This window comes from Streptomyces sp. NBC_00237, from assembly GCF_026342435.1.
Classification (GTDB): Bacteria; Actinomycetota; Actinomycetes; order Streptomycetales; family Streptomycetaceae; genus Streptomyces.
This window is the reverse complement of the sequence record NZ_JAPEMT010000001.1, coordinates 850492-906995: the sequence shown is the minus strand read 5'-3', so window position 1 is coordinate 906995 and position 56504 is coordinate 850492. Positions and strand designations below refer to the sequence as shown.

Sequence of the window (56504 nt, the reverse complement as noted above, 5' to 3'; positions counted from 1 at the left end):
CAGGACTTCAGGACCATCGCGTTGCTGGTCAGCCCGGGGCACCCCGGGACAGAGCACGGAGGGCGGGGATTGCAGGGCATGCGGGCTCACCTCCTGTCAAGAGGGGGCAGCAATGTGTGTCCAGTGCCAGCAGAATCGGCCATGGCCCACCGGACCTACGCAGGGGAGATCAAGTGTCTGAAGAGGAAAACGAACCGACTACGACGCCCGAGAGGCACGCGACAACTGCATATCGATGGGAAACGGGCATCATTAACGACGTCAAAGCAGGCAGCGTATTCATGAAGGATGGCAGGGCATACCGGGCTGTTGCGGTGAATATGGTAAGGCCCGGAAAGCACGGATCGGCCAAATACGCGGTTAAAGCCGAAGAGTTGCCTGGCGGTGGAAACGTAGACTTCAATTTCACCTCTGGTGCAAAAATGGAAATCGCCGTTGGTTCGTAGGCGGATTCCGCCCCGGTATAGAGCCAACAGAGCTCTATACCGGGCAAGGTGGGTAACCCATTGCGCGAGGCTGCGCCTGAATATCTCCTACGCCGACGAGCTGTCCGGCTCCCCGCACGCCGACGCGCTCGAACAGTGGGAGGTGTCCGTCCTCCACCGCCTCAAGGTCCACGAGGACGCACAGTGCCTTTCGACGCTCGGCGAGTGCGATAACGAGGGTTGCCCGGCGGTCGTCATCACGGACGCGGCGATCGGGTCGATGACGTTCTTTCGGGTGCACCCCGCAGCCGCCTTCCTCCTGACGTAGTTCCTGTTCCTCATCCTCTGAGTACGTACTTGTTGAAACCGAGGGGAGGAGCCTCTGCTTCTCGTCCTGGCAGGCCCGATGCGCACCGGTCCGCTCACACGCCGGGGTGCGAGCGGGCCTGCCGGATTCCCGCGAGGTGCACGGCCAGCAGTGAGGCGGAGCGGCCGACGACGTCAGCTTGGCGGACCACGGTCGAACACGGAACCGGCCTGACGGCTATGGGATCGCAGTTGTCAGGCACCGGCCAGTGCCCGGCAACTGCATGTGAGAGGGGCGGGCGTTGTCCCGGTGTCACCCGTCGCACATCCTGCGCGCCGCTTGATCGTTGAGAGGGCATGAAGAAGATCAGCGCCCTGGCTGGGCTCGTCCTCAGCAGCATCGCCCTGGCCGCACCCGCCCACGCCGACAACGGCGACGACCCCGCCAACAAGTGGAACTTCAGTGCCGAGGACGTCTGCGTGCAGGAGCTCGCCGTCGTCCCCGCGCTCAGCGACTGGACCGGAAACCACCGCAACAACTGCTCCAACGGCAACGTGATCGGCCCCGCCCCGCAGGACACCCCGCAAGGCAACTGACCTCTCGGCCATCCCCTCCCCAGTAGCCGGTCGCGCGGCGGACGCCCCGGCCCTTCCATAAGGGGAAACGGCGTGCGTCCGGCCGCCGGGCAGGGAGGGCACTGCGCAGGGGTCTGGCGCTGTCTGCCCGTCTCTCGTCGCCCCGCCCCGCGAGTGTGGCCGTTTCCTCACGTCCGCCGCTCCCATTACCTGTTCTGATGGACTGTGGAGGTCCCCATGGCAGCACTGTTCTCTCGTACCGTTGCCTGCGCCGTGCTCGTATGGGCAGGCATGGCCGTGCCGGTGGCGGCAAGCCCGGTCACTGCGGCACCTGCCCCGTTCACGTGCACGACCGAGGGATACCACGGCGACCCCGACGACCCGCAGAAGTACCACCGCTGCGTCGACTTCGGCGACGGCGCACTGAGACAGTTCGACCTCGACTGCGGTGAGGGAATGGTCTGGGACGACTCGCTCACCACCTGCAACTACGCCTTCGTCGTAGAACCCGAGGCAGTGAACGGATGAGCAGCCGCACCCGCCCGCTTCCTGTTCAAGGCGCGGGCGGGGCGTCCGGTGTGACGGCTTCGCCCGTTCGGGGGCCAGTACACCCCTGCACGCTTTCACCACCGCGCAGCTGGTCATGATCACGACGGGTTCCCGCAGCCGCGGGAACCCGCCCCCATGCCCAGGAGTGTGCCGTGGTCCTCGTCATCGTCGTTGCCGTCCTGGCCCTGTGTGCGGGGCTGGCGGCGAACCGGTTCCTGCGGCCGAAGCTGATGAGTGACGATGACGCGGGGATGGCGGTCAAGGACTTGCTCGGGCCGCTGCTGACGCTGACCGTGCTGCTGCTGGCCTTCGTCCTGGTCACCGCCTCCGGCTCGTTCGGCAAGGCCGAGGTCGCCGCCCGCGGCGAGGCCCGCGCACTCGACCAGCTCACCGAGATCGCCGAGTACACCACCCCCGCCGAGCGCGAACGGGTCCAGGCCGACGCCGTCTGCTACGCCCGCGCGGTGCGCACCCAGGAATGGCCCGCCATGGCCCGGGACGGCAGCGGATCGCCCGCGCCCAGCGTGTGGTCGACCGACGTCCGGCGCTCCTTCCGCGCCCTGGAGGGCAAGCCGGTCTTCGGCATGCTGATCGCCGCCGACAACAAACGCTCCGACGAACGCGAGGAACGCCTCACCCAGGCCACCCCCAGCATCCCCGGCGCCATCTTCTGGTTCCTGCTGGCCACGCTCACCATCACCGTGATCGCCCTCGCGGTCTGCCTGCCCCGCCGGAACAACCGGGGCCAGATCGTCGTCCTGGCCGTCATCACCGCGCTCCTGACCACGACGCTGTGCATCATCCGTGACGTCGACCGGCCTTTCGGTGGCGCCATCAGCGTCGACCCCACTGCAATCACCGAAGTGGAACGGCAGGCCACCCGCGACTTCCTCGCCAATCACCAGCCCAGCGACCTGCCCTGCGACACCGAGGGCAACCGCCGCAACACGTAAGAGGGCGCAACGCCCCACAACCAAACCGAAGCCACTCCCGCCACAACCGCCGCCGCATGCGACGGCGCCGAATCCGCCACACGGTTCCCGAGTGTCGGGATCAGGGGGCCGAGCTCAGGCGCCGTGGATGCCGTGGCGGTCGCCCCGCCGATGTCAGGTCGCCGGGAGGAGCGGCTGCGGAGGTGCTGCGAGGGTTATCGCGTCGTGAAGCGGCGGAAGAGGTTGCGGGCCACGTACACCCCCGGGCCGCCGAAGCCGACGATGTCGACGCGCCCTTCGCCGGTGATGTCGGCGAGGAATCGGGGGTGGCGGTCGACCCGCCAGCCGCCTGCGTCCTCGTTGTACCCGAACCCCCGGCACACCAGTTGGGCCTGATCGAAGTGGCCGTCGCCGCGGTTGTGCGACACCCAGACCCCTTCGTTGCCGAAGCCGACGATGTCGGGGGTGCCGTCGCCGGTGGCGTCGGCGAGGAAGCGGAGGTGTTTTGCGCTCGTCCATCCCTGGGCGGTCCCGAAGTCGTTCAGGATGAGATTCGAGGGCGCGAACGTGCCGTCGCCGCGTCCGCGTGAGACGACGACGCCCAGCGGCCCGAACCCGACGATGTCCGCTGCTCCGTCACTAGTGGTTTTGAGCAGGAACCGGGGGTGCTCCTCGGCCGAGCTCCACCCCTGGTCGACCCCGAAGTCGTCGCGGACGTACAGGGGTTCGGCGAAGGCGCCGTCTTCGTCCTGGAGGGAGACCCAGACGCCGTCGTCGTGGCAGCCGACCACGTCAAGCCGGCCGTCGCCGGTGGTGTCGACGAGGAAGCGCGGATGCTTGTCCGCGAGCCAGCCGCCCGCTTTCTCGTCGTGGCCGAACGCCGTGAGGGCGGGTTCGTCGCCGATCGGTGCAAAGGCTCCGTCCTCGTCCTGGAGGGAGACCCAGACGCCGTCGTCGTGGCAGCCGACCACGTCAAGCCGGCCGTCGCCGGTGGTGTCGACGAGGAAGCGCGGATGCTTGTCCGCAACCCAGCCGCCCGCCTGCTCACCGTGTCCGAACGCCTTGAGGGCCGGCTCACCACCCGCGGGCACGAACGTCCCGTCCTCGTCCTGAGGGGATACCCGGACACCGTCAGCGGTGAGCACGACGAGGTCGGGCTTGCCGCTGCCCGTCATGTCCGCGAGGGTCCACAGGTCCTCGGGGCTCGCGGAGCCCAGGGGTGGGTGCAGGACGCGCTCTTCGTCGTCGAAGGTGCCGTCGCCCCTGCTGGACGAGGTCACGGCTCCCTGTGCGGGCTTGATTCCGGCGATGTCCGCCCACCCCTCTCCCGTGGTGTCGGCGAGGAACCGTGCACCGGCCCCGGCCCACCCGCCGGGAGAGTGTGCGGCCCCTTCGTTCTTCCACTCGCCGGCGTCCTGGTCGCTGCCGAACTGCTTCAGGACCAGCAGCATGTTGCTGAAGGCGGGCGCCGCACCGGGTGCCGGGCGCAGGCCGGTCGAGGGGGCCAGGCGCCAGGACTGGCGGCCGTTCCAGTGCCCCAGTGCCGCCCAGTTCAGCACCGGGTCGCTGGTGCGCTCGGGGTCGGCCGGCGCGAACCGCCACCGCTGGCTCTCCGCGCTGTCGTCGTGCTCGCGCAGGATGATCCGGGTGTCGTCCGCGGCGGGCTCGTCGAGGTCGAGGACGGTGGCGTCGCTCGCGCCCTCGATGAAGTAGAGGCCGGCTTCGCCCTCGACGGGGACGATGTGCCAGTGCTGGCGCTGGTTGCCGTCGGCGGCGTCCTGCTGGCGGACGGCGTGGTCCCCGGCGGCGGGGTGGTCGAGTACCTGGCCGCTGACGGCGTTGCGGATCACGTACGCCGGGTGGTCTTCTGCTTCCTCGCTGTCTGCGGCCTGTACGGGGGCGAGCTGCCACTGCTCGGGGCGCGGGCCTGCGTCGGGGAAGTCGCGGACGACGAGCACCCCGTCCCCGCCCGGCGCGGCCTCGGCGCCGAGCGGCTTTCCCGTGGCGGCGTTGACGATCTCCAGCTTCAGTTCTTCGATGGGCACGGGCATCGTGGTGCCTCTTCCAGGCGGTGCGGGCGTTGGCTCGGGACGGGTTCGGCGTGACGGTGGCCGCGGATCAGGTGAAGACGTGGTGGTACGGGACGTTCCACTCGCTGGGCAGGCGCGGGTAGAACGTGTTGATGACCGTCCCGGTGAAGTCGCCGCCCCAGTTGTAGGTGAGACGCGCCTCGCTGTCGGCCGTCACCGCGTGGTCCCTGAACCCGAGGATGGCGTCGGGGTGGGTGATCGGCACGAAGGTGATCCCGCCCCACGGCGTTACCGTGACGACCCAGAGCTGGGTGTCCTCGGGTGCGCCGTTCTTCCCGCGCCACTTGTCACCGACCTTGTCGGGCAGGCCGACCTGGACGGTGTCGGCCGTGCTCTTGGGGGCCTCCTGGTGGACGGTGATGCGCCGGCGCTGCGGCTTCGGTGCGCCGTCGTCGCCGCGCCCGGCGTCGGCTTCGCCCGCACCTGCGGGTTCGGGCGTCACCTGGCCCGCGGCGCTCTCGATGAAGTAGAGCGGTCGCTGCCCGAAGAATCCGGCGGGGGTGATGTACCAGAGGTGGCCCTGCGCTTCCTTGGTGTCCGGGTCGAGCGCGGTGGCCAGTGTGACGCCCTTGTCGTGGCTCTCCTCCCTCAGCTCGGCGGGCCGCAGGTAGCCGCCGTTGAAGGCGTGGACGAGCATGACCGGCCGGTTTTCGAGCAGTGCCGCCACGATCGCGTTGTCGTAGCTGTTCACCGCCACCGGACCGCCGACCACCAGATTCGACATTGCTGTGCGTTCTTGGGTGTACATCGTCGAAACCTCACCTGTTCTGAATGTGGAGAATTACACGTTGACCGCTCAGCTCAGTGATTTATCGCGCGGAATAACCGCAGGCTCAGCGGAATGAAAGCAGGCCCAATCGCCCCTCGATGAGGGGGGCTCGAAAGTGATGGAGTGGCCGGATTTCATAGGCTCGCCCGCTCAGCGGCGAGGCCGCGGCACTCATAGGCAGGGCTGCTGGAAGGGCATGGTCGGGCTACTGGGGTCGCTTCAACGTAGCGCCGGTGTGCGCGAGTTGAGAACCGTCACCAAGCCTTGATCACCCGTTTGGATGAACGGGTGGAGCCACCGTTTAGGTGCGGAAGCGGGCGGTAATTTCAATTGTCGGGACATGCAGAAATGCCTGTCACCGATTTATCGTTCGCCGAGCGCAGTTCGACCAGATCAGTCGAGGACGGGGAATGCCTTCCAACGCGTACAACCTGGAACGGGCCAAGCGCCATCCGCTGACGAAGAGGAATCTGCGGGAACTCAATATCGAGCAGACCTGGCAGTCCGTCCTGGACCACCCCAGCCTGGTCTACGTCGACGACTACGGCGTACGGCACAAGCCCGTCGGGTTCTCCTTGAACAAGTCGAGCTTCGGCGCCTTCCCCGGGTCCGCGTTCAAACTGGGCTGGCTCGCCTACATGAATCTCGGGGAGCCGCTGATCGAGGAGCGGCGCAACATCAGCCAGCCGCCGCCCGACACGTTCTCCTCGCGCACCTACGTCAACCGCAGCCAGACGTCCACGATGAAGTTCACCGACTCCGTCCAGTTCACCGTGTCGAACGAGGTCACCTGGACGCTGCAGGGCGAGGCCCAGCTCACCTTCGGCGGCAGCGTCGGCGCGGAGCTCCAGCTCCAGCTCCAGAACCACCTCCAGCTGGACCTCCAGGCCCAGTTCGGGACGGAGCTGCAGAACCAGCTCGAGAACGCGATGGAAAACAAGGTCACCAACAGCGTGTCCAACGAGCAGAGCAAGGACGATATCGGGTCCGACACCATCAACGGCACCGAGAACGGCACGACGAACTCGATGACGAACGGCGTGACGAACTCCGCGGGGACGTCGGTGACGACCTCCGGGGCGTTCACGACCACGGGCAGTGCCACCGGCAGCGCGCAGCTCAACGCCCAGTTGATGCTGGGCATCATGGCCTCCGTCGGCGGCACCCTGACCACCAGCTGGACCTCGAACTCGCAGATCGAGGGCGAGGTCCCGCCGGGCTCCCGCGTGGAGACCATCGTCACGCAACGGCGTACCCGCAAGCAGTACTCCTACGAGATTCCCGTGACCTTCTCCGGGCTGCTCGCGGTGAAGTACGACGTACCGGTGGCGGTCCTGGCTCCCCCGCAGTCCAGGAACTACCCCGGACTTGAGTACGTGGTCGCCCGCGACCTCGGCGACATCGACCTGGCGGGCGGGAACGGCTTCCGTATGACGGGGCTGGCCGAAGTCGTCTCCGCCCTGGAGGCCCATCACACGATGTTCGACGGCGAGAGCCTGACCGGCAGCGAACGAGAGCTGCACAAGACGCCTTGAGCAGGCGGCCAGTGCCACGACGACGACCAGGGGTGACGATCATGGTGTTCGACAACATCTTCAACTCCGCGGGCAGGGGTGCGGGGCTCTTCTCCGTGACCACCGAAGGGGCCAAACCAAAGCCGGGCGCGGGCGTCGATTTCGAGGACGCCGACGACGACACGTACGACGACACGACCACGAGCCTGTTCACCAGCGACATCCACGGGGCCAACTCCCGCGCGAAGGTCGTGCGGGAGCAGTGCCCGGAAGCGCGGGCCATCCTGGGCTTCCTCGGCTCCTTCATCCAGACCACCCAGGCGTCGGCCGGTGCCCAGGCCCAGTACGCCCAGAACCCCGGCTCGGTATCCAACGCGGCGTCCGCCGGCATGCAGGATTCGAGCGCGACGGTGACAGAGCACAGCGGCCTCCAGAAGGACGAGGACCTCAAGGACAGGCCGAGGAAGAGCGACTTCTCCAAACCCCCCGAGGCTCCCCCGGCCCCCGAAGCGTCCAAGCCGACCGCCGAGGACCCGTCCGCCTCCTAACGAATACCCCTCGCAGCAGGCGGTCAGTGAACGGTGAAGGGATGACGATGAGCACTGCCCACGAGGCAACCACAAGCGGCGAGGACTCCGCCCCTCCGATCAACACAGTCGCAGGGACCGGGGCCCATGGGTACTCAGGCGACAACGGGCCCGCCACCTCAGCCAAGCTGTATCACCCGTACGAGGTCGCGGTGGACACCACCGGTGCCCTCTACATCTCCGAGTTCGGCGGCCACCGGGTCCGGAAGATCACGGCCGACGGAAAGACCAGCACGATCACCGGCAACGGCACCAAGGGCTTCAGTGGCGACTGCGCCCCCGCCACCGGGGCCCAGCTCAACACCCCGCGTGGGCTGGCGGTCGACAGCGTGGGCGCCGTCTACATCGCCGACTCCGAGAACCACCGGGTCCGGAAGGTCACGGCCGACGGAAAGATCTGCACGGTCGCAGGCAACGGCACCAAGGGCTTCAGCGGTGACGGCGGCGCCGCTGTCACCGCGCAGTTGAACGGCCCGTACGGGGTGGCGGTGGACACCACCGGCACCCTCTACATCACCGAATTCGGCAACCACCGGGTCCGGAAGGTCACGACGGACGGGAAGATCAGCACGATCGCGGGAACCGGGAACGCGGGATCCGTCGGAGACGGCGGTCCAGCGGCTTCGGCCCGGCTGAAAGAGCCGCGCGGAGTGGAGGTAGGGCGCGCAGGCGACCTCTACATCGCTGATGCCGGAAACCACCGGATCCGCAGGATCGCGGCCGACGGGAAGATCAGCACGATCGCCGGCACCGGCACCAAGGGCTTCAGCGGTGACGGCGGCCTTGCCACCGATGCCCGGCTGAACAGCCCGTACGGGGTCGCGGTGGACAGCACCGGCACCCTCTACATCGCCGAAATCGAGGGTCACCGGGTCCGGAAGGTCACGGCCGACGGGAAGATCAGCACGATCGCCGGCACCGGCACCGGGGGCTTCGCCGGTGACGACGGTCCGGCCGATTCGGCCCAACTGCGCAGGCCGGTCGGGGTCGCGGTGGACCGCTCCGGCACCCTCTACATCGCCGACCACGCCAACCACCGAGTCCGGAAGATCGCGCTGCCGAAGCTGGCCGCTCTGCCCGATTCGGGCACGGTGGTCACCTGGGCCAACGTCCGCAGCAGGCTACGGATGGCGGTCCACCGCGAGTCCACCAAGGACGGAGCCCAGATCCACCAGTCCCTCCCCGCCACCAGGGAACACCAGCACTGGCGGCTCGTCGTCGCGGGCCAGGACAACGGCGAAACCCTGTACACCATCGAGAACGTACGCAGCGGCAAGGTCCTGGAGATCCTCGGCGCGCACGAGACGGCCGGGGCGGTGGTCGCCCAACGCGCCTACGAGGGTGACGACGCACACCACCAGCACTGGAGGCTGATCCCGGTGAGCTCCGCGAACGACCCCCAGCCGGTGTACGAAATCGCAAACCGGAACAGCGGCCTGATCCTGCGCGTCGACACCAACGCCCGCACAGCGATCAAGCAGCACAGGGCGGAGGGCGACCACCGGGAACGACAGTGGCAGCTCCTCCCCGTATGACACACAAGGGGACAGAAGCGCCCTCCCCCTGGCCGTGCCGGCCCAGCCGTCCGTCATGCATGGGCGGACGGTAAAATATGAGCCGTCAGGCTGGGTGGTGGTGACCTCCGAACAGCACCACCCGCTCCGGTCCAGCACGCCGAACCGGAGCGGGTGCACGCTTTCGTAGCCGGGTTCTGTGACCGAAGGCCATAGACGGCGGATCATGCTCGAACCGCTGCAGGTCAGGGACAAGCGGAGAACACCAGTTGGCGGATCTTGAGGGTGATAGTTGGCGGATCACGTAGCCGGCATCGCCCAGCACCAGAACATCGCCGCTGTCGGGCGACGCGAGAGCGTCAGTGATCGGGGACATGGGATCTGTCAGTGCCGAAACCGGGGTGTGCTGGTGTCGACGAGTGCCTGGACGCGGCAGCGTGGTGCTCAGTGGGCTTCCGCCCCGTTGGTTATGTCGCTGCTGCGTCCGGGTGGGGTATGGATCAGTTGAAGACGGCGGGACCGTTCGTCGCGTATGTCTCGGCCGTGGTCCAGGAGGCGGTATCGGCCATTTTCGAGGCTCCGATCCAGGCTCCGTGCTTCCTCTCCGGAGGCGCGTAGAGGTTGACCTTGGCGGAGGGCAGGAGCCGGGTCAGTTCGAGGGTCAGTCGCTCGGGGAGCCTCTCGATACAGCTTCCGCCTCCGCTCAGGATGATGTTGGAGGCCAGCACCGGGCGCAGGTCGGGGTCGGCCTTTGCCAGCGCTTCCTTGACCAACTCGTGCAGGCCGCTCATGTCCTGTCCGGGTGCGAGGTAGGTGGCCGGCTGGAACAGGGCTTCGGGGGCTTCGTACCGGGCGCGGCCGATGTCGATGCTCTCCCCGCCAGGCAGCGTGCAGGTGCCGGTGACCTGTTCAAGGCCCTTGCTGTTTTCGGCGGTCAAGTCCTTCGCGACGTAGCAGAGCTGCTCCTTGATCACCCGGACGACTTCGAACTCCGCGGAGCTGACCAGGTCGATGCCCTCCGTGGCCAGCCGACGTTGCAGAACGCGGGTCACCTCACGGCCGCCGGTGTTCGTTCAGACGATCGTCTTCTTCAGGATCTCGCCGTCGCGGAAGCCCGTGACACTGGTGAGGGAGTCACCCACGTCCACCACCAGGGCCGCGTCTCGGCCCACCGAGGGGAAGCGCCGAGGTAAGCCGAAAAGCCGCCAGTACTTGATCTTGGTGGGTGTGGCGCTCGGTCCGTTCAACGCAGGCTGGCAACCGGGAGCGCGTTGACGCGGTTCTCGTACTCGCGACGGGCTTTGCGCTGTGCCGGGACCGCTGGGACGCCCTGGCCGCCGTCGAGCGGCTGGCAGCGGGAAAGGAGCTGGCGGTGCACGGCAGGAACGGCGCTGACGCGCAGGGTGTAGCCCTGGCCGCGCCGTACGGTCACCCCCTGGTCGAGCACGACCCGCTCGGCAGGCTCCAGGTCGGCCGCGCGGAGGAAGTCGGCGACTTTGCCCGGCATGTCAAGGGTGACCGGCAGCTCAGGGGCGGCGGTCTCCTCGGCGGGGGTGTGGTCAGGCAGGAGGTCGGCGATGGCGGTGCGGATGGCGCCGCGGCTGACGTGGTGGTCGCGGGCGAGGGCGGCGATGGAGTGGCCTTGCAGGTACGCGGTGCGCACGGTGTCGGTCTTCGCGGCCGGGACGGCGGGGCGGCGCCCGCCCTTGTTGCCCTTGGCTTCGGCGGCCCGTAGTCCGTCGTACGTCAGCTCCCGTTGGAGGTCGCGCTGGAGTTCGCCGGCGGCCGCGAGGGTCTGCACCATGAACTTCACGGTGGACAGCAGCTCGCCGGTGCGCGGGTGACGGGCGGTGAGGTCCATGCCGGAGAACGCGCCGTCGTGGATGCGCAGGGCGACCTGGTCGCGGTGCAGCACGTCGAGGACGTCGAGCACGTGACTGGTGCCGCGTACGAGGCGGAACATCTCGGAGATGTGTACGGTGTCGCCGGGCCGCGCGTAGGTCAGCAGCTCGCCGAACTTCGGCCGCTCCAGCGGGTGAAGGCGGCTGGAGGTTCCGGTCTGCTCCTCGAAGACGACCGGGTCCTCGATCCTGGCCTCGTCCAGGACCAGGTTCTGGCGGTCGGTCGACTGCTGGTCGGTCGACACCCGCTTGTAGATCAGATTGGCCATGCCGCTCCCCGTTTCGGTTGTCGCATCCGGCCCTGGGCCGTTCCTTGTGGGATCACTGCGTCTGAACATCGCAACGGAACCTGTCCGCGATCGTCTCCGTCCGCGGCCTGCGCTCACTCCTTCAGGGCTACTCCGTGCGGCTTCCGCACAGCACCGGACCGGGACGCAGGATGATCGGGTTGCCCGGATGTCCGGGCAACCGCACGCAGCCAACCGCTGAAGGAGCCCTGGCATGAGCACGATTGAAGAGCGGGTAAAGAACCTTGTCTCCGAGCAGCTGAACGTCACGGTGGACGACGTCACGAACCAGAAGTCGTTCGTGGACGACCTCGGGGCAAGCGACCAAGACGTGATCGAGATCCACATGGCTCTCGAAGAGGAGTTCGAGATGAATCTCCCCGACGAGGAGGCCGAAAAGATCACCACCGTCCAGTCGGCGATTGACTACGTCAATTCCCACAAGGCGTGAAGCCCGTATAGGCAGGGCGGCCTGACCCGCCCTCGGAACCACGTCCCGGGCCCGGTCACCCCCTGCGGCGAAACCGCAACCGGCTGCCTCGCCGCCCTTCGCGTCGGGGCAGCCGGTCCGGCGGGTTGCGAGGTGATCCGGAAGAAGCGTCCGGCTGTCAGTAAACGCTGTCATCAGCCTCCATTGGATCTGATCGGACCTGGGCCGTTGTCAGGTCCCGGAAAGACCGGGTCCATTGGACGCCCGCCGCGCCTGTCGTCATTCGTTCGTCTGCCGACAGACGGAAAGCGCCGGTCGAGTAGAGCAGACGGGGGAAAGGTGCATGCTTCATCCGCTAGAGGGACGTTTCTGCAACAAACCCCTCTGAAGCACGCACCTAGGGTGAATCGGCGCGGCCTGCTCGCGTGCCGCTGCCGCCCGAACAAGGAGAGATCTGTTGAAGTTCAAGTCCGTACTTGCTGTCGCCGCCCTCGCCGCGGCGTCGCTCTCGGTCCCGGTCTCCAGCGGCGTGGCCTCCGCCACGGCCACGGCCGCCCCCGCCCCTTGCACCATCGTCTGGACGGAACACTGGGAGAACCCGACTCCCGAGGGCAACTCGCCTGCCGACATCCTCGCGCCGAGGGGCGGCCCGAAGACCGAAACGAGGGAGATTGTCGGATACATGGACCCCGTCGATGACAGCAACTACTGCGTTTTCGGTGACAAGGGCGGGATCGTAACGAGCGTGCTGTGCGGCCGCACGCAGCCGATGATCCTGGGCCCCGATTGGGCCACGGCTGAAGCGAAGTGTTCCTGACCATCACTGCCGACTGAACGCACAGCCCTAAAGAGGCCAGCCGCCCAGCAGAGGTCCTCGGTGTTCAGGCCGAGGACCTCCACCAGCCGCCCGGCGGCCTCCCCGAGTCCGGGTCTCCGTCCTCGTCCAGCTCGGGCGCGTCCGGGTCGCGCAGCGGGCGCAGGGCGCCGAAGCTCGTCGTCTACCCCTTGGGCTTGGAGGACTTCAGTTCCTTCAGTGTGTCCTCGCCGGCATCCGCCCAGTGGCTGAAGGCCAGTGTGCAGGACGCCTTGCCTGAGGTCGCGTGCCGGAGAGCAGAGCTGAGGCCGAACGCCTGCCTCACCGGCAGGTGGAACTCAAGGGTGTCTTGGCTTCCCGACGAGTCGGCCCTGACTGCGGTTCCCTGGCGGGAGGAGAGGACTTTGTAGACGTCCGGCGTCCGTTCCGAGGCGACGGTGACTTCGCAGCTGAAGTACGCCTCGGTGACCTTCCAGCTTGCTTTCGCCGTAACGTCCTGGGCTGCCTGCCTGCACGCTTCGCGGTACATCTCGGTGGTGGGTGCGCCTGCCACGACCTCCACCTTCTTCAGGACAGCTGTCAGGTTGCCGAACGGGCAGCCGGCCACGGGCCCCTGCGGCGGCAGGCCGTCCCGGAATCCGGCCCGAAGCGCGTCGGTGTGATCAGGATGCGGCTGCCTGGGACTGAAGCCTTTGAGCTCCACGCCGTCCGTGGGCTCGCCCTCCGTCGGCCGTGCGGAAGCTGTGCGGTCCAGTTCCTCGATGACCACGCGGAGTTCGCTGTCGACGGCGCTCGTCTCCGCGAGCGTCAGAGACAGACGCAGCACATGACGGGCACCGGCGCGGTCGGTCACCTCATGGTCGCGTGAGGTACTGACAACCTGACGGACCGTTTCCGCGCACGGGTCCAGCTGTTCCTGGTCTGTGGGGGCACCCGGCATCTCCTCAGGTACCACGAAATCAAACGGGCTTCCGGCTTCCGGCATCGGTGGCTCCTCATCTGCATCGACGGCACCCCACGGTGAACGCTGTGCCACCGCCCACCCTGCCAGCCGCGAACAGCCTGGGTGCCTCTGATCACGCGGTCGGCCCGAAAGTCTCCACCCAGGTCCGCGACGGACTGACACAGGCCGGCCTGAACCTGCGGGACTCGTACAGCCAGATCATCCCCGTCGAAGCCGGCGGCGAACGCGAAGTCATGAACCTGCGCGACCACCTTGAAGCGCACGGCATCTTCGGCTCGGTCTTCTGCCCCCCGGCCACCCCCCGCAACCGCTCCATGGTCCGCCTCTCTCTCCACACCGCACTGACCGACGCCGACACACAACGACTGGTCACTGCATGCCGGGCGGCAGCCCGGTATCCCATGCCCAACGGTGCACGGTGAGGTGACTCCGGTGACTGCCGCTGGCTGACCCGCTGCGGGTGACAACAAGCAGGAAGGCCCCCGGCAAACCGAACAGCGGCCACGCCCGCGAGTACACCGTCACAGACAGTCAGTCCAGGGCGCCCCACCTTCGCCTTCGATTGCCGTGCCCGCGAGCCACCACCGGCTCCTCGGCCTCTGCCAGCTCCTCGACGGCACCACTGCCGTCCCAGCTCAGCGCAAGGCCCACCGCGGGTACAAGAACGGTGTCGGTACGCTCGCACCACTCGGACCATGATCACCGGCTTAGCGTTAACCGCTGAACCAATGTTCCCCCAGGCTGTAGATCCGAGCAGATCAGGGCTTCAAGATCATTCCGTTGCCCCTTTGGCGCGTATCTCGGTCACACAAAAGGGTTCGCCCGGCGAGGGTGGTGGAGCCCTACGGCTGCACCTCCCCCTCCTCGCCCGCCGCGCACCGCTGGCCACCGGATCGGGGTGCCGTGCCCCAGTGCCTCAGCTCTGGGGCACTGGAGGTACGTCTTTCACTCCCGTGCGCCCCCTCCTGGCGTATTCCCGGCTTCCTTTACTCTGGGTTACTGAGGCCGTGTACGAAAACTGCAGGCCACCCGTTCGGGGCACCTCTCGCTCCTGACTAAGCGTAAAAGGGGAGAGCTTCCGCGCTATTTAGCGTTCGAATTTCTGTAGCTCTATCCACTGGATTGGTCTCGCTTTTCTTTCGCATGCCCTGTTGGGCCTGCCCCTCAGTCGATACTCTCATTTCGTATTGCCGATAAAGGCAATTGCACGGAAGGAGGGGTGTCCCATGCCGTCGCACCGCGGGCTGCAGACGCTGCTGCGTCAGCTGCGGACGCTGGCCTCTCACGACGGGGCACTTCTGACGTCCGCGAAGGACCGGCTGGCCCGCGCCGAGGAGGAGATGGCCGCGGCCCGTGCCGCGTTCGAGGAGGCGAGCCTGCGGGCCGACGCCTCCCAGCAGGCGGCGGACGAGGCCGCCCGCGTCCTCCCGCACCTCGCGGCCCCTCCGCAGGCGCAGGAAGACTGCCGCGGAGCGAAACCCGCGTGGGACGGGGACAGCCACGGGACCAGAACCCTGGGCGAGGAGATCGTGGCCTTCGTCGCCGCGCACCCGGGCAGCCGGCGCCGTGCGATCGATGAGCACATCCGCACCGCGCGTTCGGACCTGAAGGCATCGGGCGTCGGCCCCGAGCTCACCCGTCTGTTCCGGGCGGGTGAGGTCATCCGCCTGGCCCACGGCCGCTACCGCATCCCCGCGCCGGGCGAAAAAGGTGATGCGTAAAAGAGAAATCCGCCTGCGCCACCGCAACCGCACACCAGTGCGGACGCGCGAGTGCCGCCGAAGCCGAAACCTTCGACGGCACGTGACACGCGCGCATTGGGGCTCACGCATCACCGCCATTCTAGGCGTGCCTGCTACTGAATGCGAGAGCCTTTCATTGAATTCGGCCCCGCGGGGCCGAGGAATTGGGGCTCACCATGGAATTCTTCTCGCACGCCGATCCCCCGCACCACCCGCATTCCGCCGCACCGCCCCCTTCTGCCCCGAAGGACCCGCCGCAGCCCGACCGGACTCAGGACCAGACACGGGAGGGCGAGCAGGGGCCCGAGCAGGGCCGGGCGCAGGAGGCGGAGCAGGAGTCTGCGGCGGAGCCGCGACGGCGGGGTGCGGGCGCGGGGAAGAGGAAGCGGCGGGCCCGCACCCTCACGGCGGCCCCGGAACCGGAAGAGCCCGGGCTGACGCTGCCCACGCCCCGCTGCAGCCCTATGCGGCAGATCCGGATGCTGACCGCGCTCGCCGCCCTCCAGCAGGAAGACCGCGCGGTCGGCGGCCGGCTGCTGGCCGCGCACGCCAAGCTCGGCGTGAACACGGTCACGGACTCCTTCGCCTTCCTCTCCGCCGTGGGCCTGACCCGGCACGGCGAAGGGGCCTGCATGCTCACCGAGGCGGGGCGGACCTTCGCCGAGCAGTGGCCGCACGACCGCACGCAGGCACGGCTGTTCCTGCGGCCGCTGATGGAGTCCCACTGGTCCGTTCCGGCCGCCGCCCAGTTCCTGGCGGGCGGCCCGCTGCCGCAGGAAGAACTCGGACGGCTCCTCCAGCAGGGGCTTCCCGGTGACTCGCTGCGCGGACGGTACCTGGTCGAGTGGCTGACCATCGCACTGCTCGTGGTCCGTGACGTACGCCTGAACATTTCCCTGCCCACCCCCGAGGAACCGTCCGGCTGGGAAGGCGAGGCCGGCGGGGAGGCCGCGACGCTGCTGGGCATGACCCGCGGCGAGGTCCAGGCGCTGCCCGCCGTCCGGTACGCGGCGTTCCTCGACGGGGTGGTGCAGACCCTGCGCACCCTGACCCCGAACCCGCCGCCCCCGTAGGCGCACCGCCCGCACCGGGAGAAGTGCCGGGCCGGCCGAGGGCCCGCCCGGCACCCCGGGGTGGCGGCTGGTGTCCGCGCCTGGACTATGGACCCGCGCGCGGAGGGTTCGATCCCCTCGCCATCCACCCTGCCACCAGCATGGCAGCCCTCGCACGGGAAGGAACAGCGGACCGTGACCGCCACAGCTGTTCGACCATCATCCTGACGCCACGTCACCACCGGGCCCCCGGTGCGGCCCTGGCCGCACCCGGTCGGCCCCTCCCGCCTGGCGGGCTCCGGCCCACCCCCACACATTGGTGCACGTATGCACCGATCTTGTGGAGGTGGGCTCATGCCCGGCACGCGAAGAACCGGCCCCGTCCCGGGCCGCCCGATTCCGGCTCCCGCCCGGCCGCCGCACCTCGCGCGGGCGGCCCGCCGTGCCCGGTGACGTCACGCTGCCCCAGGCGACGGCCGCCGTCCTGGACGTGTGGGAGGCGCTGGTGGCCTCCGGGGAGATGTCGGCGCAGAGCCTCTCGCGGTTCGGCCAGCTCCTGGGCCGGTTCGAGAGGCTCGCCACCGTCCGCGGCGCCGTTCTCCTCGCGGACGTCTCCGCGCAGATCGCCGGGCAGTTCGTGGACGCCCACGGCCGCACCCGGCACGGGCGCACCGCCCCCGCCGTACTGGCCACCCGCCATCTGCGGCGCAGCGTACTGCGGATGTTCTTCACCACCGCCCGCGAACTGTGCCTCACCGACACCGACCCCACCCACGGCCTGACCCTGCCTTCGCGCACCACCGGCGAGACACGGCCGCTCGCCGAGGACGAGGCCGTAGCCCTGCGGCGGGCCGCGGAGTTCGTCCAGCGGCCCACGAGACACGCGGCCGCCGCGGCCCTGGCGCTGGCCGGGGCGTTCAGCGGCGAGATCGGCCACATCAGGGGCCACGACCTCGACGTGCCCGGGCGGCGGGTGTGGCTGCACGGTTCCACCAAGACCGCCCCGCGTTTCAACGCCCTGGACGACTGGGGACTGCGCGTCCTCACGGCCCGCACCGCCCACCTGACGGCCGGCGCCCTCCCCGGCCAGGACCCGGGCGGCCTGCCGCTGGTGGTCTCCGCGCGGGCCGGGAGCGACGAGCAGGTCCAAGCAAGGGTGTGTGTCGCGCTGCGCGACCTCATCAAGCGCATCGGCCTGGGCGCCGACCCCGCGGTGCGGCCCGCCTCGATCACCGCGTACGCGGGCTGGGAGCACTTCACGTCCACCCATCGCATCGAATCCGTGGCCCGCCACCTCGGCATGGGCTCGCTGGACTCCGCTGCCGCCCTCATCGGGCACCGCTGGCAGCACGCCGACCCACCCGCCGCCGATGGCGGCCTCGCACAGAACAGGCACCGTCATGCCCGATGACCTCTTCGGCGACCGCATCCCGCGCGCCCAGCGCACCAGCCCCCGCCGCCGCGCCACCGAGGCAGATCTGCGGACGGTGTCCCGGCGGGTCAGGGACGTCGCCCGCTTCGCCGACCTCTACACCCTCGCCCAGATCCTTGAAACCAACCACGACCGGCCCCGCCCCGGACGGCCGCCCGCGTATCCGCCGTACGTGTACGTGCTGTTCCTGGCCCTGCGCGGCATCCACGGCTCGGCCCGCTACTGCGCCGGCGACCTCCAGGACAAAACCGTCTGGAAGAAGATCCGCAAAGGCGTCGCCCGTCACCTCGGCGAAGCGGAGGCAAACCGCCTGCCGAAGAAGGGGCCCACCCGCTACCAGTGGCAGCACGCCCAGAAGACCCTCCTCATCCCGCACCTGGCCGACCTCGGTGCGGCCTTCACCGAGCTGGCCCTCGCCCAGGCGCTGCGGCAGGGACTGCTGCCCGAGGATGAGCGGCAGCTGTGGTCGAACCCGATGCGCCACCAGCTCATCGCAGGAGACGCCACCGTCACCAAGTCACCCACCCTCGCCACCACCCCGTACACCGTCGTCGACACCACCACCGGCGAAATGCGCATGCACCGCATGGACCCCGCCTCCACCTGGCAGAAGCAAGGCGGCGGCAACCGCGAGGAAGAAGCACGACGAGACACAACCGATCCCACCAACACCACACAGCAGACTGAGGAGTTGGTGCAACAGCAGGAGGACGACACGTTCGTGCTGGGGTCGAAGTTCGTCGCGTTCTCCACCCGCCACCGCGGCTACTTCCGCCGCGTCTTCCTCGCCTACGCCCACGTCCCCCACGACCACCCCGGCGGTGAAGCAGCCGTCGCCCTCGACCTCGCCTGCACCCTCATGGACACCGCGACCGGCTGCATGGGCGTCCTCTACGACGGGGCACTGCGCGGCATACACCGCGACGTCGTCACCCGCCGCGGGAAACTCCTCATCAACAAACAGCACAAAGGCGCCCGCCCCCGCTACCTGCGCACCCTCTCCTACCCGCACTGCCGCCACGAACTGTGGTCCAAGGGCGGGCGCGTCCACGAACGGGCCCCAGTCGACGACGGCACCAGCGCGCTGATCCCGCTGCCCATCCGCAAACTGGAACGCCGACCCAACACCGACTCCTACCGCTGGTACCACGTCGTCACCATCGACTGCGTCCGCGGCCCGCACGAACACCGCGAACCCGTCGCCCAGACCACCACCCCCGGCGAACGCGACCCCGGCCAGAGCGACACCGAAACCGGCTTCCACCGCGCCGAGCACCTCCTGCAGATCCCCGACCACACCGCCACCCACCAACGCCTCTACGGCGGCCGCGACGACACCGAATCCGGGTTCTCCCAACTCGACCGGTCCCTCTTCAACCGCCGCATGATCGCCTTCGGCGCCGAAGCCCAGACCCTCGTCATCCTCGGCTTCATGCTCGCCCAGAACGCCACCAGCGCCGCCCGCTACACCGAAGACCCCACCTACAGCGACGCAGACACCGACAACACCTCCTGCAAGACGAAAACAGGAGGTCGCCGACCCATCTGAGGCCAAGCCGCCACCACCGCCCCGCCGCCTCCCTCTCATCCGCTACGCTGTCCTGGGCCGCCCTCACCAGCGGCCCAGGACCTCGCTACGAACAGGCTGGCTCGCTCCGAGTTTTCCGCCACGTTTTACGCAAGGCCCCGCCTCCGTAGCTCAGGGGATAGAGCACAGCTCTCCTAAAGCTGGTGTCGCAGGTTCGAATCCTGCCGGGGGCACAGCAAGAAGCAGCAGGCCGAAGGCCCCGCCGCCCCTACGGGCGGCGGGGCCTTCGGCGTGCGGGACGCCGTCAGGAGAACCAGACGACCAGGCGGACGTTCTCCGGGCCGTGGAGTTCGGCCAGGAGGCGCATCACCGTCCAGACCGGGGCCCAGTGCGTCGTGTCTCCGGCGGCCTCGCGGCGGGTGAGGGTGCCGTCCTCGTCCGTGGCGTCCCAGTCGGCGGCGGCCAGTTCCTGGCAGGTGATCCACGTGGTGCCGAACACGTCGGCGGGGCCGCCCCAGCGGTCGAAGCAGGCGAGGACCGGGGCGGAGGCGTCTTCGGGGAGGCCGCGGTTCTCGCTGAGGGGGTGGAAGCCGTAGTCGTTGCGTACGCCGAAGAGGCAGGCGAGGGCGTCGCGGGCGTTGCCGTTGTTGAGGTGGTCGATGTCCATCGTGGTTTCCCACACGGCGTCTTCGTCGCCGGGGCCGAAGAGGCGGGCGCCCGGATTGCTCTCGATCATTCCGTTGAAGTCGATCGACATGGCGCAAGTGTGCGGGCGGCGGGGGCGTCCCGTCGCCTCGATTTCGTACGTGTGCTTCGTACGTGTGCGAAAGGGCCGGGTCCGCCGTCGCGTGCGACTGCGGGCCCGGCCCTTCGTGTGCTCGTGTGCCGGTGCCCTACGAGGCCCTGCGCACCGCCGCGGCCTTGCGGGCGGCGGCCAGCTCCGCGCTCTCGCGGCGGCCCCGGGAGGGTGCCGGGGAGCGGCGGGCGCGCGGGGCGCGGCTGCGGGAGTCGTCCGAGGCCGGGGACGGGGCCTTCGGGGCGCGGACCGGGACGCCCGAGGGGGCCTGGGCGCCGGTGATGCGGGACAGTTCGGCGTCGCCGGAGCGGACCTGGGCGGTCTGCGGGTGGATGCCCGCCTCGCGCATCAGGCGGGAGAAGTCGCGGCGCTGGCCGGGGGTGACCAGGGTGACGACGCGTCCGGACTCCCCCGCGCGGGCGGTGCGGCCGCCTCGGTGCAGGTAGTCCTTGGGGTCGGTCGGGGGGTCGACGTTGACGACGAGGTCGAGGTTGTCGACGTGGATGCCCCGGGCGGCGACGTTGGTGGCGACGAGGACGGAGACCTCGCCGGTCTTGAAGCGGTCGAGCGTACGGGTGCGGAGCGGCTGGGACTTTCCGCCGTGCAGGGCGGCGGCGCGGACGCCGCTGGCCAGGAGGTCGGTGGTGAGGCGGTCGACCGCGTGCTTGGTGTCCAGGAACATCAGGACGCGGCCGTCGCGGGCCGCGATCTCGATGGTGGTGGCCTGCTTGTCCGCGCCGTGCACTTCGAGGACGTGGTGCTCCATCGTCGTGACCGCACCGGCGGAGGGGTCGACGGAGTGGACGACCGGGTCGGTGAGGAAGGTGCGCACCAGTTTGTCGACATTGCGGTCGAGGGTGGCGGAGAAGAGCATCGTCTGGCTGTCCTCCCTGACCTGCTGGAGAAGCTCCGTCACGTCGGGCATGAAGCCCATGTCGCCCATCTGGTCGGCCTCGTCGAGGACGGTGATGCGGACCTGGTCGAGCCGGCAGTCGCGGCGCTCGATGAGGTCCTTGAGGCGGCCGGGGGTGGCGACGACGACGTCCGCGCCGCGCCGGAGCGCGGAGGACTGGCGGCCGATGGACATGCCGCCGACGACGGTCGCGATGCTCAGGTTCACGGCCTTCGCGTACGGGGTGAGGGCGTCGGTGACCTGCTGGGCGAGCTCACGGGTCGGTACGAGGACGAGGGCCAGCGGCAGCTTGGGCTGAGCCCGGCGTCCGTAGGCGGCCGTACGGGTGAGGAGGGCCAGACCGAAGGCCAAGGTCTTGCCGGAACCCGTACGCCCACGGCCCAGGACGTCGCGTCCCGCGAGGGAGTTGGGAAGCGTGGCGGCCTGGATCGGGAAGGGGGTGGTGACGTCCTCCGCTACCAGGGCGGACTGGATGGAGGCGGGAAGGTCCAGCTCCGTGAAGGCGGTGACCGGGGGCAGGGCCGGGGTGACCGTCACCGGGAGGGCGAATTCGCCCTTCAGGGGGACGGGGCGGCGGGAGCGGCCGCCGCCGTTGCCGCCCGAGCGGTTGCTGTTCGTGCGGGTGCCGCCGCCGGTGCTTCCCGTGCGGGCGCCGCTGCGGTTTCCGTTGCCGGAGCCGCCGCCGGATTTCTTGCCCGCACTGGTGTCCCGATTTCCGCCGAAGCGGGCGTAGTTCGTACTCACTGGGAGTCCTCTCGATACCGGCACGTATCGAGGAAATCCCGGCGCGCCGCAGAGGCGGGCCGCATTTCAAGAACGAGCCGAAGTCAATCAAAGTCAAATGAAAATAAAAAGTCGGTCCAGGACGTTTCAACAACGACCGGACCGGATTCATTCCCGCTGCCCGAGACCCGATCGGGGCCCCGGCGCAAAAACGGGCTGGGACCTGCACCTAGGTGCAGGTCCCAGCCGCGCTTGTCACCGCTGATCAGGCACGAAGCCGATGATCATTAGGCGGGGACGATGTTCTCCGCCTGCGGGCCCTTCTGGCCCTGCGTGACGTCGAAGTTCACCTTCTGGCCTTCCTGGAGCTCACGGAAGCCGGAGGTGGCGATGTTCGAGTAGTGGGCGAAGACGTCGGCGCCGCCGCCGTCCTGCTCAATGAAGCCGAAGCCCTTTTCCGAGTTGAACCACTTCACGGTGCCAGTAGCCATGTCATTCTCCTTCGGGGTGAAACCCGGGGAACACACACTGTGCATGTTCCACGTCGCGCGATGATGACCCCGTCCGGGAGAAAAGCACCGGAAATACAAAAGAAAAGTGCGCCCAACGAAAACGAATGTGACGCTTCCGAGGAGAGCACTTGTAAGTCTTTTCGGGAACCACAACTGCAACTGCTAATAACCGTAGCATGCCGCGAGCATTTCGGCACGGCGAGTATTCGTGTCCGTTGCACCGTGCGGGGCGTCCGGCGAGGTGTCGGCCGGTCTGGGCGCAGTGCGGGTGGGAACCTACCCCGGTGATCACGAAGGCAACCTTCCTCGTCGCGACGACTTTGCTGGCGGCGGCCCTGGGGCCGTCGGCCCTGGAGGTTCAGCCGCCTCCCGACCCCGGCAGGCCCACCGGTTACCTCTCCCCCGCGCGGGCCGGATTCCAGCACGCGGCGCTCGTCTATCACGAGTCGCGGCGGCGGCCCGCCCACCTGGACGCGCTCGCCTCCCTCGGCTTCGACGCGTACGTGGCGCTGCGGTTCGTCGCTCCGGCGACCGGCGAGTGCACCGACTACGGGGCGACGACGCTCGCGGACTGGCGGGGGCTGCTCGACGCCTGGTTCGGCGGCGCAGGCGGCGCAGGCGGCGATGAGGGCGACCTCGCGCGGCTCGACGCGGCGGTCGGCCGGGCCGGGAAGGGCCCCTCGCAGGTCGTCGTGGCCGTGCCGTGGCCCTCGCCCGAGCAGCACGCCTTCGGGGCCGTGGAGGCGGGCGGCAGATCGCTCGACTTCCGGCGGGCGGAGGACCGTACGGCAGCCGTGGACTGGTACGCCCGTGAGGTGCGCGCACGGTTCGCCTCGGCCGGACTCCGCCACCTCCGCCTCTGGGGCCTGTACTTCATGCGCGAGGACGCGACCGGGGGCGACCCGGCGTGGCTGCCGCAGGCGACCGCAGCCGTGCACGCCCGCCGGATGCGCGCCCTGTGGATTCCGTACGCGGACGCGCCGGGCGTGGAGGAGAGCGCGCGGCTCGGCTTCGACGCGGTGGTCCTCCAGCCCTCGTACGCCTTCACCTCCCCGCTCGACGGCGGCACGACCAGCGCGTCCCGGCTGCGTTCGACGGCCCGCCGGGCGCAGCGGCTCGGGCTCGGCGTCGAGATCGAGGCGCGCAGGGGCGGCGTGGACGCGGACGGCGGGCGGCTGCTGCGGCAGTACCTCGCGGAGGGGGCGGCGCAGGGCTATCAGGGGGCGGTGTCGGCGTGGTTCATGGGGTGGGGCGACACGGTGCCGTGGCGGCCGGGGTCGCCGGTGCGGGGTCCGGTGGGCGACTACCTCGCGGGCCGCACCGTACGGGACGACGATCTGCATCCGGAGTGGGAGTGGGACGGCGGCCGCTCCGTGGCGCGGTCCTCCTTCCCGGCGCGGGACGGGCTGCGGGCGCTGCGGGTGGATCTGGAGGACGGGGCCGCGCGGACGGTCTCGCTCGTACGGGTGCGGACGCACGCGGCGGGGGGCGGGTGGCAGGACGCGGGGTGGGCGGCGGTGCGACCGCCGGAGCACATCGACCGGGAGGGGCCGTCGGTGGCGGTGCCGTTGGCCCTCCGGGGCGGGGTGGACGGGCTGGAGGTGCGGTTCGACCGGGGGGTCGGCTCTGCTGCTTCCGGCGGTTCCCGCGGCTCCGGCGGTTCCGGCGGTTCCGGTGGCTCCGTACGGATGACGGGTGATGTCCAGTGGCAGTGGCCGCCGGTGCCTGCGCGGGTCACCTCCCCCGCGCTCTACCCGGACCGGGGGCAGCGGCAGCTCACCGACGGGGTGTGGGCGGCCGGAGGGTGGGAGGCGGCGCGGAGCGTGGGGTGGTCGGGGTGGCTGGGCGAGACGCGGGTCGCCGTCGACCTCGGGCGGGTGCGGTCGCTGTCGCGGGTGGTGGTGCGGACGCACGGGGGTGGGGGGGGCGGGGGTCCAGTGGCCGGACCAGCCAGTGGCGCTGGTGTCGGAGTGCCCGGTCTCCGGTCATGCGGGGATCGGCGGGCCGCCGTGTCCGGTGACTGCGGTACGGGCCACCGGGGCCGTGCCGAGTGAGGTGACGGGCGGGGAGGGGGCGGCGCTCGGGGGTGCGGTGCGGTTCGAGGTGCCGGAGGGGGTGCGGGGGCGGTACGTGACCGTGGTGGTGGGGGTGCGGGGGTGGCTGATGCTTGACGAGGTGGAGGTGCTGGACGGGGAGGGGCGAGGGGTGGGGGTGGGTGCCCGGTACGTGGTGTCGCCGGGGGCGAGTGGGGCGGAGGAGGAGGGCGGGGCATACGGGGCGGGGGCGAAGTGCCCTCGGGAGGGCACGGGGTCGCTGTAGCGACGAAGTGCCCTCGGGGCGGCACAGGGTCGCTGTCGCGGCGAAGTCCCCTCGGGGCGGCACGAAGTTGCCCTCGGGGCGGCACGGGATCGCTGTCGCGAAGGGACGCGGGTGCCCCCTGGGCGGCAAAAGGCCCTGGTGCTCCCCCTCTTGCCGAGGGGGCGCACCAGGGCCACGTATCAGGACGGCTAACGCCCCGGAGGGCAGGTCAGCCCAGGCGTGTGAGTTTGGCGCCGAGGCCCGGTTCGGTCAGCTCGGACTGGAGGGCGACCGGTGCGCTCACCTTGCCGGGCCCCGTGCCGACCGTCACCTCGCCGACCACGTCGCCCGCCTTCGCCGCGTGCGGCACCGGCTTGCCCGGCTGGGCGCCGATCGCCAGGTCGACCTTCAGACCCGGCCAGCCGATCGCCTTGAGCTCCTTGGTCGCCACGACCGGGGTCCGGCCGCCGAGCCCGTCGTCCACGTACCCGACGACGTCGCCCTTCTTGACCACCGCGGCCGAGGTCACGATCTCCTGCGCCTTCTTGATCAGCTTCAGGCTGTCGAAGATCGCCTTGTCGAGCTTCTCGTTGAGGATCTTCCCGGTGGTCTGGTTCATCACCGCGCCGATGATCCGGCGCTCCTTGCCGTCGATGACCGTGTTCGCCGTGAACAGCAGGTTGCCGCCCGCCGGGGTGGTCGAGCCCGTCTTGATGCCGTTCACGCCCGGCTCAAGCAGGATCTTGTTGTTGTTGTAGATCTTGCCCGGCAGACCCGGGATCTCGACCTGCGGCATGTCCACGATCTTGCGGAAGATGTCGTTCTCCATCACCGCGCGACCGAGCTTGATCTGGTCGACCGGGGTGCTCACCGTGCCCTTGTCGAAGCCGCTGGAGTCGGTGTACCTGGTGTTGGTCATGCCGAGGTCCTTGGCGGCGGCGTTCATCTTCTCAAGGAACTTCTCCTCGGAACCCGCGTCCCAACGGCCCAGCAGTCGCGCCACGTTGTTGCCCGACGGGATCATGAGCATCATCAGCATCTCGCGCTGCGTGTACTCCTGACCCTTCTTGATCTGCGCGGTCGACTCGTCGCCCTTCTTGCCGTCGTCCTCGGCCGCCTGGTCCACCGTGATCTTCGGGCCGGTCTCCTTGCCCGTGATCGGGTGGTCCTTGAGGATCACGTACGCCGTCATGGCCTTCGCCATGCTCGCGATCGGCGCGGGCTTCTGCGCGCCGTCCGTGCCCATGCTGCCGACGCCGTCGACCTCGATCGCCGACTGGCCCTCGCCGGGCCACGGCATCTCGGTCTTGCCGCCGCCGAAGGTGAACGTCGGTGCCGCGCTCAGTTCCAGCTTCGCGTCCGGGAGGGGACGTACGAACTGGACCACGCCGAAGACGACCACCAGCAGCAGGACCAGCGGCGTCCAGATCTTGAACCGGCGCACGGTCGTGCGCACCGGGGTCTCCGGCGGCGCGGGCTTGTTCGTCAGCTCGGCCAGCAGGTCCAGCGGCGGCTTCGGCGGCAGCGGCTGCTGCTTCGTCCGCTCGGCCTCCGGCAGCCCCGGACCGGGCGGCGGCGGCACGGGCCGCGACTGCGACTGCCCCGCCCCCGGCTGCCCGGCGGTCTCACCGGGCCGACGCGGCGGCTTGGGACTCCGTACGTCATCGGGCTTCAGCGGTACGAACTTGCTGGTCCGCTCCGCGTCCGACTCGGCCTTGCGCCCGGTCTTGGCTCCGGACGTGCTCCCGGCGCCCTTCGGGTCCTCCGAGGGGAGCTTGAGCATGGCGGTGGGCTGGTCGACCTTCGGCCCGGTGGGCCGCATGGTCTTGAACACGGCGGTCGCCTGGTCGACGCCCTTGCCGTCGTCGGCCTTGCCGTCGTCGGCCTTGCCGTCGTCGGCGGACTCGTCCTTGTCCGCTGCCGCGTCCTTGTCCGCGTCCCCGTCTGTCGCGGCAGGTGCGGGCTTCTTCGCCGGTACGGGTGCGGGGTCGGGGTCGGCCGCCTTGGCGGAGGACTCCGAGGTGTCGCCATCGGGCTCCGCCGGGTCGTCGTCCGCCGAAGCTTCCGGATCGGGCTCCTCCGACGCGTCGCCCGCGTCGGGCTGCTCGTCCTTCGACTCGACCTTCGGGCCGGGCTTCGGGTCGGCCTTCGATGCGGCCTTCGGCTCGTCCTTCGCGGCACCCGCGTCGCCCGCGTCCGGCGCGTCAGAGGATTCCGCTTCCGCAGCGGGCTCCGGATCGGGCTCCGCCTCCGGAGCGTCCTTCGCCGCTTCCTTTTCCGCACCCTCGGCCGAGGTGTCCTCGTCGGGGTCGTCCGACGTCGCGACCCAGGCCGCCACCGCCGCACGCAGACGGGAGTCTCCCGGCTCGGGGGTCTCCCCGGAGCCTGCGGACTCCTCGGACTCCGCCGCCTCGGGCGCCTTCTCCGGCTCGGCTGAAGGCTTCTCCTCGTCCGAGGAAGCAGATTCCGCTTCCGCCTCGGCACCCGGTTCGGCGTCCGCCGTCCCGGCCGCCGCCTCCGGGAGCTCCGTGCCCCTCGGACGCGTACGGAACGTCGCCGTCGGCTGGTCCGTGCCCTCGGCCGGTGCCGGGGTGCCCTTGCCGTCGCTCCCGGGAGCGTCCTGCGACGATTTCCGCGCCGATTCCCGCGCCGACTCGTGCGTCACCTCGTCGGCACCGTCGGCCGCCACCGGGTCCGTCTCGCCCTGCGCCCTCTCGCGGAACACCGCGAGCCGGGGGTCCTTCTTGTCGCGCGCGCCGCGCGGATCGCGCGCATCGCTGTCAGCCGTCTCCCCCGACGACTTCCGCTGCTCCGACTTGCCGGGGGACTCGCCCGCCACCGATGCCTCCTCAACGCCAAAAGAGTCGTGACGGGATCTCCCCCGCCTGTCCGATCCATGGACCAGTGTCCCGCTACGGGACCCGCACCCACGTGCTAGACGAGAACGACATACCTACTGGTTCCCGTACGAAGCGCCCAGGCGCCCTCGACAGATGAATGTGAGAGGGGTCACCCTGTCATTCATCCACGCGGGGAGGCATGGATGGGCAGGAGCCGCAGAACAATCCCGGAGGAGCTTCTGCTGCTCGCTCTGGACCCGGCAACGGGTACCACAGCGCAGCCGCAGTCGCTCGACCTCGGCCTGGCCGGGGCACAGCTAGTGGAGCTGGCTCTGGCAGGACGGATAGCCCCTGACGGGGATCGTATCGCCGTGGTGATGCCACGGCCGACCGGAGATCCGACACTGGACTCCGCACTGGAACTGCTGCGCCGACGCGGCAGCCCGGTTCGGGCCGTCCACTGGATCGGTGGACCCCGACTGGGGCTCCGCCAGATCTATCTCGCGCACCTGGAGCGGTGCGGCATGGTTCATGCCGTCTCGGGCCAGATGTGCGGGGTGCTGCCGACGACTCGCTACCAAGCGACGGACACGGCAATCAGCCGGGACATCCGTGCCCGGCTGGACAGTGCGATCCGTACCGGCGTACCGCCGGACCCGCGGACCGCGGCGCTCGCCGCGCTGGCCCACGCAGTCGGGCTCGGCAAGCACCTGTATCCCGGCAACGAGGGCCGGTCGTCCAGGTCCCGTCTGCGGGACCTGATTCGGCACGACCCCATGGGCGGACTCGTGGCACACGCCGTGATGGACGTCCAGAACGGTGTGGCGGCTCAGCCGCGCCGTGCAGCACCCGGTACGTCCTCCGGCCAGGGTTCCCCTGGCGGTGGCGGTGCCGGCGTACGCCAGTCGGCGTCCGTGCCCGTGCAGCCGCACCGCGGCAGCATGGCCAGGGCCGCAGCTCACTGACGTACGAACGCACCAAGCAGCCGCACCGCACCGATCAGCTCCAACCGCACCACAGTGAAACCGCACCACAGCGAAACCGCCGCACCGACGTCCCCAAAGACCCGGTTCGGGAGCCGCAGCAAGCGCGCGGGGCAGTGGACCGGCCGTCCGGACGAGGGCCGGGCCACTGCCCCGCGCGTGCGTTCCCGAGGGGCCAAGGCCCAGGAAACACCGCCCGGGAAACACAGGAAACCGGTACGGATGCGTACACGGCGCACCACTCTGTGTTGCCATTTCCCGGCGGAACCAGCCGAGTTGGTGGCACTCTGCAAGGACCGAGCAGAGCAGATTCGCGCAGCACGCAGCCGGAGGTGCAGTCCCGTGGCGTCCCCCAACATCAACCCGACAGTCAGGCGACGTCGACTGGGCCAGGAGCTGCGTCGGCTCCGCGAGACGAAGGGCCTGACGGCGGAGGGCGTCGCCGAGCAACTGCTGGTCTCCCAGTCGAAGATCAGCCGCCTGGAGAACGGCCGCCGCAGCATCAGCCCGCGCGACGTCAGGGACTTGTGCGGCGTGTACGGGGTGGAGGATCCGAGGGTCGTCGAATCGCTGATGCAGATGGCCAAGGACTCCCGCCAGCAGGGCTGGTGGCACGCCTTCGGCGACATCCCGTACAGCGTGTACATCGGTCTGGAGACGGACGCCGAGAGCCTGCGCGTGTACGAGCCCCAGGTGATCCCCGGCCTGCTCCAGACGCCGCAGTACGTGGAGGCGGTGATCTGCGGCGCGCTGCCCGAGAGCACGCCCGAGGAGCGGGCGAAGCGGGTCGGCGTCAGGCTGCGGAGGCAGGACCGCATCGCGACGGCCGCGGTGCCGCTGCGGCTCTGGGCGGTGATCGACGAGTCGGCGCTGCGCCGGGTGGTCGGCGACCGGCATCTGATGCTGGCGCAGCTGGAGCACCTCCAGGAGCTGGCGAAGCTGCCCCACGTGACCATCCAGGTGCTGCCGTTCGACGCGGGCGCGCACACGGGGCTGAGCGGGCACTACGCGATCCTGGAGTTCCCGGAGACGACCGACTCCAGCGTGGTCTACATCGAGGGCGTCACCAGCGACCTGTACCTGGAGAAGACGGCCGACGTGCAGAAGTACACGGTGATGTACGAGCACTTGAGGGCGAAGGCGCTGAGCGCGGAGTTGTCGATGGAGTTCATCGACGGCATCGCGAAGAAGTACGCGGAGTAGGTCCGCACGGGGGCGGGGGCGGGGGCGGCTCGGGGCCGGGGCCGGGACCGGGCGCGCGGAAACGGGGCGGGGCCTGCGCACACCCTGCCCCGGCTGCCGGGCGGCGGCACCGTACACCTTCCCCCGGCGCGAGTGGAAGACCCCGCCGGTATATGCCATCAGGTCGAGTGAACGCCCGCTGTGAGCAAAGGAGTTCAGGCGTAGCGTCGATCACGCCAAGCAACACCGCTGGCAGCCAGAGCGAACGCCTCCGGTGGACGCTTGCGGCGATCGACGAACGACTGGTGGAGGCTGAAGGAACATGGCAATTCTCAAGGGCGCGACGGCCGAGTGGACGAAGTCCTCGTACTCCGGCGGCAACGGCGCGTGCGTGGAAGTGAAGTCCCCTGCGGTGCAGGCCATTGACGTACGGGACTCGAAGGCGCCCGAGGGACCCTCGATCTCCTTCGCCCCCGGCACGTGGACGTCGTTCATCACCGAGGTCGGCCAGGGATCCCTCGGACACTGCTGATCGGCCTGTCCGACGCATCAACGATCGAGCCCTCTCGACCGGCCCGCCGTCCTGGCCGAGGGGGCTCTTCCGCTGTTTTGAGCCACCCGGGCGCGTGCTCCGGCTCGTGCCGCTACCTGAGCCGGTCGACGTACCGGTCGGTCCCCACCACCGTCGGGACGAACGGCGCGACGAGTTCGACCCGCCCGAGCCCCGCCTCGGCGACCGCCTCCCCGAGTCCGCCGAAGCGCTCCTCCCACCGCTCGCGCGGGTCCTCCTCCAGGAACCAGAGCAGCGTCAGCCGGGTGTCGACACCCTCCACCTGCTTCACGTACGTCATCCGGTCGCCCGGCAGCTGTGTCGGACGGAAGACGGTGACCATCGCGGCGGACGATCCAGCGAGTTGCTTGGGGAGGTGCGAGGAGCGCAGCCAGTCGAGCAACTCCCGCCGCTGATCCGCTCCCTGAGTGTCGATCACCTCCAGTACGAGCCCCTGGTAGGGGTGGTCGAGGGCGTGGAAGTCGCGGGGGCCGGCCGCACCGTCCCGGTAGACCGTCGCCTCGTGGTCCTGGAACGACGTGAAGACGTGGGTGCGGGCCTGGTGGACGCGGCCGTCCCGGTTGAGGCGCTTGTTGATGGCGACGGTCCACTTCATGTGGTCGTCGTAGCGGCCCTCGGTGATCCAGTACGTGCTGAGGTAGCAGCCGGTGGTGACGGGGTCGGCGACGGCCGACTGGGCCGGGTAGCGCAGGAATTGGAGGTCACGGGTGGCGACCCAGCGGCGGCCCGCGTACATCCAGGGCATGGCCATCGCGCCCGCCATGTAGTGGTCGTCCTCGTACCAGCGGTTGTAGGCGTACTCCTGGCCCGGGTGGGGTTCCACCATGGTGATCAGGGCGTGGCCGGGGTGTACGCCGTAGGGGCCGACGGCCGCCAGCTCCGCGTAGGTCTCGCTTCTCGTCTCCTCGCTCATCACAGTCCCTTCCAAGTGGCTAGCGTCGGGCCTACTCTGACGGACCGTCAGGCATTCGGCCAGGGCTCGGAGGCAGTGACATGCTCATCGAAGGAAAGACGGTCGTGGTGTCCGGTGTCGGCGCGGGTCTCGGCCGCCGGGTGGCGGAAGCGGTGGTCCGGGACGGCGGGAAGGCGGTGCTGGGCGCGCGCACCGGGGCCAGCCTCGCCGCCTGCGCCGCCGAGATCGACCCGGACGGCAAACGGACGGCGTGGCTGCCGACCGACATCACGGACGAGCGGGCCTGCGAGCGGCTGGCGGCGCTCGCGGTGGAGCGGTTCGGAGGGATCGACGCGGTCGTGAACGTGGCCGCGTACGACACCTACTTCGGCGGTCTTGAGTCGGCTGACTTCGCGGTCTGGGAGCAGGTCATCGACGTGAACCTGCTGGGGACGCTGCGGATGACGCGGGCGTGCCTGCCCGCGCTCAAGGAGGGGGGCGGGGGCTCGGTGGTGATCATCGGGACGCAGTCGGCGGTGGCGGCTCCCTCGGAGGTGGAGCAGGCGGCGTACGCGGCTTCCAAGGGGGCGCTGACGTCGGCGATGTACTCGCTGGCGCGGGAGTTGGGGCGGTATCGGGTACGGGTGAACACGGTGCTGCCGGGGTGGATGTGGGGGCCGCCGGTGCAGGGGTACGTGGCGTACGCGGCGCAGGCGGAGGGGGTGCCGGAGGCGGAGGTGCGGGGTCGGCTCGATGCTCGGATGGCGTTGCCGGAGATGGCGACGGACGGGGACGTGGCGGACGCGGTGCTCTTCTTCGTGTCGGAGAGGGCGCGGGGGGTCACGGGGCAGCAGTTGTTGGTGAACGCGGGGGAACTGATGCGGTAGTTCCCGTTGGGGCGTGCGTGGACGCGCCCCTTGAGGGGCACGGTGCACAAGTTGATCGGCTTGCGGCCCTGAAGGTTCAGAAAGAGCCACAAGCCGGTCACTCATGTGTAATTGGGTGCAGTTGGGTGCAGTCGGGCGGGGACCTTCACTCAGTCTGTGATCGGAATCCGACCGTTCTCCGCACCCGCGCCCTCCGGCGGGGCCACGTCCCCGGAACCGAAACCGGAGCCGGAATCAGAACCGGGAGCCTTCGGGCCCTTCTGCGCGATCCCCTTCAGCAGTGCCGCCAGGTCCACCCCGGTGGTGGAGCTGAGCAGTTCCATGCCCTGCGCCACGTTGTCGGTGACCGTGCGCGACAGCTGCGAGGCGCCGTCCGTGGAGATCACCGTCATCTTGCCGATGGCGCTGAGCGGCTCGGACGCCTTCGCGACGACCTGCGGCAGCGCCTCCACCAGCATCTGGATGACGGCCGCGTCCCCGTACTGGGCGAACGCGTCGGCCTTCTTCCGCATGGCCTCGGCCTCCGCCGAACCCTTCGCGGCGATCGCCGCGGCCTCGGACTCACCCTCGATGCGTACGGCTGCGGCGAGCGCGGCACGGCGCAGCTTCTCGCCCTCACCGGTCAGACGGGAGCGCTCGGCGTCCGCCTCGGCCTCCTTGACCTGGCTGATCCTGCGCGCCTCGGCCTCCTGCTCGGCCTGGTAGCGGGCGGCGTCGGCGGGCTTGCGGACCTTGGTGTCGAGTTCGCGGTCGGTCAGGGCGGCCTGCCGCTGGGCGACCTTCTCCTGCTCGGAGAGGACCTCCTGCTGACGGGCGGCCTCGGCGAGCGGACCCGCCGCGTTCGCCTTCGCGGCGGCCGCTTCGGTCTCGACGCGGATCTCGGCCTGCTTGAGGTAGTAGGTCCGCTCGGCGATGGCGATTTCCTCGGCGGCCTTCAGCCGGGCCTGCTCGGAGGCCCGCTTGGCGATGGCCTCCGCGATGTCGGCCTCCTGGCGGGCGCGGGCGGCCTCGGGGCGGCCCAGGTCCTCCAGGTAGGAGCCCTCGGTGGTGATGTCGTGGATCTGGAAGGCGTCCAGGACCAGTCCCTGCCCGGAGAGGCTGGCCTCGGCCTCCTCGGCGACCTGCCCGGCGAACGCGGCCCGGTCCCGGATGATGTCCTCGACCGACATCCGGCCGACGATGGCGCGCAGTGCACCGGACAGCACTTCCTGGGTGAAGCTGTTGACCTGGCCCTGCTGCTGGAGGAAGCGCTGGGCGGCGGCCCGGATCGCGTCCTCGTTGCCGCCGACCTTGACGATGGCGACGCCTTCGAGGTTGGCCTTCACACCGCGCAGGGTGACCGCGCCGCGCACCGAGATCGGGATCTGACGGCTGGACAGGTCGAGCGTGGACTTCTGCTGCACGAACGGGACGACGAAGACCCCGCCGCCGACGACGACCTTCTGGCCGCTGTTGTCGGTGCTGATCCGGCCGGTGACCGGATCGGTGGACTTCTTGCCTCGGCGCCCGGTGATGATGAACGCTTCGCTGGGACCCGCGACCTTGTAGCGCGAGACGACGACGAGGCCGATCAGGACGAGGAGTACGACGACTCCGACGACGGCGATGACGACTGGACTCATGGGCGATCCCCCGAGATGGTTGTGCGGTCGGTTATGTCAGCCCCTCCGGCGGGACAGTTGCAGCGCCTCCGGCGGGACATTCCCAGCCCCTCCGGCGATTGAGGAGCGGGGTCCGGGGGCAGAGCCCCCGGCAGTGAGCGCACCCACGGACACACGCGCGGAGTTCGGCCCGTACTCCGCCGCTCAGCGATCGATCGGCCGCACGGACACAGAGGTCGACGACAGGCTCGCCTCGACCCACACGTCCGCGCCCCGGGCCACCGGATTCGCGCTCTTCGCCGCGTACTTCACCGGCTGCCCGCCGAGGTGGACCAGCACTTCCCCGTACCCCTCGGCCGGGATCGCGGTGACGACCGACCCGGAGGTCCCGATCAGGTCCTCGCCGCGCGGTGTCGCGTCCGTCTGGTCGCGCATCAGCACCCGGGTGAGCTTCCAGGTGAGCCAGGCGGCGACAAGCCCGGCGACGATGCCCACCCCCGTGGCGGCACCGGCGCCCAGGCCCGTCGTACCGAGCACGATCGCCCCGGCGAAGCCGAGCATCGCCGTGAATCCGGCGACGACCGGCAACGAGAGGAGACCGTCGAACAGGCCCTCCAGTGCGGAGAATCCGCCGAAGAGGCCCTCCAGTATTCCGTCGAAGACCAGCGCGAAGAGCAGCAGCGCGACGCCTGCTGTGCCGAGACCGAGAAACAAGGTCATGTGTGCCCCTTCCCCCGTGAACGCCGAATCTGCGACTTCCCTGAACTGTCTGAACCTTCGCACACGGCACTGACATTCGACATTGCCCGATCCCGGCAATCTTTACGCTTTGTTGATGCCGGGCACGCCGGAGGGTTCCCAGACGCCCCGGGCACGGCGAAGGGCGCCGCCGCACCAGCGACGACGCCCCTGCCCGAGCCGTGGTTCCGGGTCAGTCCCCCAGCACCGGAAGCAGTTCCGGAAGATGACCGTCCGAGGCGTGCGCGGCGTCGACGCGCTCCTGCGGCACCTCTCCGTACAGCGTCGTACGCGGTTTCGACGGGCGGCCCGCCGCGTCCGCGATGGCGATCAGGTCCTGGATGGAGCGGTACGAGCCGTAACTCGAACCGGCCATGCGGGAGATCGTCTCCTCCATCAGCGTCCCGCCGAGGTCGTTCGCCCCCGAGCGCAGCATCTCCGCCGCGCCCTCCGCACCCAGCTTCACCCAACTCGTCTGGATGTTGGTGATGTACGGGTGGAGCAGGAGGCGGGCCATGGCGGTGACGGCCCGGTTGTCGCGGACCGTCGGGCCGGGGCGGGCGATCCCGGCCAGGTAGACGGGCGCGTTGGTGTGGATGAAGGGCAGCGTCACGAACTCCGTGAAGCCACCCGTCTCCTGCTGGATGCGGGCCAGCGTGCGCAGGTGGCCGAGCCAGTGGCGGGGCTGGTCCACGTGCCCGTACATCATCGTGGACGAGGAGCGGAGTCCCACCTCGTGCGCCGTCTTGATGACGTCGATCCACTCGGCGGTCGGCAGCTTGCCCTTGGTGAGGATCCACCGGACCTCGTCGTCCAGGATCTCGGCGGCGGTGCCGGGGATGGAGCCGAGTCCCGCCTCCTTGGCGGCGGTCAGCCACTCGCGGAAGGAAAGCCCGGTGCGGGTCGCCCCGTTGACGACCTCCATCGGAGAGAAGGCGTGCACGTGCATGCCCGGCACGCGTTCCCGTACCGCCTTCGCGATGTCGAAGTACGCCGTGCCCGGCAGGTCCGGGTGGATGCCGCCCTGCATGCAGACCTCGACCGCGCCGACGTCCCACGCCTGGGCGGCCCGGTCGGCGACCTGGTCGAGCGAGAGGGTGTAGGCGTCGGCGTCGGTGCGGCGCTGGGCGAAGGCGCAGAAGCGGCAGCCGGTGTAGCAGACATTGGTGAAGTTGATGTTGCGCGTGACGATGTACGTGACGTCGTCGCCGACCACGTCGCGGCGCAGGGTGTCGGCGATGCGGCACAGCTCGTCGAGGGCGGGCCCGTCGGCGTGGAGGAGCGCGAGGGCCTGAGCGTCCGTCAACTTCGTCGGGTCCGCTGCCGCTTGGGAGAGGGCGGCCTTCAGCTCGCCGTCGATGCGGGTCAGGTCGCCCGACATCGGGGACGGCACCATGCCGGGCGCGGCGGCCTCGCGCAGGGCCTCCCAGTCGCCGTACACCGCGTCGAAGTCGTTGCGGCGGTCGCCGGTGCGGCCGGTGGTGTCGATGGTGCGGTGGAGGTCCGTGCGGCCGGTGGAGGACGCGGTGAACGTCTCGTCGGGCTCCTGCCAGGGGGTGCCGACGGGCTTCACGTCCGTACGGGCGAGACCTGTCTCAGGGTCGGCGAGGGCGGCGACGTGGGGGACGATGCGGGGGTCGAGCCAGGGCTCGCCGCGCTGGATGAACTCCGGGTAGACGGTGAGGCGTTCGCGGAGGTCGAAGCCCGACTCGGCCGTCTTCGCGGCGAGTTCGTCGATGTGCGGCCAGGGGCGCTCGGGGTTGACGTGGTCGGGGGTCAGCGGAGAGACCCCGCCCCAGTCGTCGATGCCCGCGCCCACGATCAGGGCGTACTCCTCGTCGACGAGGTTCGGCGGGGCCTGGATGCGGGCGGACGGGCCGAGGATGTGGCGGGCGACGGCGATGGTGGCCGCGAGTTCTTCGAGCTCGGCGTCCGGCATCCTGCCCATGGCCGTGTCCGGCTTGGCGCGGAAGTTCTGGACGATCACTTCCTGGATGCCGTGGTAGGCGCGGGCGGTCTTGCGCAGCGCGAAGAGGGAGTCCGCGCGCTCCTCGAAGTCCTCGCCGATGCCGATCAGGATGCCGGTGGTGAAGGGGACGTTGGAGCGGCCCGCGTCTTCGAGCGCGCGCAGGCGGACGGCGGGCTCCTTGTCCGGGGAGCCGTAGTGCGGCCCGCCGGGCTCGCTCCACAGGCGGGTCGCCGTGGTCTCCAGCATCATGCCCATGGAGGGTGCGACGGGCTTCAGGCGCTGGAGTTCGGTCCAGGTCATGACACCCGGGTTGAGGTGCGGGAGGAGGCCCGTCTCTTCCAGTACGCGGATCGCCATGGCGCGGACGTAGGCGAGGGTGTCGTCGTAGCCCTCCGCCTCCAGCCACTCGCGGGCCTCCGGCCAGCGCTCCTCGGGGCGGTCGCCGAGCGTGAACAGGGCCTCTTTGCAGCCCATCTCGGCGCCCTGGCGCGCGATGTCGAGGACCTCGTCGGGGGACAGGTACATGCCGTGACCGGCGCGGCGGAGCTTGCCGGGGACGGTGACGAAGGTGCAGTAGTGGCACTTGTCGCGGCAGAGGCGGGTGAGGGGGATGAAGACCTTTTTGGAGTACGTGATGACGCCGGGGCGACCGGCGGCCGCCAGCCCGGCGTCGCGCACGCGGGCGGCGGAGGCGGAGAGGTCCTTCAGGTTCTCGCCGCGCGCCTGAAGGAGGACGGCGGCCTCGGTGACGTCGAGGGCAACGCCGTCACGGGCGCGTTTGAGGGCACGCCGCATCGCGTTGTCCGTGGGACCTTGGCTGGTGGGCTGCGCTGCGGAGCTGGTCATCCCCCGAGGATACGTTCGACGCGTACGTGACATCCGGGGCGTGGGGGCGTTAGACGGGGCACATCTCCGCCGTCCTTCAGGAGCCCCGCATGTCACGCCGATTCGTCGCTTCCGTGCTTCCTCTGCTCGCCGTGCTCGGGGGGACCGCGCCCGCGCAGGCCGAACCGCCCACCGGTGAGGACCGTCTCGTCGTGTCGGTCTCGCGGTCCGGGAACCCCGAGCACGACGGCACGTGGGAGCTGACCTGTCATCCGGCGGGCGGCAGTCACCCGTGGCCGCAGCTCGCCTGCGACCACCTGGACGAGGTGACCGTGTGGGGCGAGGATCCGTTCGCCCCGGTGCCGGACGACGCGCTCTGCACGGAGCAGTACGGGGGGCCGGCGGTGGGGCGGATCAGGGGGACGTGGGCGGGGCGGGCGGTGGATGCCCGGTTCTCGCGGACGAACGGGTGTGAGATCGGGCGGTGGGATGCGATGGGGGCGGTGCTGATGCCTGCGGAGGGGGTGGGGGCTTTCCACGGGATGCCGGTGGTGTACCGGGACGCGGGGCCGCACGGGCCGATGCCCGCCATCCCTCTGTCCCTCCACGCCGAACCGGGGCTGGCCCCCTGACGCCGCCTCCACCTCACCCCTCCGGACAGGGGGCCCGCCCCTCGCTCCCCCACCCTCCCGGGGCGGGGGGCCTCCTCCGCCCAGCCTCCCTGGGCGGTGCCTTTGCCTAGCCTCCCTGGGCGGTGGCGCCACCCCCTTCGCCTCCGCCCAGCCCCCTTGGGCGGCGGGGCTTCCGCCTAGCCTCCTTGGGCGGCGGGGCTTCCGCCTAGCCTCCTTGGGCGGCGGGGCCGCCCCCCGGGGGCGGGACGGGCGGGCAAGGGGGCGGCCCCCCTCGCTCCGGGCCCACCCCGGAGCCGCCCCGCCGTTACCCCGCCCGATGGGTGCGCCGCACCCCGGTGCGCCTGCGGCGGGCTGCCCCAGACCCTTCCCCAAGCTCTCAACTTCGTTCGAGCAGGGGAGACCCCATCCTTCACCTAAACTCGCGAGGCTTGGGGTGGGGATGTGCGGGTGCGTGGGGGCTGGGCGCGCAGTTCCCCGCGCCCCTAAGGGGGCACGTCCCGCCCGACCCCAGCGGAGCCGGGAGCGCACCTGCGGCGGAGCCGCACAGTGACACAGCCCCGCGCCCCTAACGGGGCGCCCCCAGCCCCAGCGGGAAGGGAGCGCCGAGGTCACACGTACTGGGCGTACTCGTCCAGTACCCCCAGCACCTCCCCCTCCCCCGCCGGAGGCAACTGCACCACCACCTCCTCCACCCCCAACTCCCCGTACCGCCCCAGCTTCCCCCCACTCGGCAGCACCGCGTACGGCACCACCTGAAGCCCCTTCGGGTCCCGTCCCGCCTCCTCCCACACCCTCCGCAGCACCGGGATCGCCTCGCCCAGCCCCCGGCCCCCGATCGGCATCCACCCGTCCGCGTACGCCGCGACGTCCGCGAAGAGCCTCGGTCCCGCCGCCCCGCCCAGCAGGATGCGCGGCGCCCCGCCCCCCGGCTTCGGGTGCGCCTCACTCGCCCGGACCGAGCCGAACTCCCCCTCGTACGCCGTCGGTTCCGGTGCCCACAGCGCCCGCATCAGCCCGACCCTGTCCCGCCCCAGCGCCCTCCGCGTCCGCCACTCCACCCCGTGGTCCGCCGCCTCCTCCTTGTTCCACCCGAAGCCCAGGCCCAGCGTGAAACGGCCCCCCGAGAGGTGGTCCAGCGTCGCCACCTGCTTCGCGAGGCCGATCGGGTCGTGCTGGGCGACGAGAGTGACTCCCGTACCGAGCCCCAGCCGCTCCGTCACCGCCGCCGCCTGCCCCAGCGCGACGAACGGGTCGAGCGTGCGCCCGTATTCGCGCGGCAGGTCCCCGCCCGCCGGGTACGCCGTCTCCCGGCCCACTGGAATGTGCGTGTGCTCCGGGAGGTAGAGCCCGGCGAACCCCCGCTCCTCCAGCTCCCGCGCCAGACGCACCGGCGTGATCGTCTCGTCGGTCAGGAAGATCGTGGCCGAAACCCGCATACAAACTCCTCGGTCGGGAACCTGGTAGCCGCCTCACGCTACGGCGTACGGTTCCGAAAGCCGAGGGTCCGCAGGGCTCCGGTCCAGCCGGTCCGCATCCGGCCCACACGGGGAAAGGCGCCCCACCATGCGCATCAGCACCAGGACCACCACCACCTTCCTCCTCGCGGGCACCCTCTTCCTGGGCGCGCCCGCGCTCTCCCTCTCCACGGCCGCAGCCGCACCCCGCAGCACCACGGCGACGGTCTCCACCTCCCACGTCCCCTCCGCCACAGCGGTCGCCACGGGTGAGCAGGCGCAGACCGTGCACGCCGCCGAATCCCGGCCCAAGCCGAAGAAGAAAAAGAAGAGCACGAAGGGGAAGCTGGGCAAGCTCATCGGGATCGTCGTCGGCGTGGTCGTCGTGATCCTGATCGTGCTCGTCATCCTCTATCTGGTACGCCGCAACCGCCGCGCCACCTGAGCCGGGCACCCTCCTCACCCATGACGGAAACAGAGCCAAGGACCAGCCGCCGCGCGCTCTTCACCGCCGGTGCCGCAGCCGTCCTCACCCTCGCCCCCGTGAGCTTCGCGAGAGCGGCGGGAGAGGGTGGGGCTCCGGGGCCGCCAGGGCTGCTGGGGCCGTCGGGGGCGACGGGGGCGACGGAGGTGCTGACGCGGACCGTCACAGGGACGCTTCCGCCCGGTGCGCCCGACTTCGTGCATCTGCCCGTGCAAGTACCGCGTGGAATCAGGGAGTTGCGCGTCTCGTACGCGTACGAGCGGCCTGCCCCGCCCCCCGGCACGCCCGGCAACGCCCTCGACATCGGCATCTTCGACGAGCGCGGCACCGCCCTCGGCGGGCGGGGGTTCCGGGGGTGGTCGGGCGGGGCCCGTACGGAATTCTTCCTGCGGGGGGACGAAGCGACGCCCGGGTATCTTCCCGGGCCCGTCCGGCCCGGCACCTGGCACATCGCCCTCGCGCCGTACACCGTCGCGCCCCAGGGGCTGCCGTACAGCGTGACCATCACCCTCACCCCGGGGCCCACCGCACCCACCCCCCGCCCGGTCCATCCGCCCTCCCGGGCCGAGGGGCGCGGCCGGGCCTGGTACCGGGGGGACTGTCATCTGCACTCCGTCCACTCGGACGGACGCCGCACCCCCGCCGAGATCGCCGCTCTCGCACGTGCGGCCGGGCTGGACTTCATCACCACGACCGAGCACAACACACCGTCCTCGCACGCCCATTGGGGTGGGCTGTGGGGCGACGACCTGCTCATCCTCACCGGTGAGGAGGCCACCACCCGCAATGGTCACGTGCTGGCCCTGGGGACCGACCCGGGGACCCACACCGACTGGCGTTACCGGGCCCGCGACCAGCGCTTCCCGCGTTTCGCCCGCGAGATCCGCAAGGCGGGCGGGATCGTCGTACCCGCCCATCCGCACGCCAACTGCCTGGGGTGCGGCTGGCAGTTCGGGTTCGGTGACGCCGACGCGGTGGAGGTGTGGAACGGGCCGTACACCCCGGACGACGAAGTCTCCGTGCAGATGTGGGACAAGTCCCTCATGCACGGGGGGCGTTGGACTCCGGCCATGGGCAACAGCGACGCCCATCGCGACCCCGACCGGGTCGGGCATCCGCAGACCGTCGTCCTCGCCGACGACCTGTCCCGCGAGGCGCTGCTCGCCGGTATCCGGGCCGGGCGTTCGTACGTCGCCGAGTCCTCGGCGGTCTCCCTCGGGCTCACCGTCGCCGACTCCCGGGGGCGCACCGCCACCCTGGGCGGGCGGCTCACCGCCCCGGCCGCCTCCCCCGTCACCGTACGGCTGACGGTCACGGGCGCGGCCCCCGACTGCACCACCCATCTGGTCACCGACCAGGGGACCGTACGGACGGGGCCGTCCGGCGGCCTGGAGTGGGCGACCACGACCTCGTACGCCTCCTACGTGCGGGCGGAGGTCCGCCGCCCCCCGGCCGTCCCCGGGCTGCCCGGTGCGCTCGTCGCGCTCAGCAACCCGGTGTTCCTGCGGACGGCCGGATGAGGATTCCTCGTGCTCAGTCGGCGACGACCAGCGCCGGGGTGTCCTTCGTGAGGACCTCGCCCCGGAAGAAGGCCGGGCTGCGGCGCCGCATCAGCAGCATGAGCACGAAGCCGACGAGGAGCAGGCCGACGCCGATCACGAAGACCGAGCCGACGCCGAAGACGGACGAGCCGCTGCCGTAGGCGGGATCCCACATGTCGTAGAGGGTCTTGGCGAAGACGGCGGCGAGGAGCACGCCACCGAGGATCGGGAAGACGCCCTTGAAGAAGGCGTCGCGGAGGGAGCTGGTGAGGTCGCGCCGGAAGTACCAGGCGCAGGCGAAGGACGTCAGCGCGTAGTAGAAGCAGATCATGAGGCCGAGCGCGTAGATCGTGTCGACGAGGACGTGCTCGCTGACCAGCGTCATGACCGTATAGAAGACGCCGGTGGCGACGCCCGCGTGGACGGTCGCGCGGCCGGGGCTCTTGAAGCGCGGGTGGACGCGGGAGTACGAGGCGGGCAGGGCCTCGTACGCGGACATCGCGAGGACCGTACGGGCGACCGGGATGAAGGTCGTCTGGAGGCTCGCGGTGGCGGAGGCCAGGACCGCGACGAAGAGCAGGATGCCGAGGACCGGGCCCATCACGGGTCCGGCCAGGGCGGCGAAGACGTTGTCGGAGGTGTCCGGGTTTCCGAGGCCGAGGCCCTTGTCGCCGGAGCCGACGGCCAGCTGCGCGGCAACGGCGGTGGCCAGGTAGGAGCCGACCAGGACGACCATCGCGACGAGGGCGGCGCGGCCCGGCGTCTTCTCGCTGCCGGTGGTCTCCTCGTTCGCGGTCAGGCAGGCGTCCCAGCCCCAGTACATGAAGATCGACAGGGAGAGGCCCGCGGTGAAGGCGGCGAAGGAGCCGACCGAGAAGGGGTTGAACCACGACCACGAGAAGTCGAGGCCGCCCGCGAACTCGGGCAGGTCGCTGCCCGCCTTGCTGAACGCCATCACGACGAAGAGCACGAGGACCGCGAGCTGGAGGCCGACGAGGGCGTACTGGACGCCCTTCGTGGCGGTCATGCCCCGGTAGCTGACCAGCGTCGCGAAGGCGATGAGGGCGAGGCAGGTGAGGATGTGGACGGCTCTGTCGTCCTCCAGGGCGGCGATCTTCTCGCTGCCCGTGAGCTCGCCCGCGAGGAGCCAGAAGTACGAGGTGGCGACGCCCGCGAGGTTGGACAGGACGATGATCGTCGCCACGACCAGGCCCCAGCCGCACATCCAGCCGACGCGGGGGCCGAACGCCTTCACGGTCCAGGTGAAGGAGGTGCCGCAGTCGGGCATGACGCGGTTGAGCTCGCGGTACGCGAAGGCGACGAGGAGCATCGGCAGGAACCCGGCGAGGAAGATCGCGGGCATCTGGAGGCCGACCTCGCCGGCGGTGGAGCCGAGCGTGGAGGTCAGGCAGTAGACGGGGGCGACGGTGGAGATGCCGATGACGGCGCTGCCGAGCAGGCCGACGGAGTTCCCGCCGAGGCCCTTGTCGCGGACGCCGTCGGGGGTGCCGGTGCCGGTCTTGGTACCGGTGCCTGATGTGCGCGGGGGTGCCCCCTCGGGGACGCCCCTTACCGGGTCTCCGGCCTGCGGCTTCGATTCCACCTGTGTCATGGGAGGGACGTTAGATGCTGCGTTTTCCACATCCGGAAGGGAAAAGTCCGGTACTGCTTCCTTGAGTTGAAGGGGGTGATGCCCCCTTTTGGGGGATGGTTTGGCGGGTGTGGCGACCTCCGCGCCTTCGGAATGATGGGTTGGGGGCGTGCCACCGGAATGCGGAAACCGTAGGTCGGCCCGGTATGTCCGGTTTCAAAATTTCCCGTGGGGCGGGAGGGACACCGGGACGCGCTCCCCTCACCCCGGCCAGACCACCGCCTGCACCTCGCTGTAGGCGTGCAGGGCGTACGAGCCGACGTCGCGGCCCACGCCGCTCCGCTTGAAGCCGCCGAAGGGGGCCTCCATGTTGCGGCCGACGGTGTTGATGCCGACGCCGCCCGCGCGCAGCCGTCGGGCGACCCGGAAGGCGCGGGAGACGTCCCCCGACCAGACGTAGTCGATCAGCCCGTAGTCGCTGTCGTTGGCGAGGGCGATCCCCTCCTCCTCGTCGTCGAAGGGGACGACCACGACGACCGGACCGAAGATCTCCTCGCGGACGATCCGCATGTCGTTGGTGCAGTCGGCGAAGAGGGTCGGGGCGACGTAGAAACCCCGGTCCAGGGCCGGACGCTCGCCGCCCGCGACGAGCCTCGCGCCCTCCTTCTTCCCCAGTTCGACGTACGACTCGACGCGGTCGCGGTGGGCCGCCGAGATGACCGGTCCGACGACGGTCCCCGCAGCGGTCGGGTCGCCGACCTTCAGATACCCGACGTACGTCCGGAGCCTCTCCACCAGGGCCTCGTACACGCCCCGTTGGACCACCACCCGGGTCGGTGCCGTACAGATCTGCCCGCTGTAGAAGGAGAAGGTCGTACCGATCCCCGTCGCCGCCGAGTCGAGGTCCGCGTCCTCGAAGACGAGCGCGGCCCCCTTCCCGCCCAGCTCCATCAGCTGCCGCTTCATGCCGCGCCCGCAGACCTCCGCGATGCGCTGCCCGACCCCGGTGCTCCCGGTGAAGCTGACCATGTCGACGGAGGGCGAGTCGACGGCCGCCTCGCCGACACCGACCGCCGCCCCGTTGACGACGTTGACCACCCCCGGCGGAAGCCCCGCCTCCGTCAGCGCCTCCGCCATTCTGAAGACGGACAGCGGGTCCTGCGGGGCGGGCTTCACCAGCACGGTGTTGCCCATGGCGAGGGCGGGCGCGATCTTCCCCGACGGGTTGGCCCAGGGGTTGTTGTACGAGGTGATGCAGGTGACGACGCCGACCGGCTGCCGTACTTCGAGCGCACCGAAGACCCCTGCCTTGCCCATCGGCCCGGCCGCGTTGATCTGCGGTGCGATGGCCGTCTCGGTCGGCTCCAGCGCACCCTTCGCGTACCGCCGGAAGCGCGCCTCGCCGACCGCGACCTGCATGCCGCGTGCGGTGCCGGTAGTGGCACCGGTCTCGGCCTGCGCGAGCTGCGCGTACGCCTCCGACTCCCGCCGGACGATGTCCGCCGCCCGGTCGAGGACGGCCGCGCGCTCCTCCGGTTTCGTACGGGACCAGCTCCGGAATGCCTCGCGGGCGGCGTCGGCCGCTTCGTACACCTGCTGCCTGCTCGCCTCGGGGGCGAGGCCGACGACTTCCTCGGTGGCGGGGTTGATCACCTCGTAGTGTCCTGCGGCGGGCTCGACCCACTCGCCGCCGATCAACAGCCTTTGCTTGCGCGTCACTTGGTGCTCACCGTCCTCGTGTCGCGGCCCGAGCGCAGGACGGTCCCCGGGACCGCGCCGGTGACCTGGTCGTCGCGTATCGTCTCGACTCCGTTGACGCGGACGCTCACGATGCCGAGCGCCTTGGAGTCCAGGCGGGGGCTGTCGCCGGGCAGGTCGTGGACGAGCGTGGCGGGGCCCGCGTCGATGCGCTCGGGGTCGAAGAGGACGAGGTCCGCGTGGAAGCCCTCGGCGATGCGACCGCGTTCGCGCAGGCCGAAGAGCTGGGCGGGGTCGTCGGTGAGCATCTTGACGGCCTGTTCCAGGGGGAGGAGCCTGCGCCCGCGCAGGCAGTCGCCGAGGAAGCGGGTCGTGTACGGGGCTCCGCACATGCGGTCCAGGTGGGCGCCGGCGTCGGAGCCGCCCAGCATGACGTCCTCGTGGGTCCAGGTCGCGCGGCGCAGGGCCCAGGAGTCGGGGTCGTTGTCGGTGGGCATGGGCCACAGGACGGTGCGCAGGTCGTCGTTGCAGCAGATCTCGACGAGGCAGGCGAAGGGGTCCTGGCCGCGTTCGGCGGCGATGTCGTTGACGACGCGACCGCTGACGCCCTCGTTCTCCCTGCTGTACGTGTCCCCGATGACGTAGCGCCCGAAGTCGGCGAGGCGGCGGAAGACTCCGGCCTCCTTGGAGTCGGCGCGGCGGAGCATCTCCGCGCGTACGTCGGGGTCGCGGAGCCTGGCCATGCGCTCCGGCACGGGAAGGGACAGGATCTCGCCCCAGCCGGGGATGAGGTTGAGGGCGCAGAAGGTGCCCAGCGACATGTTCATGGGCGTGAGGATCGGCATGGTCAGCGCGACGATCCTGCCACCGGCCTTGCGGGCGCGCTCGCTGGGGACGAGCTGGCGGGGGACGCGTTCGGGGACGGCGGCGTCGATGGTGAGGACGTTCCAGTTGAGGGGCCGGCCCGCGGCGGCGCTCATCTCGACGAAGAGGTCGATCTCGTCGTCGTCGAACTGGTCGAGGCAGCCCGCGACGATGGCCTCGATCTGGGTGCCTTCGTGTTCGCCGACTGCCTTGCTGAGGGCGAGGAGTTCGGCGGGGCGGGCGTGGCGCGAGGCGACGGGTTTCCCGTCGCCGTCGGAGTGGGTGGAGGACTGGGTGGTGGAGAAGCCCCAGGCTCCGGCGTCCATGGCTTCGTGCAACAGCCTGACGATCTCGGTGAGTTCGGCCTTGGTGGGCTGGCGGTCGGTGACGGCGTCGGGGCCCATGACGTAACGCCGGAGCGCGCAATGTCCCACCATGAAGCCCGCGTTGACGGCTATCCGGCCTTCGAGGGCGTCGAGGTACTCGGCGAAGGACGACCAGGACCACTCGACGCCTTCTTCGAGTGCGGCGAGAGCCATCCCCTCGACCTTGGACATCATGCGGCGGGTGTAGTCGGCGTCCTCGGGGCGGTCGGGGTGGAGGGGCGCCAGGGTGAAGCCGCAGTTGCCGCCCGCGACGGTGGTGACGCCGTGGTTGAGGGAGGGGGTGGCGTACGGGTCCCAGAAGAGCTGGGCGTCGTAGTGGGTGTGGGGGTCGACGAAGCCGGGGGCGAGGACGAGTCCGGTGGCGTCCTCTTCGGTACGGGCCTCCTCCTCGATGCCGCCGGGCGCGGCGATCCTGGCTATCCGCCCGTCGCGGATGCCGAGGTCGGCGGGGCGCGAGGGGGCCCCGGTGCCGTCCACGAGGGTGGCGTTACGGATGAGGTGGTCGAGCATGGGCGTCCTTTCGGGGGAAGTGTCCTCTTCGGGGCGGGCTCCGTCTGCCCGCGCCCCCGACGATGCCCCGCAGGGGCATCTCAGGGGCGCGGGGAACTGCGCGACCAGCCACGACGCACCCGCACGTACACCGGGACAGCCGCGCGGCGAGCGCTTCAGGTGAAGGGTGGGATCTCCCTGCTCGAACGAAGTGGAGAGCTTGGGGAAGGGACAGGGGCACACCTCCCGCCGAAGCGGGCCGGGGGCCCGGGGGCGGAGCCCACGGCGGCAACCCCAGCCCCGCCCACCCCGCAGGGAAGCGAACTACCCCTGCCGCATCCGCGAGGTCCTGTGCACGGGATCCGTGTCGATCTTCGGAATCACGTTCTCCCCGATCAACCGGATCGTGTTCATCGTGTCCTCGGGCGACACCCCGATCGGCAGCCCGAAGGACAACTGGTCCGCCCCCGCCTGCTCCCACCGCTTGCACTGCTTCAGCACTTCGTCGGGATCCCCACAGATCATCAGCTCCTCCGCGATCAAGAGCTCGATGATCTCCTCGCTGTACTCCGGCAGAAGCTCCGGCCACTCCGGAATCCCCTCCGGCCGGGGAAACGTGTCGTGGTACCGGAAGAGAAGCGACTGAAGGTAGTTCAGCCCCCCGTCCACCGCCACCTGCACCGCCTTCTCGTGCGTCTCCGCACAGATGGCGGTCGACGTCACCATGACGTTGTCGTTGACGAACGCCCCCACCGGCTCCGCGTCCTTCACCGCCGTCTTGTACGACTCGACGACCCACTCCATGTCAGCGACCTTCTGGACGCTGAACCCCAGCACCCCCAGCCCCTTCTTCCCCGCCATCGCGTACGACGACGGAGACCCGGCCGCGTACCACATCGCCGGGTGCGCCTTCCCGTACGGCTTCGGGAGGATCTTCCTCGGCGGCAGCGACCAGTGCTTGCCCTGGAAGCCCTCGTACTCGTCCTGGAGCCACATCTTGGGGAACTCGGCGATCGTCTCCTCCCAGATCTCCTTCGTGTGGTTCATATCGGTGATCCCCGGCATGAACCCCAGGATCTCGTGCGACCCGGCCCCCCGCCCGCTCCCGAACTCGAACCGCCCCCCGCTCAGGTGGTCCAGCATGGCGACCTTCTCCGCCACCTTCACGGGGTGGTTCACCGGCGCCAGCGGATTGAAGATCCCCGACCCCAGGTGAATCCGCTCCGTCGCATGCGCCAGATACCCGAGGAAGACGTCGTTCGCCGACAGGTGCGAGTACTCCTCCAGGAAGTGGTGCTCGCTCGCCCACGCGTACTTGAACCCCGACTTGTCCGCCTGAATGACGTACTCGGTCTCCTCGATCAGAGCCTTGTGCTCCGCCTCGGGGTCGACCTTGGCACGCGCGGCAGGCACGTAACCCTGCACGAAGAGACCGAACTCCACTGAAGTCCACCGCCCTCAAAGTTATCTGACACACCGTCAGCATTTCTGCGACCGACTGTTCCACCGAGCCACCACACCGTCAATACTGACGACCCATCAGATAATGGAGACCCCCGCCAGCCATCCGCCGTCCACCACGAACGGCTGCCCGGTGATGTACGAGGAGTCCTCGGACGTCAGGAACAGCGCCAGCGCCGCGACCTCCTCCGGCCGCCCGATCCGCCCGAGCGGCACGAGCTTCTTGTAGAGCTCCGCCACCCCGGCCGCCGTCTCCTCGGGGTCGGCCGTCGGATCCAGCGCCGCCGGATTGGTCATCGCCGTGTCAACCGCCCCCGGACACACGGCATTCACCCGTATCCCCTTCGCCGCCAGCTCCATCGCCGCGACCCGGGTGAGCCCGAGGATCGCGTGCTTGGTCGCCGCGTACGCGCCCACGTACGCCATGCCCGTCATCGCCGTGTACGAGGCGGTGTTGACGATGGTGCCGCCCCCGGCCGCCTCGATCTCGGGCGCGACGCTGCGTATCCCGAGGAACGCACCCACCTGATTGACCTGGATGATCTGCTGGAACTCCTCCAGCGGCGTGTTCACCAGCTCGTTGAACCGCAGGATCCCCGCGTTGTTGACCAGCCCGTCGATCTTCCCGAAGGCGTCCTTGGCGGCGGCCACGGCCGCCGTCCAGTCCTCCTCCCGCCCCACGTCCAGATGGACGTACAGCGCCACGCCCTCCCCCAACTCCTTCGCCAGCGACTCCCCTTGTTCATCCAGTACGTCCCCGATCACGACCTTCGCCCCTTCCTTCGCGAAGAGCCGCGCCTCCTGCTCGCCCTGCCCGCGCGCCGCACCGGTGACGATGACGACGCGCCCGTCCAGCTTGCCCATGCCCTGCACACCCCTTCGGATTCCGCACGAGGCCCTCGCTACGGGAGCAGCGGAGCCACTTCCGCGGCGAACGCCGCCATCTGGTCCGTGAGTTCGTCCACGCCCCGGCTCCGGAACCGCACCTGGATCTGGTGCACGCCCATCGCCCGGTACGCCCGCAGCGACTCGGCGATGGCGTCCGGTTTGCCGGTCAGCGTCCGCCGCCCGACCTCCCAGCCCGCGTCGCCGACGTACAGCGGCTCGACGATGGCCCCGATCTCGATCGGCCGCTCGACCCCCGCCTCGGCCCGCAGCCGCTTCAGCTTCTCGATCTGGCCCGGCAGCCTGTCGCGCGGATCCCCCTGCGGAAGCCACCCGTCCCCCCGTACGGCGGCCCGCCGTACGGCAGCGGGCGAAGACCCGCCCACCCACACGGGCACCCGCTCCCGCGCGGGCCGAGGCTTCTGCCCGAGCCCGCTGAACGCGTACCGCTCCCCTGCGAACTCCGGGAACTCCTCGGGCCCGAGCGCCGCCCGCAGCGCGTCGATCGACTCGTCCAGCAAAGCGCCGCGCCCCGCGAAGTCGACCCCGAGCGCGTCGAACTCCTCCTCGACGTGCCCGGCGCCGACGCCGAGGATCAGCCGCCCCCCGCTCAGCCGGTCGAGGGTCGCGTACTGCTTCGCGGCGGCCAGTGGATGCCGGAGCCCCACCACGGCCACATGGCTCAGCAGTTGTACGCGCTCGGTGACGGCGGCGAGATGGGCGAGGGTCGCCACGGGGTCGTACCAGACCGTGCTCATCGCGTCGGCCAGCCGCCTCGGGATGGCGACGTGGTCGCACACGGCGATGTACGCGAAGCCGTTCCGGTCGGCGGCACGTGCCACGTCGACGAGCTCGGCCGGTCCCGCCTCGGCCTCCCACCCCTCCGCATAGATCACGCTCTGCGACTGGACGGGCAGCTGCATCCCGTACGACAGCCGTCCTTCGGGCAGGACCCGCACCATGAGAAGACCCCCTGATCTGACGGGTCGTCACAGACTCGACGACTGGCCCATCGTCATAGCTGACGCCCAGTCAGACAAGGGGTCGCGCACCGCCCTTTGCCGCACCACCGCTCTCACAACTCCCTTCTGCAACCGCAGACTTCGCCCGCTGCGTCCTCGTCGACGAACACTTCCCCCATGCCGCCCGACACACGTCGAGGAGTCCCCCGCATGACACAGCCAGGACAGCCCGCAGGGCCCACCCGCCGCACCGCCCGCTGGGAGCGGTACCGCGTCACCCACCCCTTCTCCGGCAAGGACCAGGCGGGCCTCTGGGGCTCGATCGTCGCCGTCTTCGCACTCGCGGTGCTGCTCGGCTGGGCCCTGGAGATGCAGGGCGGGGTGGTGATCGTCGCGGCGGTCCCGTTCATCATTTCCTGGTTCGAGGGCCGCCGGACGGCGTTCCAGTTCAACCCGGCGGGCGCGCAGGTCGGCGGCGTGACGCTCCCGTGGACGGAGATCACCCAGTTCGTGGTCGCCACCCCGCCGAACAGCCCCCAGGCCCTGCTCGGCGTGCGCCTGCGCCCCGGTGCCGCGCTCCCCGCGAACGCCGCCCTTCCGCCGCAGAACCCGGCGATGCCCGCCCCGCTGCACGTCGCCGTGGCGCGCGAGAAGTTCGACCTGACGAAGATGCTGGCGAAGGCCCGGAAGTACGCGCCGTCGCACGTCCAGATCGTGGTCGCGGAACCGACCGGCGAACGCATAGCCGCCTGACCCACACCGACCGGCGAACGCATCGCCGCCTGACCCGCACCGACCGGCGAACGCGCCGCCACCTGACCCGCACCGCACCGCACCGCGCCGCGCCCGCCGACATCACCGCTGCTGCCCCCGACCGGCACTCCGGCCGGGGGCACTCCCGAAACTCGTCCTACTTCACTGACCAGTCGGCCCGCTCGACCGGCACGGGCTCCCGCCGCTTGCGTCCCACGCCCGCCTTCTCGGCAGCCGCGTACAGCGACCGCAGCGCGATCAGCAGGATCCCGATGTCGTCCAACAACACCGGATCGGGCAGTAGGTCCACCGGGCTGACCAGATACGCCACGGCCCCCCAGAACAGCACCTTGTTCTCGACCGGAATCCCGGCCTCCGTCAACAGTTTCCGGGCCTGCACCATCTTGACCAGCAGGATCACGGCGACCACGATCATCGCCAGGACCGCGAGCCCCGCCAGCACCAGCAGGACGACCGTCCCGTCACTCATGCGCACTCCTCGTGGTTCTCCCCGTCGTTCGGCTCTCCCTCTCGTGTACCCGGACGAGGCCGATCCGCTCCCCGCCGCGCGAAGGTTCCCCCCTCCGCGCGGACCACCCACCTTTTAGTGCGTACTTGAGCGCGGGGACGCACGCCCCGAAGCTGGAAGCAGCCCACTCGGGCCCGCCTCACCCCCTTACGAAAGGCAGCTCCGCCATGTCCGCGTCCCCCGCCGCACCCTCCGCCACCAAGCCCCCCGTCACCGTCCTGGGCCTCGGCCTGATGGGTTACGCCCTCGCCGACGCGCTCCTCACGGCGGGCCACCGGGTCACCGTCTGGAACCGCACCGCCGCCAAGGCGGCTCCCCTGGTCGAACGCGGCGCGCTCCTGGCGCCTTCCGTCCGCGAGGCCCTGGAGGCCGGCCCCCTCACGATCGCCTGCCTGCTGGACTACGACACCCAGCGCGCCCTCCTGGAACCCGCCGCCGGCGCCCTCCACGGCCGTACGCTCGTCAGCCTCACCAACGGCTCCCCCGCCCAGGCCCGCGAGACGGAGTCCTGGGCCCTGGCTCTCGGCGCGCGGTACGTCGACGGCGGCATCATGGCGGTCCCCCACCAGATCGCCACCCCCGAGGCATTCCTCTTCTACAGCGGTGCCCAGGACCCCTTCGACGAGCACCGCACCACGCTCTCCGTCCTCGGCACCCCGCACTACCTGGGCCCGGAGGTCGACGTCGCGTCCCTCTACGACCTCGCCCTGCTGAGCGGCATGGACATGATGTTCGCGGGCTTCTTCCACGCGACGGCGGTGGCCACCTCGCACAAGGGCACCACCGCGTCGGACTTCGCCCCGCACCTGGTCACCTGGCTGACGAGCATGCTGGGCATGGTCCCGCTGATGGCGGCGGACATCGACTCCTCCGGCCCTCCCGCGTACTCCCAGACCCTCGACCTGGTACGGGCCGCCGCCCGGAACATGGGCGACGCGGCCCGCGAGGCGGGAGTCCGCGCGGACCACTTCGACCGTACGGTCGCGGAGCTGGACGGCCGGATCGCGGCGGGCGAGACGGAGTACACGGCGAGCACGGCGGTCGACCGCCTGCGGGTTCCGGCCCGGGGCTGACTCCCGTTCCGGGTCGTCACCGGGGAGGGCCACGGCGTGCCCGTCCCCGAGGCCGCCCTCCCTCTTGATGACAATCTGTCGGAATCCGCACCCATCCGGTGCAACTAGGGTGGCCGGTCAACACCCGCGCATCAGCAAGGAGTTGACCGCATGACCGACGACGTGATCCGCATCGGGTCCCGGGCGAGCAAGCTCGCGCGCACCCAGGTCTCCGAGTGGCTCGCGCCCCTCGCCGAACGGTTCCCCGGCGTGAGCTTCAAGCGGGAGGTCATCCTCGAAGGCGGCGACCAGGACCGCGTCACCCCGACCCTCGCCGAGGTCGCCAAGGCGTCCGGCGGTTCGGCCTTCTCCACCAACCAGGAGGCCGCCCTCGTCTCCGGCCGCGTCGACGTCGTCGTCCACTCCCTCAAGGACCTCCCGACCAGCGTGTCGCCCGGCACGGCCCTCCTCCTCACCCCGGGACCGCGCGAAGACGTACGGGACGTCCTGTGCGGCTCCACCCTCGACGGCCTCCGCGAAGGCGCCCGGGTCGGCACCGGCGCCCCGCGCCGGATCGCCCAGCTCCTCGCCCTGCGCCCGGACCTCGACGTCGTCCCGATCCGGGGCAACGTACCGGGCCGCCTCGCGAAGACCGGCGGCCGCGACGGACTCGACGCCGTGGTCCTGGCCGCCGCGGGCCTGAACCGGCTCGGTCTCCTCCCCGACACCCACGAGGTCCTGGACCCGCTGGCCTTCCCCCCGTCCCCCGGACAGGGCGCCCTCGGCATCCAGGTCCGGACCGGCTCCCCCGCCGCCCGCCTCCTCGCCGGGACGGGCGACCCCGGCGTCGACGCGTGCGTACGGGCCGAACGCGCACTGCTCGCCGAGCTCCACGGGGGCTGCTCGGTGCCGGTCGGCGCCTGGGGCCGCCTCACCGAGGACGGCCTGCTGCACCTGTCCGGCACGGTCACTTCCCTGGACGGAACACAGCAGGTCACCGCGTCCGCGTCAGGCCCGTCCGACGCCCCCGCGAAACTCGGCGCGTACGTCGCCGCAGACCTGCTGGAGCAGGGCGCGGCGGGCATCCTCGCGGCGATCAGGAGGCCCTGAGACGTCGGCCGACGGGCGATGTCTCTTCACGGCACCGCAGGAATACCAGAGACCATGGGAAAATTCGGCCATTCCGGCCGACACCCTCAAAGCACGAATTACCTGCGAGCCCATCCCCAGGACGCCATTCCAAAGAGCCCATTCCCAGGAACTCGGGAATGGGCGAAGTCTGCGACATTACGAGAGATTCAGGGAATGGGAAAAGGGCGGGAATTACCCCTGCTCCTCGGCCCGCGCGGTGGGTGTCAGCGCTCCGAAGGGACGATGTTCTCAGCCATCGGACCCTTCTGGCCGTGCAGGATGTCGAAGGTGACCTTCTGCCCCTCGACCAACAGCACATCAACGCCCTGACCAGCGATGTTCGAGTAGTGAGCGAACACGTCGGCACCGTCGGCGTCCTGCTCGATGAAGCCGAATCCCCTGGCCGCGTTGAACCACTTCACAGTGCCGGACGCCATATCAGGTCTCCCTTTGGGCAGTACGCCGAAACCCGCAATTCACGGATACCGGGTCGCGCGCTGACGCCTCACCCGGAGATATAGAGCCACGAGTGCAACTGGCATCGACAGTAGCATGCGGCAGTTGCCGCCTACCCTGCGATGGATTCCACGCGGTCCGGCGTACTCAATACGCTGCCTGCGCGCCGTATTGAACCCTCTTTCAGCGGCCGTAGAAATTGGCCCGCCCCGGGTGCAGAGTTCACACGTCGGGGCGGGGCGGCACCACTGCCGCACCGCCCCGCGCTCCGTACCTCTGCCGCCCGTCCACCGCTTCAGCCGGAGGGAGTCGACTTCTCCGCCTCGGCGGCACGCCGGAACTCGGCGTTGATCCGCTGGGCCTCTTCGAGCTGGTCTTCCAGGATGATGATGCGGCAGGCGGCCTCGATGGGGGTGCCCTGGTCGACGAGTTCCCGGGCGCGTGCGGCGATGCGCAACTGGTAGCGGGAGTAGCGGCGGTGGCCGCCCTCGGACCGGAGCGGGGTGATCAAACGGGCTTCGCCGATGGCACGCAGGAACCCCTGCGTGGTGCCGAGCAGCGCGGCGGCCCGGCCCATGGTGTAGGCGGGGTAATCATCGTCGTCAAGACGGCCGAACGAGTCGTCTACTGTCATTTGCACCTCTCTGGGCAACGCATGGAGGGGCCCTGGTGCCATTTGGCACCAGGGCCCCGAAGGAACTTGCTACACCATCTGTCGGCCTTGGTACTGCGCCGATCTCATTTTTCCACGTGCCCGACCTGACTGCTGTCGGGGCTGCGGGGATCGCGGTTGCTTGACCGGAGACCACCTCACTATCGCGATGTCCTGCGGTACCCGGGCGATCTCTCTCCCACCCGGGCGATCCTGATGGCGTCCAGCTCCTCCGTTCTCCCTCTTGGGACTTACTGCTTGTACTGCTGGGAACTGCGCACTGCGGGGGTACTGCGAACTGCGTGTACTGCTGTTACCGCTTGTACTGCTGTTACTGCTTTGTACTGCGAACTGCTCGGCGGCCTGTGACAGCACCGCCCTTCGGCAGCCAGCCCCGTCGCCCTTCCTGCATCCGCTCTGGCTTAGAACCCCACTGCCGAACCTCCCGGTGCGTGCGTCCGCAGCCAACGCCTTCACCGGGGTACCGCGTACTGCATTCACTGCTGCGTACCAACTACGGCAGCCCCTGATCACTGCGGGCCGCCCGGTCCGGTCGCCAGTCCCGTCGCCGTACTGCACACAACCTGGCTTCGAAACTCCGCCACCGCACCGTCCTGCGTACTGCTGGTACCGCTGCCCGGCAGTTCGTCCCTGCCGGGCCTTGCTTGATCTCGGCTACAAGAGAAACCATAACCACATCAACGGCGGATGTCTACTGCGGCCGCGATAGGTTTTCGTGCGTGCCGCCGGGAGGCAGTCGGCCCCGGGGTGCCGTCGGGCGAGCGGGTACGACTCAGACAGCCTCAGGGGCGCGGTACTTGGGGTTGCTCTTGCAGGCCGACATGATCTCGGTCCGGGTCTCCTTGTCGACCGGGCAGACGCCGACGACGAACTCGGCCCTGATCCCGCCGGGGAAGGCGACCTCGACCTGGTCGGCGTACTTGTGCGTGTCACCGATGGTCTTGTTGACGTCGATGCCGCCGGGCGCGTCGATGTAGTAGTTGAAGGCCCCGCCCTTCATCCACTTCACCCACTGCTTGAAGAGGTCGTGGTCGTACGTCGTGGAGACGAAGGGCGACGGCTGGTTCTTGAGGACGTACTTCTCGACGTCGTACTGCCCGTTCACGGCCTCCTTGGGCCGGAACCCCTCCACGAAGACGACGTCGGGCCCCCGCCCGTCGACCCGGTAGAGCGTCCCGCAGGTCTTCCGCACGAACGGCTTCGGAGTGATCCGCCCGAACTCCACGGTCTTGTCCACCGCCGCCGCCATCGGGTCGTAGACCTGCGGACAGGCGGGCGGGGCGGCGACGCGATAGGTCGCGGCGGCGGGTGCGGGAGCGGGAGCGGCGGCTGCCGACGGGGCGGCGAGCAGGGCGGTCAGGGCCAGTGCGGCGGACGGCAGGAAGGCGGTCCGGCGACGGGGATGAGTTGTGATCACGGAGCACACGATGGCGGCCCGGCGAGGAGGGGCCCGGCATCTCACTCGATGGTGAGCGTGTCTGGGCAAGAGGGTTGCCCAGACGTCGACTTGGGGCCCCTGCTCCCACCTGAGGGGCTCCCGGTACCTCCGTACCCGTGCCCGCTCCTAGAACAGGGAGATCAGGGAGCCCACCAGCGCCACCCCGCCCCACACCAGGCAGGTCAGGGCCAGCAGCAGTACCGCGGCGAACACCAGCCCGACCATGACCGCCCCCTTCGGAGGTGCCTCGTCCCCGGCGTCCCCAGGGCGCTTCCGCAGCGCCTCCCAGGAGAGCGGGCCGTCCGTCTCCTCCTCGGCCAGCGTGCGCAGGGCGAGGAGGCGGGCGGAGGCCGACGGGGTGGGCGCGTCCTGCTCGGGGAGGGGCCAGCGGAGGGCGCGGGCGCGTTCCAGGGCGGTGGGGAAGGCCCGCTCGAAGGCTGCCGTCTCGGTGGGGTCGGCGTCCGGGGAGAGGTAGTTCCAGCGGCCCGCCTGGGCGGGGTCGCCGAGCAGCCGGTGGGCGGCGGCGAGGCGTTCCCGTACCTCCAGGTCGGTGGGGTACGTGCCCAGGAGTCCCGTCAGGCGCTGACGGGCCGCGAGCGCGCTCGCGAGGTCGCCTGCGGCCAGTTCGGCGGCGGCGGTGCGGAGGGTGTTCTCTCTGGACATGGGCTCATGATGCGGGACGGGGAGGGGCGCGTCGCGCGAATTTCCGCTGGTGGGAGCGGTGCAGCCCCTCCCTGGTCGCACCCACTCCCCTGGTCGCGCCCCCACCTGGTCGCGCCCCCGCCCTCTGCCCGGCCGGGCGCCCTGCTTACTTACCCGGCCACAGGCCCTCGCCCGTCAGCCCCAGCAGCTCGATCGCGTTGCCCCGCACGATCCGTTCCAC

General features: G+C 70.1%; 54 protein-coding genes, 1 tRNA gene and 1 pseudogene (1 of these 56 running past the window's edge). 29 read left to right on the top strand and 27 right to left on the bottom strand.

The window, feature by feature from the left end; all coding sequences use genetic code 11:
* The first annotated feature begins 173 nt into the window (after positions 1-173).
* The 6 genes and pseudogenes from OG897_RS03995 to OG897_RS03970 form a co-directional block, all read left to right on the top strand.
* Entirely contained in the window at positions 174-446 is a 273-nt protein-coding gene (locus tag OG897_RS03995) for a hypothetical protein (protein ID WP_266652941.1), read from the top strand.
* A gap of 142 nt (positions 447-588) precedes the next feature.
* Entirely contained in the window at positions 589-753 is a 165-nt protein-coding gene (locus tag OG897_RS03990; RefSeq protein ID WP_266652939.1) for a hypothetical protein, read from the top strand.
* Between the two features lie 335 nt (positions 754-1088).
* The gene (locus OG897_RS03985) at positions 1089-1328 is read left to right on the top strand and encodes a hypothetical protein (protein WP_266652937.1); all 240 of its coding nucleotides are present in this window, start codon (positions 1089-1091) and stop codon (positions 1326-1328) included.
* Between the two features lie 216 nt (positions 1329-1544).
* The gene (locus OG897_RS03980) at positions 1545-1835 is read left to right on the top strand and encodes a carbohydrate-binding module family 14 protein (RefSeq protein WP_266652935.1); all 291 of its coding nucleotides are present in this window, start codon (positions 1545-1547) and stop codon (positions 1833-1835) included.
* A 173-nt stretch (positions 1836-2008) separates the two neighbouring features.
* Complete coding sequence (locus tag OG897_RS03975; protein ID WP_266652933.1) at positions 2009-2809, top strand: hypothetical protein; 801 nt, start codon at positions 2009-2011, stop codon at positions 2807-2809.
* A 35-nt stretch (positions 2810-2844) separates the two neighbouring features.
* Positions 2845-2955: pseudogene (locus OG897_RS03970) on the top strand (IS5/IS1182 family transposase); the annotation flags it as partial.
* Positions 2956-3003: 48 nt separating this feature from the next.
* Here the strand turns inward: OG897_RS03970 and OG897_RS03965 are convergent.
* A complete protein-coding gene (locus OG897_RS03965) occupies positions 3004-4839 on the bottom strand; it encodes an FG-GAP-like repeat-containing protein (RefSeq protein WP_266652931.1) in 1836 nt (611 codons plus the stop codon).
* 67 nt (positions 4840-4906) lie between these two features.
* Complete coding sequence (locus OG897_RS03960) at positions 4907-5626, bottom strand: hypothetical protein (protein WP_266652929.1); 720 nt, start codon at positions 5624-5626, stop codon at positions 4907-4909.
* Positions 5627-6057: 431 nt separating this feature from the next.
* On the opposite strand from OG897_RS03960, the gene OG897_RS03955 reads away from it, so the two are divergent.
* The 3 genes from OG897_RS03955 to OG897_RS03945 are packed head-to-tail and all read left to right on the top strand — an operon-like array spanning position 6058 to position 9283.
* The gene (locus OG897_RS03955) at positions 6058-7182 is read left to right on the top strand and encodes a hypothetical protein (protein WP_266652927.1); all 1125 of its coding nucleotides are present in this window, start codon (positions 6058-6060) and stop codon (positions 7180-7182) included.
* Positions 7183-7223: 41 nt separating this feature from the next.
* The gene (locus tag OG897_RS03950; RefSeq protein WP_266652925.1) at positions 7224-7709 is read left to right on the top strand and encodes a hypothetical protein; all 486 of its coding nucleotides are present in this window, start codon (positions 7224-7226) and stop codon (positions 7707-7709) included.
* Positions 7710-7756: 47 nt separating this feature from the next.
* Complete coding sequence (locus OG897_RS03945) at positions 7757-9283, top strand: RICIN domain-containing protein (protein ID WP_266652923.1); 1527 nt, start codon at positions 7757-7759, stop codon at positions 9281-9283.
* A 479-nt stretch (positions 9284-9762) separates the two neighbouring features.
* Here the strand turns inward: OG897_RS03945 and OG897_RS03940 are convergent, their stop codons facing one another.
* The 3 genes from OG897_RS03940 to OG897_RS03930 are packed head-to-tail and all read right to left on the bottom strand — an operon-like array spanning position 9763 to position 11432.
* Complete coding sequence (locus OG897_RS03940) at positions 9763-10314, bottom strand: hypothetical protein (protein WP_266652921.1); 552 nt, start codon at positions 10312-10314, stop codon at positions 9763-9765.
* Positions 10315-10335: 21 nt separating this feature from the next.
* Positions 10336-10509 carry a hypothetical protein gene (locus OG897_RS03935; protein WP_266652919.1) on the bottom strand — a complete coding sequence of 58 codons (174 nt, stop codon included), beginning with the start codon at positions 10507-10509 and terminating at the stop codon, positions 10336-10338.
* A complete protein-coding gene (locus tag OG897_RS03930; protein ID WP_266652917.1) occupies positions 10506-11432 on the bottom strand; it encodes a recombinase family protein in 927 nt (308 codons plus the stop codon). Before OG897_RS03930 ends, OG897_RS03935 begins: the two co-directional genes overlap by 4 nt.
* Positions 11433-11664: 232 nt before the next feature.
* On the opposite strand from OG897_RS03930, the gene acpP reads away from it, so the two are divergent.
* Together acpP and OG897_RS03920 are read left to right on the top strand one after the other, a co-directional pair.
* Positions 11665-11901, top strand: a complete 237-nt coding sequence (acpP, locus tag OG897_RS03925; RefSeq protein ID WP_266652915.1) for an acyl carrier protein — start codon at positions 11665-11667, stop codon at positions 11899-11901.
* A gap of 436 nt (positions 11902-12337) precedes the next feature.
* Entirely contained in the window at positions 12338-12697 is a 360-nt protein-coding gene (locus OG897_RS03920; protein WP_266652913.1) for a hypothetical protein, read from the top strand.
* 181 nt (positions 12698-12878) lie between these two features.
* On the opposite strand, the gene OG897_RS03915 is transcribed toward OG897_RS03920, so the two are convergent.
* The gene (locus OG897_RS03915) at positions 12879-13679 is read right to left on the bottom strand and encodes a hypothetical protein (protein WP_266652911.1); all 801 of its coding nucleotides are present in this window, start codon (positions 13677-13679) and stop codon (positions 12879-12881) included.
* A gap of 44 nt (positions 13680-13723) precedes the next feature.
* On the opposite strand from OG897_RS03915, the gene OG897_RS03910 reads away from it, so the two are divergent.
* The 6 genes from OG897_RS03910 (at position 13724) to OG897_RS03885 (ending at position 19645) form a co-directional block, all read left to right on the top strand.
* Positions 13724-14080 (top strand): hypothetical protein, encoded by a 357-nt coding sequence (locus OG897_RS03910; RefSeq protein ID WP_266652909.1) that lies wholly within the window; start codon positions 13724-13726, stop codon positions 14078-14080.
* An 804-nt stretch (positions 14081-14884) separates the two neighbouring features.
* Entirely contained in the window at positions 14885-15379 is a 495-nt protein-coding gene (locus OG897_RS03905; RefSeq protein ID WP_266652907.1) for a hypothetical protein, read from the top strand.
* Positions 15380-15576: 197 nt separating this feature from the next.
* Positions 15577-16473, top strand: a complete 897-nt coding sequence (locus tag OG897_RS03900; protein ID WP_266652905.1) for a hypothetical protein — start codon at positions 15577-15579, stop codon at positions 16471-16473.
* A 421-nt stretch (positions 16474-16894) separates the two neighbouring features.
* Positions 16895-17863 carry a hypothetical protein gene (locus OG897_RS03895; RefSeq protein ID WP_266652903.1) on the top strand — a complete coding sequence of 323 codons (969 nt, stop codon included), beginning with the start codon at positions 16895-16897 and terminating at the stop codon, positions 17861-17863.
* A complete protein-coding gene (locus OG897_RS03890) occupies positions 17853-19433 on the top strand; it encodes a hypothetical protein (protein ID WP_266652901.1) in 1581 nt (526 codons plus the stop codon). The genes OG897_RS03895 and OG897_RS03890 overlap by 11 nt, the downstream gene beginning before the upstream one ends.
* Positions 19434-19572: 139 nt before the next feature.
* Positions 19573-19645: transfer RNA gene (locus tag OG897_RS03885), tRNA-Arg, on the top strand.
* A gap of 71 nt (positions 19646-19716) precedes the next feature.
* Here the strand turns inward: OG897_RS03885 and OG897_RS03880 are convergent.
* The 3 genes from OG897_RS03880 to OG897_RS03870 form a co-directional block, all read right to left on the bottom strand.
* Positions 19717-20169 (bottom strand): hypothetical protein, encoded by a 453-nt coding sequence (locus OG897_RS03880; protein WP_266652899.1) that lies wholly within the window; start codon positions 20167-20169, stop codon positions 19717-19719.
* Between the two features lie 136 nt (positions 20170-20305).
* On the bottom strand, positions 20306-21865 hold the full coding sequence (locus OG897_RS03875) for a DEAD/DEAH box helicase (protein ID WP_266652897.1): 1560 nt from the start codon (positions 21863-21865) through the stop codon (positions 20306-20308).
* Positions 21866-22131: 266 nt separating this feature from the next.
* Complete coding sequence (locus OG897_RS03870) at positions 22132-22335, bottom strand: cold-shock protein (protein ID WP_189825182.1); 204 nt, start codon at positions 22333-22335, stop codon at positions 22132-22134.
* Between the two features lie 305 nt (positions 22336-22640).
* On the opposite strand from OG897_RS03870, the gene OG897_RS03865 reads away from it, so the two are divergent.
* Both OG897_RS03865 and OG897_RS03860 read left to right on the top strand, forming a co-directional pair.
* The gene (locus OG897_RS03865; RefSeq protein WP_266652892.1) at positions 22641-24410 is read left to right on the top strand and encodes a DUF4855 domain-containing protein; all 1770 of its coding nucleotides are present in this window, start codon (positions 22641-22643) and stop codon (positions 24408-24410) included.
* On the top strand, positions 24400-24675 hold the full coding sequence (locus OG897_RS03860) for a hypothetical protein (protein WP_266652890.1): 276 nt from the start codon (positions 24400-24402) through the stop codon (positions 24673-24675). The genes OG897_RS03865 and OG897_RS03860 overlap by 11 nt, the downstream gene beginning before the upstream one ends.
* Before the next feature lie 208 nt (positions 24676-24883).
* Here the strand turns inward: OG897_RS03860 and OG897_RS03855 are convergent, their stop codons facing one another.
* Complete coding sequence (locus OG897_RS03855; RefSeq protein ID WP_266652888.1) at positions 24884-27493, bottom strand: D-alanyl-D-alanine carboxypeptidase; 2610 nt, start codon at positions 27491-27493, stop codon at positions 24884-24886.
* A gap of 204 nt (positions 27494-27697) precedes the next feature.
* Here OG897_RS03855 and OG897_RS03850 point away from each other — a divergent pair, with 204 nt between their 5' ends.
* The 3 genes from OG897_RS03850 (at position 27698) to OG897_RS03840 (ending at position 30191) form a co-directional block, all read left to right on the top strand.
* Positions 27698-28459, top strand: a complete 762-nt coding sequence (locus OG897_RS03850; protein WP_266652886.1) for a GPP34 family phosphoprotein — start codon at positions 27698-27700, stop codon at positions 28457-28459.
* Positions 28460-28819: 360 nt separating this feature from the next.
* Positions 28820-29680: a helix-turn-helix transcriptional regulator gene (locus OG897_RS03845; RefSeq protein ID WP_266652884.1), complete on the top strand. Its 861-nt coding sequence runs from the start codon at positions 28820-28822 to the stop codon at positions 29678-29680.
* Between the two features lie 301 nt (positions 29681-29981).
* A complete protein-coding gene (locus OG897_RS03840; RefSeq protein ID WP_266652882.1) occupies positions 29982-30191 on the top strand; it encodes a DUF397 domain-containing protein in 210 nt (69 codons plus the stop codon).
* Between the two features lie 112 nt (positions 30192-30303).
* On the opposite strand, the gene OG897_RS03835 is transcribed toward OG897_RS03840, so the two are convergent.
* The gene (locus tag OG897_RS03835) at positions 30304-31143 is read right to left on the bottom strand and encodes a hypothetical protein (RefSeq protein ID WP_266652880.1); all 840 of its coding nucleotides are present in this window, start codon (positions 31141-31143) and stop codon (positions 30304-30306) included.
* Positions 31144-31223: 80 nt separating this feature from the next.
* Between OG897_RS03835 and OG897_RS03830 the strand changes: the two genes are divergently transcribed.
* Complete coding sequence (locus tag OG897_RS03830; protein ID WP_266652878.1) at positions 31224-32009, top strand: SDR family oxidoreductase; 786 nt, start codon at positions 31224-31226, stop codon at positions 32007-32009.
* A gap of 149 nt (positions 32010-32158) precedes the next feature.
* Here OG897_RS03830 and OG897_RS03825 read toward each other — a convergent pair whose 3' ends face one another.
* The 3 genes from OG897_RS03825 to OG897_RS03815 all read right to left on the bottom strand — a co-directional run bounded on the left by OG897_RS03825 (position 32159) and on the right by OG897_RS03815 (position 37163).
* Positions 32159-33631 carry a flotillin family protein gene (locus OG897_RS03825; RefSeq protein WP_266652876.1) on the bottom strand — a complete coding sequence of 491 codons (1473 nt, stop codon included), beginning with the start codon at positions 33629-33631 and terminating at the stop codon, positions 32159-32161.
* 183 nt (positions 33632-33814) lie between these two features.
* Positions 33815-34330, bottom strand: coding sequence for a hypothetical protein (locus tag OG897_RS03820; RefSeq protein WP_266652874.1), 516 nt, complete (start codon positions 34328-34330; stop codon positions 33815-33817).
* Between the two features lie 211 nt (positions 34331-34541).
* Positions 34542-37163, bottom strand: coding sequence for a bifunctional FO biosynthesis protein CofGH (locus OG897_RS03815; protein WP_266652872.1), 2622 nt, complete (start codon positions 37161-37163; stop codon positions 34542-34544).
* 89 nt (positions 37164-37252) lie between these two features.
* Between OG897_RS03815 and OG897_RS03810 the strand changes: the two genes are divergently transcribed.
* On the top strand, positions 37253-37774 hold the full coding sequence (locus OG897_RS03810) for an SSI family serine proteinase inhibitor (protein ID WP_266652870.1): 522 nt from the start codon (positions 37253-37255) through the stop codon (positions 37772-37774).
* A gap of 608 nt (positions 37775-38382) precedes the next feature.
* On the opposite strand, the gene OG897_RS03805 is transcribed toward OG897_RS03810, so the two are convergent.
* Complete coding sequence (locus OG897_RS03805; protein WP_266652868.1) at positions 38383-39210, bottom strand: LLM class F420-dependent oxidoreductase; 828 nt, start codon at positions 39208-39210, stop codon at positions 38383-38385.
* A 127-nt stretch (positions 39211-39337) separates the two neighbouring features.
* Between OG897_RS03805 and OG897_RS03800 the strand changes: the two genes are divergently transcribed.
* Together OG897_RS03800 and OG897_RS03795 are read left to right on the top strand one after the other, a co-directional pair.
* Positions 39338-39673, top strand: a complete 336-nt coding sequence (locus OG897_RS03800; protein ID WP_266652866.1) for a hypothetical protein — start codon at positions 39338-39340, stop codon at positions 39671-39673.
* 20 nt (positions 39674-39693) lie between these two features.
* Positions 39694-41232: a CehA/McbA family metallohydrolase gene (locus tag OG897_RS03795; protein ID WP_266652864.1), complete on the top strand. Its 1539-nt coding sequence runs from the start codon at positions 39694-39696 to the stop codon at positions 41230-41232.
* Positions 41233-41245: 13 nt separating this feature from the next.
* On the opposite strand, the gene OG897_RS03790 is transcribed toward OG897_RS03795, so the two are convergent.
* The 6 genes from OG897_RS03790 to OG897_RS03765 all read right to left on the bottom strand — a co-directional run bounded on the left by OG897_RS03790 (position 41246) and on the right by OG897_RS03765 (position 49589).
* Entirely contained in the window at positions 41246-42865 is a 1620-nt protein-coding gene (locus tag OG897_RS03790) for an APC family permease (protein WP_266652862.1), read from the bottom strand.
* Positions 42866-43105: 240 nt separating this feature from the next.
* A complete protein-coding gene (locus tag OG897_RS03785) occupies positions 43106-44563 on the bottom strand; it encodes an aldehyde dehydrogenase family protein (RefSeq protein WP_266652860.1) in 1458 nt (485 codons plus the stop codon).
* Complete coding sequence (locus OG897_RS03780; RefSeq protein WP_266652858.1) at positions 44560-46302, bottom strand: amidohydrolase family protein; 1743 nt, start codon at positions 46300-46302, stop codon at positions 44560-44562. Before OG897_RS03780 ends, OG897_RS03785 begins: the two co-directional genes overlap by 4 nt.
* Before the next feature lie 303 nt (positions 46303-46605).
* Positions 46606-47724 (bottom strand): LLM class flavin-dependent oxidoreductase, encoded by a 1119-nt coding sequence (locus OG897_RS03775; protein WP_266652856.1) that lies wholly within the window; start codon positions 47722-47724, stop codon positions 46606-46608.
* A 96-nt stretch (positions 47725-47820) separates the two neighbouring features.
* Entirely contained in the window at positions 47821-48606 is a 786-nt protein-coding gene (locus OG897_RS03770) for an SDR family NAD(P)-dependent oxidoreductase (RefSeq protein WP_266652854.1), read from the bottom strand.
* Between the two features lie 38 nt (positions 48607-48644).
* Positions 48645-49589 (bottom strand): TIGR03619 family F420-dependent LLM class oxidoreductase, encoded by a 945-nt coding sequence (locus tag OG897_RS03765; protein WP_266652852.1) that lies wholly within the window; start codon positions 49587-49589, stop codon positions 48645-48647.
* Between the two features lie 210 nt (positions 49590-49799).
* On the opposite strand from OG897_RS03765, the gene OG897_RS03760 reads away from it, so the two are divergent.
* Positions 49800-50342 (top strand): hypothetical protein, encoded by a 543-nt coding sequence (locus OG897_RS03760; RefSeq protein WP_266652850.1) that lies wholly within the window; start codon positions 49800-49802, stop codon positions 50340-50342.
* A 157-nt stretch (positions 50343-50499) separates the two neighbouring features.
* Here the strand turns inward: OG897_RS03760 and OG897_RS03755 are convergent, their stop codons facing one another.
* Entirely contained in the window at positions 50500-50832 is a 333-nt protein-coding gene (locus OG897_RS03755) for a YkvA family protein (RefSeq protein WP_266652848.1), read from the bottom strand.
* 206 nt (positions 50833-51038) lie between these two features.
* Here OG897_RS03755 and OG897_RS03750 point away from each other — a divergent pair, with 206 nt between their 5' ends.
* Both OG897_RS03750 and hemC read left to right on the top strand, forming a co-directional pair.
* Positions 51039-51944 (top strand): NAD(P)-dependent oxidoreductase, encoded by a 906-nt coding sequence (locus OG897_RS03750; RefSeq protein WP_266652846.1) that lies wholly within the window; start codon positions 51039-51041, stop codon positions 51942-51944.
* A 150-nt stretch (positions 51945-52094) separates the two neighbouring features.
* On the top strand, positions 52095-53033 hold the full coding sequence (gene hemC / locus OG897_RS03745) for a hydroxymethylbilane synthase (RefSeq protein WP_266652844.1): 939 nt from the start codon (positions 52095-52097) through the stop codon (positions 53031-53033).
* Positions 53034-53278: 245 nt separating this feature from the next.
* On the opposite strand, the gene OG897_RS03740 is transcribed toward hemC, so the two are convergent.
* From OG897_RS03740 to OG897_RS03720, 5 genes are all read right to left on the bottom strand, one after another.
* Entirely contained in the window at positions 53279-53491 is a 213-nt protein-coding gene (locus tag OG897_RS03740) for a cold-shock protein (protein ID WP_266652842.1), read from the bottom strand.
* Between the two features lie 314 nt (positions 53492-53805).
* Positions 53806-54144 (bottom strand): MerR family transcriptional regulator, encoded by a 339-nt coding sequence (locus tag OG897_RS03735; RefSeq protein WP_266652840.1) that lies wholly within the window; start codon positions 54142-54144, stop codon positions 53806-53808.
* Positions 54145-54955: 811 nt separating this feature from the next.
* Positions 54956-55600 carry an ADP-ribosyltransferase gene (locus tag OG897_RS03730; protein WP_323187980.1) on the bottom strand — a complete coding sequence of 215 codons (645 nt, stop codon included), beginning with the start codon at positions 55598-55600 and terminating at the stop codon, positions 54956-54958.
* A gap of 147 nt (positions 55601-55747) precedes the next feature.
* Complete coding sequence (locus OG897_RS03725) at positions 55748-56284, bottom strand: DUF6584 family protein (protein WP_266652836.1); 537 nt, start codon at positions 56282-56284, stop codon at positions 55748-55750.
* A 145-nt stretch (positions 56285-56429) separates the two neighbouring features.
* On the bottom strand, positions 56430-56504 hold the end of the coding sequence (locus OG897_RS03720; RefSeq protein WP_266656549.1) for an amidohydrolase family protein. 1155 nt of this gene lie beyond the right edge of the window; the window shows 75 of its 1230 coding nt (coding positions 1156-1230); its start codon lies beyond the right edge, outside the window — the gene reads right to left on this strand; it ends in the stop codon at positions 56430-56432.

Coding starts and splice junctions, on each gene's coding strand:
- OG897_RS03825 (WP_266652876.1), bottom strand. CDS start 33,631: ATGAGTCCAGTCGTCATCGCCGTCGTCGGAGTCGTCGTACTCCTCGTC.
- OG897_RS03760 (WP_266652850.1), top strand. CDS start 49,800: ATGACACAGCCAGGACAGCCCGCAGGGCCCACCCGCCGCACCGCCCGC.
- OG897_RS03755 (WP_266652848.1), bottom strand. CDS start 50,832: ATGAGTGACGGGACGGTCGTCCTGCTGGTGCTGGCGGGGCTCGCGGTC.
- OG897_RS03805 (WP_266652868.1), bottom strand. CDS start 39,210: ATGCGGGTTTCGGCCACGATCTTCCTGACCGACGAGACGATCACGCCG.
- hemC (WP_266652844.1), top strand. CDS start 52,095: ATGACCGACGACGTGATCCGCATCGGGTCCCGGGCGAGCAAGCTCGCG.
- OG897_RS03810 (WP_266652870.1), top strand. CDS start 37,253: ATGTCACGCCGATTCGTCGCTTCCGTGCTTCCTCTGCTCGCCGTGCTC.
- OG897_RS03930 (WP_266652917.1), bottom strand. CDS start 11,432: ATGGCCAATCTGATCTACAAGCGGGTGTCGACCGACCAGCAGTCGACC.
- OG897_RS03800 (WP_266652866.1), top strand. CDS start 39,338: ATGCGCATCAGCACCAGGACCACCACCACCTTCCTCCTCGCGGGCACC.
- OG897_RS03850 (WP_266652886.1), top strand. CDS start 27,698: ATGGGCAGGAGCCGCAGAACAATCCCGGAGGAGCTTCTGCTGCTCGCT.
- OG897_RS03735 (WP_266652840.1), bottom strand. CDS start 54,144: ATGACAGTAGACGACTCGTTCGGCCGTCTTGACGACGATGATTACCCC.
- OG897_RS03830 (WP_266652878.1), top strand. CDS start 31,224: ATGCTCATCGAAGGAAAGACGGTCGTGGTGTCCGGTGTCGGCGCGGGT.
- OG897_RS03870 (WP_189825182.1), bottom strand. CDS start 22,335: ATGGCTACTGGCACCGTGAAGTGGTTCAACTCGGAAAAGGGCTTCGGC.
- OG897_RS03900 (WP_266652905.1), top strand. CDS start 15,577: ATGGAATTCTTCTCGCACGCCGATCCCCCGCACCACCCGCATTCCGCC.
- OG897_RS03980 (WP_266652935.1), top strand. CDS start 1,545: ATGGCAGCACTGTTCTCTCGTACCGTTGCCTGCGCCGTGCTCGTATGG.
- OG897_RS03815 (WP_266652872.1), bottom strand. CDS start 37,163: ATGACCAGCTCCGCAGCGCAGCCCACCAGCCAAGGTCCCACGGACAAC.
- OG897_RS03820 (WP_266652874.1), bottom strand. CDS start 34,330: ATGACCTTGTTTCTCGGTCTCGGCACAGCAGGCGTCGCGCTGCTGCTC.
- OG897_RS03840 (WP_266652882.1), top strand. CDS start 29,982: ATGGCAATTCTCAAGGGCGCGACGGCCGAGTGGACGAAGTCCTCGTAC.
- OG897_RS03965 (WP_266652931.1), bottom strand. CDS start 4,839: ATGCCCGTGCCCATCGAAGAACTGAAGCTGGAGATCGTCAACGCCGCC.
- OG897_RS03880 (WP_266652899.1), bottom strand. CDS start 20,169: ATGTCGATCGACTTCAACGGAATGATCGAGAGCAATCCGGGCGCCCGC.
- OG897_RS03790 (WP_266652862.1), bottom strand. CDS start 42,865: ATGACACAGGTGGAATCGAAGCCGCAGGCCGGAGACCCGGTAAGGGGC.
- OG897_RS03955 (WP_266652927.1), top strand. CDS start 6,058: ATGCCTTCCAACGCGTACAACCTGGAACGGGCCAAGCGCCATCCGCTG.
- OG897_RS03905 (WP_266652907.1), top strand. CDS start 14,885: ATGCCGTCGCACCGCGGGCTGCAGACGCTGCTGCGTCAGCTGCGGACG.
- OG897_RS03750 (WP_266652846.1), top strand. CDS start 51,039: ATGTCCGCGTCCCCCGCCGCACCCTCCGCCACCAAGCCCCCCGTCACC.
- OG897_RS03765 (WP_266652852.1), bottom strand. CDS start 49,589: ATGGTGCGGGTCCTGCCCGAAGGACGGCTGTCGTACGGGATGCAGCTG.
- OG897_RS03915 (WP_266652911.1), bottom strand. CDS start 13,679: ATGCCGGAAGCCGGAAGCCCGTTTGATTTCGTGGTACCTGAGGAGATG.
- OG897_RS03725 (WP_266652836.1), bottom strand. CDS start 56,284: ATGTCCAGAGAGAACACCCTCCGCACCGCCGCCGCCGAACTGGCCGCA.
- OG897_RS03890 (WP_266652901.1), top strand. CDS start 17,853: ATGCCCGATGACCTCTTCGGCGACCGCATCCCGCGCGCCCAGCGCACC.
- OG897_RS03770 (WP_266652854.1), bottom strand. CDS start 48,606: ATGGGCAAGCTGGACGGGCGCGTCGTCATCGTCACCGGTGCGGCGCGC.
- OG897_RS03960 (WP_266652929.1), bottom strand. CDS start 5,626: ATGTACACCCAAGAACGCACAGCAATGTCGAATCTGGTGGTCGGCGGT.
- OG897_RS03835 (WP_266652880.1), bottom strand. CDS start 31,143: ATGAGCGAGGAGACGAGAAGCGAGACCTACGCGGAGCTGGCGGCCGTC.
- OG897_RS03945 (WP_266652923.1), top strand. CDS start 7,757: ATGAGCACTGCCCACGAGGCAACCACAAGCGGCGAGGACTCCGCCCCT.
- OG897_RS03795 (WP_266652864.1), top strand. CDS start 39,694: ATGACGGAAACAGAGCCAAGGACCAGCCGCCGCGCGCTCTTCACCGCC.
- acpP (WP_266652915.1), top strand. CDS start 11,665: ATGAGCACGATTGAAGAGCGGGTAAAGAACCTTGTCTCCGAGCAGCTG.
- OG897_RS03985 (WP_266652937.1), top strand. CDS start 1,089: ATGAAGAAGATCAGCGCCCTGGCTGGGCTCGTCCTCAGCAGCATCGCC.
- OG897_RS03950 (WP_266652925.1), top strand. CDS start 7,224: ATGGTGTTCGACAACATCTTCAACTCCGCGGGCAGGGGTGCGGGGCTC.
- OG897_RS03780 (WP_266652858.1), bottom strand. CDS start 46,302: ATGCTCGACCACCTCATCCGTAACGCCACCCTCGTGGACGGCACCGGG.
- OG897_RS03740 (WP_266652842.1), bottom strand. CDS start 53,491: ATGGCGTCCGGCACTGTGAAGTGGTTCAACGCGGCCAGGGGATTCGGC.